The sequence below is a fragment of the Burkholderia pyrrocinia genome (assembly GCF_022809715.1).
In the GTDB taxonomy this organism is placed as follows: domain Bacteria; phylum Pseudomonadota; class Gammaproteobacteria; order Burkholderiales; family Burkholderiaceae; genus Burkholderia; species Burkholderia pyrrocinia_C.
Genome location: NZ_CP094460.1, coordinates 742,124 through 799,794, shown reverse-complemented (window position 1 = coordinate 799,794; position 57,671 = coordinate 742,124). Strand labels below are relative to the sequence as shown.

The following is a 57,671-nucleotide window of genomic DNA, read 5'->3' as shown; positions in this document are numbered from 1 at the left end:
GCGGCCGGCGCGAGCCGGTTTTGTCGAATCGATTCGCTGCCGGCAGGCGATGCGGCGTCCGCGTTGCCGCTGCTCAGCGCTCCGCCGGAAACCGGTCCTGCAACGCGTGCAGCCAGCGCGCGACGATATCGAGTTCCGCGTCGGAAAACCCGTCGCACAGCTTCTCGTTCAATTCGCGCAGCAGCACGCGCGCGCGCTTGAGCGCCGTGTGGCCTTCGTCGGTCAGGTACAGGCGCGTCGCGCGGCCGTCGTTCGAATCGGCGTGGCGCGCGAGCAGGCCGGCTTTCGCCATCCGGTCGGCGAGCCCCGTCATCGCGGACGGCGCGAGCTGCAGCGCGGCGCCGACTTCGCCGATCAGCGCGCCGTCCTGCTTCGCGAGACAGAACAGCACGCCGGCCTGCGCGGCGCTCGCGCGCGTATCGGTCTCGGCCTTGCGGTCGACCCAGCGCTGCACGCGCCGCTGGCCGATGTTCAACAGGAAAAACAGTCGTCGGTTTTCGCTCAAGCTGGGTTCCCGGCTGCAATGGAAAGGGAGGGACGGCCGGCGGCGCGCGGCGTGTCGAGTGCCTGCGCGAGCCAGTCGGCCAGGTCGGGCCACAGCACGGTGCCGGGCCGGCTGCGGAAGAAGCCCATGTGCCCGACCGGGCCGCTGCCCGCCGCGTGCGGATCGATCTGGCGGCGCTCGACCGCCGCGCCGGTCAGATAGCTTACCAGCAGGTCGATCGCGGCCGGGTTCGCCCACGGATCGTCGTCGAAGCCGAGCGCGAGGACAGGCAGCCGCTGTTTCGAGAAACGATCGGCCGCGCCGAGTGTCGGATCGTCGAAGAAATAGTGCGGCAGCGTCGTCCAGCGGCTCCATTCGCGGAACACGCCGGCCGGCAGGTCCTCGCCGAGCCCGAGCCGCTTGCCGGGCACGTAGCCGAGCAGCGCGGACATCAGCGGGCCCAGCACGCGCAGGATCAGCCGCACCTTCAGGCGCTCGGCCGCCTGCGCGATCAGTCGCGTGCTGCCTGCATGCGCGGCGACGAGCACGGCCGCGCGCAGATGCGTCGTGCTCGCGGAAAGCCCGATCGCGTGCCCGCCGACGCTATGCCCGACCGCCAGCAGCGGCAATCCTTCGTATGCCTGCCGTGCCCATGCGGTCGCGGCGCCGACGTCGAGCTCCATCCAGTCGCGCATGCGGGCTCGCAGCGCGCCCAGGCGCGCGGGCCGCGACGCGCCGATGCCGCGGTAGTTGTAGGTCAATGCCGCGAAGCCGCGTTCGGTCAGGAAGCGCGCGAAGCCCGCATACAGCCGCTCCGGCACGGCCGTCGCCGGATGGATCAGCACCAGCGCGCGCGGTTCGGCATCGGGCGTCCACAGCGTGCCGCGCAGCGGATAGCCGTCGATGGCGGAAAACTCGATCGGTTGGGAGGTCATGGCCGTCCTCGTTCCAGATGGTTATTTCGTATGCGAAATATAGTCCGGGATTTATTTCGTGCGCGAAATATCTGTCGAGGAATCATTCGAACGATATGTGGCGGAGGGCTGCGTCCGGTGTCGCGTGACGCGGCTCGTTCCATAAAATATTTGCATCTTTACATAGAAGAATATTGCGTTTGTCTCATGAAGAGGATCGCCGTATCTTCATCGGATCCATCCGTTCCGCCGGCCGTCGCGCAAGGCGGACAACGAGGCGCCGCCGTCGTGCGGCAGCCCGCCAACCATCCGGGAGATCACGTTGCTGAGCCGAATCGTCACGGCGCTCTTGCTGGCGCTTGCCGCGCAGCCGGGCATCGCGAAAGACACCGTCACGCTGCGCGTCGGTGAACAGAACTACTTCAACATCCAGGCGTCGATGGAGGCGTCCGGCGTGCTGAAGGACCTGCCTTACACGATCGAGTGGAAGCACTTCCAGGCCGCCGCGCCGGTCGCCGAGAGCCTGAACGGCAACGCGATCGACATCGGCTTTCTCGGCGATTCCGCGCTGCTCACACTTGCCGCGCGCGGCGCGCCGGTGAAGGTCGTCGCGGTGTCGCGGCAGAGCCTCGACGGCGTCGCGATCCTCGTGCCGAAGAATTCGCCGGTGCGTACCGTGGCCGATTTGCAAGGCAAGACCGTCGCCGTGTGGCGCGGCGCATGGAGCCAGCAGCTCGTGCTGCGCGCGCTCGAACACGCGGGCCTGCGCGCGGATTCGGTCAAGTACGCGTACCTGATGCCGATCGACGCGACCAACGCGCTCGCGAACGGCTCGGTCGATGCCGTGTCGCTGTGGGAGCCGTTCGTCAGCACGCTGGCGTTGCGGCAGGGCGCGCGGCCCATCACCACCGCGCAGGGGCTGATGCCCGCGCTGAGCTTCGTCGCCGCGAACGAGCAGGCCGCGTCGGGCAAGCGGGCGGAGATCACCGATTTCCTGAAGCGCGTCGTGGCCGCACGCCAGTGGGTCGACAGCCATCCGCGCGAGTACGCGGACCTATGGTCGAAGCGCGCGAAGCTCGAGCCCGACGTCGCGTACCGCTGGCTCGACAATGCGAAGCAGCGCGTGGGCCCGGTCGACGACACGGCCGCGAAGGACGCGCAGAACACGGCCGATTTCCTGCACAAGGCCGGCGTGATTCCGGCCGCGTACGACACGTCGAAGCTGCTCGACCGCTCGTATGCGGGTGCGTTCGCGGCGCCTGCGCAAAAGACGGCCGCCGCGCAGTAATCGCGCGGTCGCATCCCCGATTCCCGATCGAGAACCAGAAGGACAACCCGACATGCCAGTCGACATCATCGGCATGATCACCGCGACGCCCGGCGCGGAGGTCGACGTACCGGGCGGCGCGGCCGTCCAGCCCGACTACGTGCGCCGCTTCGCGCACGCGCACGAGGCGGCGGGCTTCGACCAGATCCTGGTCGGCCATTTCAGCAACGCGGCGGACGGTTTCATCGTCGCGTCGTTCGCGGCCGCCGCGACCGAACGCATCCGCATCCTGCTCGCGCACCGGCCGGGCGTGATCGTGCCGTCGGTCGCCGCGCGGCAGATCGCGACGCTCGACGTGTTCAGCGGCGGCCGGCTCGCGCTGAACGTCGTGTCGGGCGGCGACGATTCGGACTTGCAGCGCGACGGCGATTTCGTGCCGCACGATGCACGCTACCGCCGCACCGGCGAATATCTCGACGTGCTGAAGCGGATCTGGCTGGCCGACGCGCCGGTCGACCACGACGGCGAGTTCTACCGGCTGCGCGGCGCGTCGCCGCTCGTGAAGGGCGCGCAGCGGCCGCACGTGCCGATCTATTTCGGCGGCTCGTCGCCGGCCGCGCTCGCGGTCGCGGGCGAGCACGCGGATGTCTACATGACGTGGGGCGAGCCGCTCGCATCGGTGCGCGAGCAGATCGCGCGCGTGCATGCCGCCGCCGCGCCGTTCGGGCGCGCGCCGCGCATCAGCGTGTCGTTTCGGCCGATCGTCGCCGATACCGAGGCCGCCGCGTGGGAGAAGGCCGAGGCGATTCGCGAGCGCGTACGCGCGGCGCGGGTCGCGAACGGCCAGCCGATCGCCGGCCACGCGCCGCAGAATGCGGGCTCGCAACGGTTGATGGCCGCCGCCGCGCAGGGCGACGTGCTCGACGAGCGCTTGTGGATGGGTGTCGCGAACCTGACCGGTGCGCGCTGGAATTCGACCGCGCTGGTCGGCACGCCCGAACAGGTCGCGCGGGCGCTCGGCGCGTACTACCGGCTCGGCGTGTCGACGTTCCTGATTCGCGGGTTCGATCCGCTCGACGATGCGCTGGCCTACGGGCGCGACCTGATTCCGGCGATTCATGCGCATGTCGCGGAGCTCGACCGGTATCAAGCGGCGGTGACGGCATAGGCTCGGCTAGGCGACGAACGGTATTTCATCGACTCGCCCCGGCATTTCCGTTGTGGAATGCCGGGGCGATGTCATTTCAGGCATCGACGCATCGACGCCTTCAGAACGACGGCAACCCCGGCGGATTGGTTTCCGCCCGAGCGATCGCCTCGCTTTGCAAACCCCATCTCGCGAGCGCCTGCCCATACCAGCCGCTGCCGATCAGCGCATTCGTCGCTAGCGTCAGCGCGGGCGCGAGGCCGCTGCCGCGACGCGTTGCGATCGCGACGTCGGCATTGTTCGGCCAGCCCGCATTGACGACGCCGACGCGGCGGATCTTGCCGCTGCGCGCGGCCTCGTACGCGAGCGACGCGTTCGGGTTCAGCTCCGCATCGGCGCGGCCCGACAGCAGCGCGACGCGCGCGGTCGCGTCGTCGTCGAAATAGAGCAGCTCGGTCGCCTTCAATCCTTGAGCGACGTTGCGCCGGCTCCATTCGAGCAGGATGCGCTCCTGGCTCGTGCCGGCACCGGTGATGATCCGCAGGCCCGCGATGTCCTTCGGCTCGGCGATCTTCGCGATCGGGCTGCCGGTGCGCACATAGAAGCCGTGCAGCCCGAGCCGGTAGGTCGTGAAATCGTATTTCTCCTTGCGCTTCTCGGTCACGCCGACGTTCGAGATCACCGCGTCGTACTTGCCGGACGTCAGCCCGAGCGGCCAGTCGGCCCATGCGATCGGCACCAGTACGAGCGTGCGGCCGAGCGCATCGGCGACGAGCTGCGCATAGTCGGGATCGGCGCCGACCACGGTGCGTGCGTCGGTCGCGTAGGTCGATACGGGGGGCGCGTGCGGTGAAATCGCAACCGTGAATGCGCCGTCGCGCACCCAGCGGTAGCCGCTCGCCTCGCGGATGGCCGCGTCGTCGCGCGACGCGCGAATCCGGCCGGCCTGGCGCGGGTCGAGGTCGGCGGTTGCAGCCGCCGCGTGTGCGATGCGCGACGACAGGCCGCCGGATGCCGCGATCAGCGCGGCGGTCATGAATTGACGTCGATCGATCATCGTGTGGCGCCCCGGTTGTCGGAAGGGATGCGCATCACAGCACCCGCGACAGGAACGCGCGCGTGCGCGGATGCGACGGCGCGTCGAGCACGACGGCCGGCGGCCCGGCTTCGACGATGCGTCCGCGCTCCATGAACAGCACGTTGTCCGCGACCTCGCGCGCGAAGCCGATCTCGTGCGTGACGATCACGAGCGTCGTGCCCGAGCGCGCGAGTTCCTTGATCACGTCGAGCACCTCGTTGACGAGTTCCGGGTCGAGCGCGGACGTCGGCTCGTCGAACAGCAGCACCTTCGGACGCAACGCGAGCGCCCGCGCGATCGCGACGCGCTGCTGCTGGCCGCCGGACAATTGGCGCGGGTACGCATCGGCCTTATCCGCAAGACCGACGCGCGCGAGCAGCGTGCGTGCGGTGCGCTCGGCCGCATCGCGCGTGACGCCGGCGACGGCGATCGGCGTCTCGATCAGGTTCTCGAGCACCGTCAGGTGCGGGAACAGGTTGAAATTCTGGAACACCATCCCGACGGCCGTGCGCCGCTTCAGCACGTCGCGCTCCTTCAGCTCGTAGAGCACGTCGCCGTCGCGGCGATAGCCGATCAGTTCGCCGTCGATGTCGATGAAACCGTCGTCGACGCGTTCGAGATGGTTGATCGTGCGCAGCAGCGTCGACTTGCCCGAGCCCGACGGCCCGACGATCGCGGTCACGCTGCCGCGCGGCGCGACGAACGACACGTTGTCGAGCACGCGCTGCATGCCGAACTGCTTCGATACGCCATGCACGGCCACTTCGCCGCCGGCGCGCGGCACGGCGGCGGCAACGGTTTCGGTATTGCGTTCGGCCTGCTGCGCGATCGACGCCGAATGGCGCGACGCGGCACGCCGCCACAGCACGCCGATGCGTGCGAGCGCGAACGTGAGCACCGACGGCGGCGGATTGCGCAGCGCGCCGCGCGCATAGTGCCGCTCGACCTGCACCTGGATCGCCGACAGCACCGTCAGGATGATCAAATACCAGACGGTCGCGACCATCAGCAGCGGAATCACTTCGAGGTTGCGGCGATAGATCACCTGCACCGTGTAGAACAGCTCAGGCATCGCGAGCACGTACACCATCGACGTGCCTTTCGCGAGCGTGATCAGGTCGTTGAACGCGGTCGGCAGGATCGCGCGCATCGCTTGCGGCAGCACGATTCGCATGGTCTGGCGGCCGCGCGGCAGCCCGAGCGCGGCGGCCGCCTCGAGCTGGCCCTGGTCGACCGCGAGAATGCCGCCGCGGATCACTTCCGCGGAAAACGCCGCGTGGTTCAGCGTGAGGCCGAGCACGGCCGCGAGGAACGGGCTGATCAGGTCGGTCGTCGGCGCTTCGAACCACACGATGCCGGTGAACGGCACGCCGAGCCGCACATGCTCGTACAGGTAGCCGAGGTTGTTCAGGATCAGCAGCAGTACGATCAGCGGAATCGAGCGGAACAGCCACACGAAGGTCCATGCGCTCGCGGACAGCAGGCGCGACCGCGACAGCCGGGCCAGCGCGACGAACGCGCCGAGCACGAAGCCGAACACCGCGCCGAGCAGCGTCAGCACCAGCGTGCGCGCGAGCCCCGACAGCACCGGCGGCGACAGGAACCATTCGGCGAACACCGGCCAGCCCCATTGCGGGTTGCCGAGGATCGAATGCAGCGCGATCGCGATCAGCACGACGGCGAGCACGGTGCCGGCCGTGCGCGCCCGGTGGCGCGCGGGCACGATCCGGAACCGCGTGCCGGGCTCGCGCGCGCCGGCGGAAGAGAGCGGCGGCAGTGCGCCGCCGAGGTGGGTCGTGTCGCTCATGTCGTTGGAAGTCCTCGAATCGGTCGGTCAGTCGGTCGCGCCGCGCACGGGCGGCGCGGCGGTCGGCACATGGCCGGGCCGCGGTGGCTCAGGCGTGCGCTTCGGCCGCCGTTTCCTGCGCGGCGCCGGGTGCCGCGTGGCGGCTCGCCTTGCGCGGCAGGCCGAGGTGGTCGCGCAGCGTCGCGCCGGGCAGGTCGCGGCTGTAGCGGCCGCGCGCCTCGAGCACCGGAATCACGAGTTCGACGAAATCGTCGACGCCTTGCGCCTGCACCGGAAAGCCGAGGATGAAGCCGTCGCCGGCGCCCGCGTCGTGCCAGCGGATCAGCTCGTCGGCGACATGCTCGGCCGTGCCGATGAAGTTCGGGCGCGGCGTCGCGACCGCGAGCGCCGTCTCGCGCAGCGACAGGCCTTTGCTCTTCGCGTCGGCCTTGATCCGGTCGGTAGTCGAGCGGAAGCTGTTGCGGCCGAGGTCGCCGAGTTCCGGGAACGGCGCGTCGAGTGCGTATTGCGTGAAATCGTGGTGATCGAAATAGCGGCCGAGATATGCGAGCGCTTCGTCGATCGTCAGCAGGTCGCGGATCGCCTGGTATTTGTCTTCGGCCTCGGCGGCCGTGCGGCCGACGATCGGCCCGACGCCGGGGAAGATCTTCACGTCGCCGGCTTGCCGTCCGTGCTCGACCGCGCTCTGCTTCACGCGCTGCGTGAACGCGGCTGTTTCGTCGAGCGACGGCGAATGCGTGAACACCGCGTCCGCGTACTTTCCCGCGAGCCCGATGCCGGTGTCGGACGAGCCGGCCTGGAAGATCACCGGCTGCCCCTGCGGCGAGCGCTGGATGTTGAGCGGGCCCGCGACCTGGAAGAAGCGGCCGTGGTGATCGAGCGTGTGCAGCTTGTCGCGATCGAAGAAGCGGCCGGTCGCGCGGTCGCGCACGAACGCGTCGTCGTCCCAGCTGTCCCACAGGCCCTGCACGACGTCGAGGTATTCGTCGGCGATCTCGTAGCGCAGTTCGTGATCGGGATGCGCCTTGCCGAAATTCTTCGCGGTGCCTTCGAGCGGTGTCGTCACGACGTTCCAGCCGGCGCGGCCGCCGCTGATCGCGTCGAGCGACGCGAGCTGGCGCGCGACCGTGAACGGCTCGCTGTACGACGTCGAGATGGTTCCCGCGAGCCCGATCTTCTTCGTCGCGACCGCGAGCGCCGACAGCACGGTCAGCGGCTCGAAGCGGTTCAGGAAATGCGGGATCGACTTCTCGTTGATGTAGAGGCCGTCCGCGACGAACGCGAACGCGATGCCGGCGGCTTCCGCCTTGCGCGCGATGCCGATCGCGAAGTCGAGGTTGATGCTCGCGTCCGGCGGGTTGCTCGGGTGCCGCCATGCGTTCATGTGGCTGCCTGCGCCTTGCAGCATCAGGCCGAAGGGGATCGATCGTCGGGTCGTCATGGGAGCGTCACGCGTTCTGGTCAGGAGAGAGGGAGCGGTCGGCCGCGAGGGCCGCTTGCAACGGCGTGGCCGACAGCGCGCCGCCGAGCCATTCGACCGACGCGAGCCGCGCCGCGTAGTCGGTCACCGGCGAATCGATCACGAACGCATCGACGTCGAGCCGCCGGCTCAGCGCATCGAGCGCGCGGTGCACGCGCTCGGGCGTATCGGCCAGCACGGTCGGGCGCAGCTCGTCGATCCGGTAGTCGGACGCGCCGCTTTGCCGCGCGAATTCGGCGGCCGCCTGTGCGCTCGCCAGGTTGAAACTCTGCCCGCCCGCGAACTGCAGCTTGAAGATCTTCAGCGGTCCGATCAGCTGCTCGGCCTCGTCGCGCGTCGGCGCGGCCACCGCGTACAGCGCAACGAGCGGCCGCGTGCCGCCCGCGCCGCGGTACGCGTCGAGCGAGCGTTCGAGATTTGCGTCGTCGCCGTTGAAATGCCCCGCGTAGCAGAAGCGCCAGCCGTGGCGCGCGGCGAGCGCGCCGCTGTCCGGCGAGCCGCCGAGCAGGATGCGTTCGGGCGGCTGCGGCGGTACCGGCATCGCGACCGCGCCGGCGAGCGGATGATCTTCGGCGACGCCCCAGCCGAGAAACGCGTCGAGCTCCGCGAGCTGGCCCGCGAAGTCGGGCTTCTTCGCCTTGTCGTGGAACCACTGCAGCGCGCGCGTGGTGAGCGGCAGCCCGCCGGGCGCCTTGCCGATGCCGAGATCGACGCGGCCCGGCGCGAGCGCGGCCAGCACCTTGAACGCTTCGGCGACCTTGAACGGGCTGTAGTGCTGCAGCATCACGCCGCCCGAGCCGACGCGGATGCGCGACGTGTGCGCGAGCAGGTGCGCGACGACGATCTCCGGCGCGGAACTCGCGAAACCCGGCGTGCCGTGATGCTCGGCGACCCAGAAGCGCTCGTAGCCGAGCTGTTCGGCGCGCTGCGCAAGCGTCGTGGTGAAGCGCAGCGCGTCGGCGGCGCTCGCGCCGTCGGCGATCGGACTCTTGTCCAGCAACGAAAGCGAATAAGACATGGTGAGCGGCGTTCCTGCGTATGGCGTGGATGGACGGTGGGCGCGTGCGGCGCTCAGCTCTTCGGCAGCCCCGGCGGATTCGTGCGCGACTGGTCGATCGCTTCGGACGCGAGGTTCCAGCGGTCGAGCACCTGCTGGTAGCGGCGGTTCTTGATCAGCCCGTTCAGCGCGACGGTCAGCGGCTCGGCGAGCCCGCTGCCGCGGCGCGTCGCGATCGCGATGTCGGCCGTGCGCGGCCAGCCGCCGCTGATCGCGCCGACGAGCCGCGTCTTGCCTTGCTGCGCGCTCTGGTACGCGAGCACCGAGTTCACGCTGAACACGGCATCGGCGCGGCCCGACTGCACGGCGACGATGCGCATCGCCTGGTCGTCGTAGTACTGGATCTGCACGGGTTTCAGCCCGTGCGCGACGTTTTCGCGGTCCCACGCGAGCAGGATCTTTTCCTGATTGGTGCCGGCGTCGGTCACGACGCGCAGCCCCGCGACGTCCTTCGGCTCGCGGATCGCCTGGATCTTGCTGTCGTTGCGCACGTAGAAGCCGACCAGATCGTGGCGGTACGACGAGAAATCGAATTTCTGCTTGCGCTCCTCGGTGACGGTCACGTTCGAGATCACCGCATCGACTTTCCCCGATTCGAGCGCGAGCGGCCAGTCGGCCCACGCGAGCGCGACGATCTTCAGCTTGCGGCCGAGGCTGTCGGACACGAGCTGGCCGACGTCGGCGTCGAAGCCGACCACCGTGCGCGCGTCGGTCGCATACGAGCTGATCGGCGGCAGGCTCGGCGCGATGCCGATCGTCAGCGTGCCGGGCTCGGCGAACTTGAACGACGCGGGCACCGCGCGTTCGACGGCCGCATCGGCCACGCCGCGCGGGCGGCCGCGCTGCTCGGGGCTCAGGTCGAACGTCGCGGCGGCCGCGGTGAATGCGGTCAGGCCGATCAGCGCGGCGGCCAGCGTGCGGATGGCGCGGGAAGCATGCGGTACGGCTCGTTGCATGAAAACGTCCTGTTGTCGTGTCGTAGGGAGCGGAGTCGGGTGGAGCGGTGGGCTCAGCGCGGCAGCGCCGGCTCGGGCAACGGCGCCCACAGGTCGGCGAGCGTCGACGTGCGCGACGGATCGGCGAGATCCTTGGCGAACCGCAGGTGGAAATACGCTTCCGGGTCGATCGACGAATCGAACAGCCGCGTATAGCCGGTGCGGTCGTACAGCGCCCAGGCTTCGGGCTGGCGAAAACCGGTGGTCAGGTAGAGGCGTCGATAGCCCTGCTGCGCGGCGCGCAACTCGAGCGCTTCGACGATGAGCCGCGCGAGGCCCTGACGGCGCAGGTCCGTACGTGTCCAGATGCGTTTGAGCTCGGCGGTCTGCGCGTCGTAGCGCTTGAACGCGCCGCCGCCGATCGTTTCGCCGTCGCGCAGCAGCAGCACGAAGGCGCCCTCGGGCGGCGCGAACAGTTCGGCCGGGTAGCGTGCGAGTTCGTCGCGCGCGGATGCGCGGCTGTCGGGGCGGTACGCGTTGTAACGGGTCGAATACTCGTCGATCAGTGCGTCGATCAGCGGCTGCGCGCGGACGTCGAGCGGCGTCGTGTCGATGAGGCGGTCGTTCGTGGCCATGGGCATCGCGAAGGGCGCGCGATGCGGACGTTCCTTTCGGGGCTCGGGCACGCGGCCCGTCCGGTCTGTTCCGTTATCGCGGCGCGGTTGTCGTGATGACGGCGGCCGGTGTGCATCCTGCGATGCATGTGGCGGGCCGCCGCCGTTTCGAACACGTTAGCGGCGCGGCCGGCAAAGGCGAACGAAGCAATTTCGATAAGGATTTCGCGGCAGGCGTCAGAAGGCTTGCAGCGGGAGTGGGGTGGGGGTGGAAAGCGCATGCGTTGAAGCTCGTGCTTCACGCATGCGCAATGCCGAATGGCGCGAACCTATGCGGCCCGCACTTCGGCAAGCAGATCCGGATGGCGATCCAGTATCTTGAACAGTTTCACAAGGGCGAGCGGCGGGTTCGTCTTGCCGGTTTCGTAGCGGGAGAACGCGTTGACACCGCCACCGAATATCTCGGCCGCCTCGCGCTGGTCCAGCATCAGCTTCTTGCGTACCTTCGCAATGTACTTCGGGTCGACGATGGTCGAGTTCACCTGTTTGTTGAACTCGGTGATCGCGTCGCCGAGACGGGTCGCCTCGTCGAGGTCGAGGACCGACTCTCCGCAGGCCGGGCAGAAATCACCGGTGATATCGCGGACGACCGTCGATCGACCCTTGTACGTATAGGGGATATCTCGTGTATCGCGGACCAGCTTGGCGGCACCGCAGGCAGGGCACTTCATTTTCACCGCTCCTTGAAAGACACGATCAGCACGTCGTCGATCACTGTCAGTTTCAGGTACACGTCGCCATGGACTGTGCGACGTTGATAGACGTCTTGCCAGATCGTATGGTCGGCATACGTCGTCATGCTCTTGTAGAAATCGGCGGCTGTCAGCGACATGACGACACCGACTGCCTCCCGTTCCGTAAAACCGAGTTGCCGGGCGCCGAATACCGCGCTCGCGGTCAAACGCACCTTGCCGTTCTCGATGAGAGTTTTGATCCGGGACAGCTTGCAATGAGCCGAATTCTTTTCCATTTGCGATCATAACCAAAAGGGTTAATTTGTCAAGTTGGTTAATGACGCACGTGTGCCGTCCGCCATGAATGACAGACTGCACGGAAAGGGGATGAATCCGGAACTGGCCTAATGGCCAACGCTCGGCGCAGCCGACAACTCCGCCAGTTGAAACAGGCAATCGCCGCGCCGCACCTGCGCGGGCACGCGCTTGCACACCACTTCGCCGTCGCCGTTGAACCGGTGCAGCATCGGTTCGCGCAGCGGCGTATCGGGGAAATGCACCCACGCGGCCGGCTGCCCTGCCTTCACCTGGTCGCCGAGTTCGACGAGCGGCTCGTACAGCCCGCGCTCGTATGCATAGACGAAGTGGCGGTCGCCGTCGACGCGCAAGAAGCGCGTGACGGTCGGCGGCGCGTCGGGCACGAGCGCGCCGCGCAGCAGGCCGATATAACCGAGGTAGTGCAGCAGCCCGTGGCGGCCGAGCCGGATCAGCGACGGATCGGCCATGCCCGCGCCGCCCAGTTCGGTCACGATCGAGATCGCGCCTTGGCGGCGCGCGGCCGATGCCGAATGCACGGGGTTCGGCGCGTGCAGCAGTGCATTCGGCAAGCCGAACGCGACCAGCAGCCCGTTGAGCTTCGCGGCTTCGTCCGCGTCGAGCGGATCGATCGCGAGCATGTTGCCGCCCTGGTACAGCAGCGAACTGCCGCCCGAATGCAGGTCGACCAGATACTGCGCACGCGACAGCAGCGCGTGCTCGATGTAGTGGGCGATCATCTGCGTCGGCGTGCCGGTCGGATCGCCGGGGAAACTGCGGTTCAGGTTGCCTTCGTCGAGCGGCGACACGCGCAGGCCCGCGTCTGCCGCGGGGAAATTCGCCATCGGCAGCAGGATCAGCTGCCCGCTGACCATCTCGGGTTCGATCTCGCGCATCAGCTGCGACACGATGATCTGGCCTTCGTATTCGTCGCCGTGGTTGCCGGCCATCACGAGCGCGACCGGGCCGTCGCCGTTGCGGATCGACGCGATCGGGATCGGCAGCCAGCCGTACGCCGAGCGGTGCACGGAATGCGGCAGCCGCAGGTAGCCCGCGTGCTTGCCTTGCGCATCGAGATCGATTTCGCAGTGGATGGGGTTTCGCTGTGAGGAAGGGGCGGTCATGGCGGCATCGTTCGATGAACGGAATCTGCCATCTTATCGGGAAACGACCGCCACGCGGCGCGCGGGGAGCGCACAACGCCGACTGCCGTCAACCGGCATGCGAGCGGATGCGCATGGATGCGCATGGGCGAGCCGGCCTGCCGATACGCGAAACCGCGCGCGATGTTGCATCGGTGAACGCATGCGGCCGCGTGGCCCGGCCGCATTCGTGCGTCAAATTTCGCGCCGACCCCTTGCCGCAGCAGGGCCGGCGCGCGCGGCCGGCTCAGCGGCTCGATGTTTCAGCTTCGAGACGTCCTTCTTCCCACAATGCCCAGAAACGGCTGCCGGCGCGATACGGATTCGCGCGCCGCGCGCCGTAATCGGTGACGCCCTGGCGAAACGCGCCGTACAGCGTCAGCGGCGGATTGTCGACGCACGCGGCTTCACGGGCGGGCGGGCGGCGCTCGAAAACGAGCCGCCGGATCAGGGACGCGCCGTCGATCACGGTTTGTTCGTCGATCGTTTCGGTTCTGGCGAGGACTTCGACGGTATTCATGTTGGGCTCCCTGAAATGTTCTTTCCCCATCAAGGAGCAATAAGAATGCCAACCACGAAATGGCGTCCGCTGCATCGATCGTGCAGGCTTCTGCGGTCAACGTAACGGGTGGCGAGCGGCGATGTTACGGAACACGTCACGTGACACGCGAGCGCGCGGCGCGACGTGCGACCACGCAAAGTGTTTCGAGATTGAATCGCCGGGAGGATGCGGCCGGTAGCGGAAACGACGATGAACGGGCCGCGCGTGCCGTCAGGTCAGCTCGCGGTGGCCGGCGCCACGCGGCGGCTGCCGTTCGAATAGAAGCGGTAGATGCCCTTGCCGGCCGATTTCGCGTCGTACAGCGCGCTGTCGGCCTGGCGGATCAGTTCGTCGGGGGAGCCGTGCCCGTCGTCGAGCGCGATGCCGATGCTGATCCCGAGGCTGACTATCTTGCCGATCGACAGCGTATACGGTGCTGAGATCTGCCGGATGATGCGCGCGGCGAGGAGCGAGCACGCGTGCATCGTCGTGTCGTCGATCGCGACGACGAATTCGTCGCCGCCGATGCGCGCCGCAAGCTCGCCGGGCGGCAGGGTCTTGCCGAGCCGCTCGGCGACCTGCGTCAGCACCTCGTCGCCGGCCTGATGGCCGAAGCGGTCGTTGATCGCCTTGAAGCCGTCGAGGTCGAGATACATGACGGCGAGCGACGGGCCCGGCATGTGCGGCCGGTGCGAAAGCATCCGCTTGAGCTGGGCATGCAGTTCGTGGCGGTTCGGCAAACCCGTCAACGCGTCGTGCCGCGCGAGATGCCGGATGTGCTGCTCGGTCTGGCGGCGCGTGGTGACGTCCTCGACGATGACTACTGCGTTGCCGTCCGGCACGCGGTGGCGCGTCAGTTCGAGCTGGCGGCCGTCGGCGAGCGCGATGTCGAACGGCTCCGGTTCGTCGCGGGTCAGCCAGACGTCGCACTGCGCGGCGAGACCGGCGCCGCCGGGATCGCACATGGCGTTCGTGCCGAGCGCCGCGACGACGTCGGCCAGCGGCGTATCGAGCATGATCTCGCGCGGCGAGCCGAACAGCTGCGCGGTGCGGCGGTTCGCGACGATCACGCGGGTCTCGCTGTCGATCATGCACAGGCCGTGCGGCATATAGGTGAGTGCGGCGTCGAAGTGCGCGACGAGTTCGGCGTTGCGCTGGCGCGCGGCGATCAGCGCGACGAGCACGCGGTAATGGCGCTGGACGACCGTGCGCATGGCCGCGAGATAGATCGCGAGCGGCGGCAGCAGCAGCCACGCGCCCGGCCGGTCCGCCAGCATCGCGCCGAGGGCGATCGGCAGCACGCCGAGCGTGACCTGTGTCATCGCGAGCCGCGGCAGCGCCGAATTGCGCGATGCGATCCCGCCGAACACGCCGCCCGCGACCATCACCGACAACGTGCCGAGCTCGACGTCGACGGCGTCCACGCAACCCATCACGCCGAGGCCGAGCACGAAGCATGCGGCGAGCGACACGGGCGCATAGCGCCTCGCCCAGTATTCGGCACGATCGTCGCCGGCGTCGCGGCGCACCGTGTAGGCACGCGCGATCGCGAGCCGGGCGGCGAGCAGGCCGACGTCGATGATCAGCCACGCGAGGCACCAGAGCTGCTGCAGCCGGATCAGCGCGACGACCGCGACGAAGCCGCTCGCGAGCCCGGACATCGCCATCGGGCGAATATCTTCGAACAGCGTGACCAGCATCGACGGGCGCAACGCCGCCGTGACATGGTGGTTGCCGGAGGAGGGTGTGGCGAGAACGGAGTTCAGGATGGATGCCCTGACTGCCATGGTTTTTGACCTCGACACGAGTCGCGATGGCTGGCGGCGCCCGCACGGCACGTGGCGGAGGCACCGGCAAGCCGGATACGCGCGACATTACCATGAAACATGCGCGGCGCGGAGCGTCCTGGCGCATGGCAGGAGCACATCGCCGGCACCGGACACCGCGGCGGCGGCCAGTCGCAAGCCACGCGTGCGAAAGCCCTGCGCATTCGACGGCACGGAGGCGGCATCGTTGCCGACGAAACGATATCCGGCGGTCGGCCGGAGACCGGCCGCGATGCGTGGCGAGCTTGCCTGCCGGCCGGTATCGATGCTGGCCGAAGCCGATGCGCGGCATGCAAACGCACCCCGCGACCACGCGCCGCACCTCGGCCGAATCCCGTTATAAGAAATCCAATAAGTATTTCATGCGGGAAATACTATAGGCGATATATCAAAAACAATGCCAGAATGCGCGCCGCTCCGAACGCCGCGACACCCGATCGCCGATCGAGCCGCATCAGGAGGTTCCCCCCACATGAAAAACCACGGCCTGTCACGGCGGGGTTTTCTGAAAGCCAGCGTGCTGGCGGGCGTCGCAGTGTATGTCGCGCCGCTGGGCAGCCGCGCATTCGCGGCGCTCTTCGAAGAAAAACTCCTCACCCCCGTCAAATGGGATAGCGTCACCGGCATCCCCCAATTCCGCATCGACGGCATCGCGAAGGTCACGGGCTCGAAAGTGTTCGCCCGCGACGTCCGCGCGGCCGACATGCCGCACTGGCCGCAGCAGCAGTCGCATGCGCTGATCCTGCGTGTCACGCAGGCCGACCGCACCTACGAAGGCTTCGACCTGTCGCTGCTCGGCGACGACCTGAAACCGGACCGCGTGGTCACGGCCGACGATCTGGCGCGCGACGGCGTTGCGTTCCCGGCGTTCTACGGCGACGACATGCTGTTGCCGGCCGGCAAGACGCCCGCGTATCTCGGCCATGCGGTCGCGATCCTCATCTATCACGACTTCGCGCGCTTCCGCTTCGCGAAGAACGCGCTCAAGTTCCGCGACGACGTGATCCGCTACGGCGCGGTCACGGGCCCGCTCGAGCGCGATCCGTGGGGCACCTTCCGGTATGTGCGCGTGGGCGGCAAGACAGCCTACGACGACGACGTCTATTCGAGCCTGAAGGATGCGCCGATCTTCCCGAGCATGATGCGCAAGCACCTGCCGGTATGGCCGGACGGCAAGGAGCACGGCAAGCTCGACGAGCAGGGCATGTTCCTCGCCGCGCAGATCGCCGCCGAGCTCGACCATCCGACGGCCGACTGGCTCGTGTTCGATCGCGAGTACAACACGCAGTCGGTCGATACGGCCGCGCTCGAACCCGACAACGCGAACTGCTGGTACGACGCCGCGACGCAGTCGCTGCACCTCGTCGTGCCGACGCAGTCGCCGCTCGAAGTGGCCGAGAGCGCGGCCGCGATGGTCGCGAAAACCCGCTTCCCGGTGAAGAAGCTGTTCGTGCATCCGTGCTACACGGTCGGCTACGGTTCGAAGGATCACTTCAACGTGCCGTTCTACGGGCTCGTCTGCGCGCTGTACGCGGACGGCCGCCCGGTGCGTTTCGCGAACGATCGCTACGAGCAGTTCCAGACGTCGCTGAAGCGTCACGCGTTCAGGATGCACTACCGGATCGCGGTCGACCGCAACACCGGCCTGCTGCAGTCGTTCAAGGGCGACTTCGAGGCGAACGGCGGCGGGCGCTCGAACTTCTCGCCGTCGGTGGCGATGGTCGGCGCGACGGCCGCGCAATCGATCTACTACTTCCCGAAGAGCGACCTCGCGGCCGTGGCGATCGCGTCGCGCGCGATCGACGCCGGTTCCGCGCGCGGCTACGGCACGCTGCAGAGCATGGCCGCGACCGAGATGGCGGTCGACGAGATCGCCGCGCAACTGAACCTCGACCCGATCGATTTCCGGCTGCGCAACGCGCTGCGTTCGGGGATGAAGAACACGCAGGGTGCGATTCCGGCCGGCGCGCTGCGCGTCGACGAAGTGCTGGAGCGCGCGAAGCAGCATCCGCTGTGGACGCGCCGCGCCGCGCGCAAGGCGGAATTCGAGGCCGCGAACCCGGGCAAGCGCTACGGCGTCGGCTTCGCGTGCGTGCAGAAGGATTTCGGCACGGGCGCGGAAGCATCGTTCGCGAAGGTCGAGTTCGACGAGCACGGCAAAGTGTCGCTGCAGCACACGGCTGCCGAGATCGGCACGGGCATGTCGACGTCGCAGGCCGTCGCGGTCGCGAAATGGCTCGGCCGTCCGGCGACCGACGTGCGCGTTGCAGTGACCGAGTGGCCGGACCTGCCGGTCGAGACGAGCGGCGATCCGTACATCATGTCGCAGGCCGATCAGGATCGGCTGAGCGCGAACCCGCGCTGGTCGCCGAACTACGCGTCGCCGTCGAGCGCGACGAATTCGGCGTACTACTTCACGCACAGCACGCGCGAAGCCGCGCGCGCGGTGTTCCGCTACGGGCTGTGGCCGGCCGCGATGTCGATCTGGACGCGCGGCCTCGGCGGCGGCCAGGCCGCGCCGTACACGATCCGCATCGAGGACGCGCGCTGGGTCGACGGCAAGCTGACCGCCGACGGCCTCGAGCCGCTGACGTTCGAACAGCTCGCGAAGCAGGCGCATGCGCTCGGCCTGCCGACCGGCGCCGTCGTGCACGTGTTCAACCGCTGGCAATGGACCGACGCCGAGTTCGAAGTGGGCGGCACGGTCGAACGTTTGCCGATCGACGGGCTGTCGCTGCGCGTCGGTGCGCCGAAGACGGGCGAAGGCAGCGGCCCGGTGCCGGGCACCGCCGCGCCGGCCGGCGCGACCGCGATGCGCGGCACGCTGCCGCCGACCGCGAACGGCTACCGCGTGCTGGACCGCAAGCGCGTGTTCATCCCGCCGACGAGCCGCAACAACGCGGCCGTCACGTACTACACGGCCGTCGGCACGCTCGTCGAGCTGGCCGTGCACGAAGCGACCGGCAAGGTCGAACTGCTCACGCACCACTCGATCATGGAATGCGGCAACCAGATTTCGCCGCAGCTCGTGTCGGGCCAGTTGCAGGGCGGCCTCGCGATGGGCATCGGCCATGCGCTGCATGAATACCTGCCGCTCTATGAGGACGGCCCCGGCAACGGCACGTGGAACTTCAACCGCTACCCGTTGCCGCGCGCATCCGACGTCGCCGTGTGGTCGCAGACGGGCGACATCCTGCCGCCGCTGTCCGAGACCGATCCGCCGAAGGGCGTCGCCGAAGTGGTGATGATCCCCGTCGTCGGCGCGATCGTGAACGGCATCGCGCACGCGATCGGCCATCGTTTCACCGACCTGCCGGTGACCCCGCAAAAGATTCAGGAGGTGCTCGCATGACGACCGCCCAAACCGCGGCTTCGGCCGCGAGCGCCAGCGCGGCTGCGACCGGCGCGTCCGCGCCGAGCGCGGCTTCGGCCGTGCCGGCATCCGCGCCGGCCGCAGCTCCGGCTGCCGTCGAGCGTCCGCTCGTCCGGTTCCAGCAGAAGCCGCTGTCGGTCAACATCAACGGCAAGTCCGTCGGCCCGATGCAGGTGCCCGAAGGGCTGATGATGATCGAGTTCCTGCACGAGTACGCGGGCCTCACCGGTTCGCGGCTCGGTTGCGGGCAGGGCATCTGCCACGCATGCGTCGTGATCGTCGACAAGCCGGACGGCACGAGCGAGGAAATGCGCACCTGCATTACCGGCGCGCACTTCTTCCACGGCCGCTCGATCCGCACGATCGAAGGCCACGCGAAGCGCAACGACGCGGGCGAAGTGGTCGAGCTGTCGCCGATCCAGCAGAAGTTCCTCGAGCACTTCAGCTTCCAGTGCGGCTACTGCACGCCGGGCTTCGTCAACGCGGCAACCGTGCTGATCGAGCGCCTGAAGCGCGAGCCGGTCGCGAAGGCCGACGTCGAACGCACGATCACCGACGCGCTCGACGCGCACATCTGCCGCTGCACGGGCTACGTCCGCTACTACGAAGCCGTGAAGGACGTGGTGCTGACGACGCCGGGACTCGTGAAGGACGCCGCATGAAACGCACATTCGCCCATCGTGTCGCGCGGGCCGCGGGCCTGCCCGCGCTCGCGGCGGCCTGCGCGCTGCTGCTCGCCGCCTGCGGCGGCCATGACGCGCCGGCCTCGAACGCGGCTACCGGCGCGCCCGGTGCCGACCCGGTCGCGCGCGGCCGTTATCTCGTCAAGGCCGCCGACTGCGCGGCGTGCCACACCGCGAAGGACGGCGCGCCGTTCGCCGGCGGCGCGAAGCTCGATTCGCCGTACGGCACGTTCTATGGCTCGAACATTACGCCCGACAAGGATCACGGGATCGGCAGCTGGAGCGCGGACGACTTCTACGCCGCGCTGCACGACGGCAAGGCGCCGTCCAAGCGGCTGTATCCGTCGATGCCGTACACGTCGTACCGGCAGATCACGCGTGCCGATACCGACGCGATGTACGCGTACCTGATGACGGTCAGGCCGGTCGCGCAGGAGAACCGCGCGCACGAGCTGAAGTTCCCGTACAACCTGCGCTTCGGCATGGCCGTGTGGGATCTGTTGTTCCTGAAGGACAGCCTGCCGGACGCGTCGGCCGGGCAATCCGCCGACTGGCAGCGCGGCCGTTATCTCGCGGGCGCGCTCGGCCACTGCGCGGAATGCCACACGCCGCGCACGTTCACGGGCCAGCTCGACGGCGCGAAGCCGTTCGCGGGCGCCGCGCTCGGCCGCGTGGCCGCGCCGGACATCACGCCGGCCGGCCTCGCCGCGCGCGGCTGGACGGGTACCGACCTGCAGGCGTTCTTCGGCGTCGGCATCGCGCCGCAAGGCTCGGCGTTCGGCGAGATGTATCCGGTCGTGCACCTGAGTACGCAATACCTGACGAAGGATGATCTGCGCGCGCTGTCCGTGTACCTGCTCGGCGATACGCCGCCCGCGCCGCAGCCGGTGAAGCCGGTGTCGGCCGACGCCGCGCAGCTCGCGGCCGGCCGCTCGGTGTATCTCGCGGTGTGCGCGGGCTGTCACGGCTTCAACGGCGAAGGCAAGCCGCACGTTGCAGTGCCGATGAACGGCAACTCGACGGTGCGCCAGGGCGATCCGCGCAACCTGCTGGTCGCGATGCTCGACGGCATCGACGAGCAGAAATTTGCCGGCTTCGAAAACCTGCAGCCGATGCCGGGTTTCGCGCGCACGCTGAGCGATGACGAACTCGCCCAGCTCGCGAACTACCTGCGCGCGACGTGGGGCGGTCAGCCCGCGAGCGTCACGCCGGCCGACGTGAAGGCGATGCGTTAAGTCCGGGTCACGCCGCAGGGCGGGGCGTCGCGCGCGATGCGGCCGGTTTCCGGTCCTCGCGTGCGATGCATCGTCCGACTTTTCGAGGCGGTTCTTCAGTAGCCGCCGCCACCTCCACCACCGCCTCCGCCACCGCTGCCTCCCGAGCCGCCGCCGCCGTACCGGCTCATGCCCGGTCCTTGCGAAGTGCCGCTGCCCGGCTGCGTACATCCCGCCGACAGCAAAAGCATCAGCGCCGCGATCAACGCCGCGGCCAACGTTGTCGATTTCATTGCAATCTCCTTGCAGCGCGCAGTCCGCAGGACAGGCCGGTTCGCGTGAACCGCGCGTCTGCGCGATGACGAAACGTCTCGGGCGGGCCGTTTATTCCATGCTTTTTGCGTATCGTCGCGCGCGATGGTGCCGGATCGGATCCGCTGCGCGGTGCCTTGGTACACTCCGGCACGCCGCCATTCCGATTCCGAATACAAAAACCATGAATGCAACTCTCGAGAGCCCGCCGCGTGAACCGTCGCGTCCGTCCCGGCCCATCGTGCTCGGCTGCCTGTCATTTGCCGTCGGCGGCCCGCTGGTCGCGGCGCTCGTCTGGCCGGGCGTGATGCTGATCGCGTGGACGTTGATCGACGGCCCGTCATGGGACGTGCTGAAAGTCAGCGCCGGCATGGTGCCGATGATCTTCTTCGCGTCGTTCCTGTTCGGCTATTTCCTGCCGGCGACGGTCGCGGGCGGCATCATGGGCGCGATCGGCACGCGGATCCGGCGGCGCTGGTTCGTATTGCTGGGGATCGTCGTGGGCACCTGCTCGATGATCTGTTATGTGCTGCTACAGAGCCGCCTGCTGAACGACGATGAAATCGGCGGCATCAACATGATCGCCATACTCGATTCGTTCGTCACGTCGGCCGTGATGTCGCACTGGCTGCATCGGCGGCTCGAACGCCGGCGTTGAGCGCGACGCGCCGCGTATCGTGTGCGTGACCGGTGACGCGCATGAGCCCGGCGAGCCGAACGGCACCGCTCGGCCGCGTCCGCGGCCGGCGGCCTGCCACGCTTTCCCACGTTTTCCTTTACGCGGATGCCGCCGCGGCGGCGTCCGGTCAACGATAGACGAGATCGGCGCGGCGGTTCTGCGCCCACGAATCCTCGTCGTGGCCGAGCGCGACCGGCTTTTCCTTGCCGAGGCTGACGGCCTCGAGTTGCGTGCCCGGCACGCCGAGCGTTTCCAGCGCGCTCAACACGGCTTGCGAGCGGCGCTGGCCGAGCGCGAGGTTGTATTCGGACGTCCCGCGTTCGTCGGTGTTGCCCTGGATCAGCACGCGCCGGGCCGGATGGCCGCGCAGGTAGTCGGCGTGCGCCTGCAGCAGCGACTGGAATTCAGGCTTCACGGAATACGCGTCGAAATCGAAATAGATGCTGCGTTTCGCGAGCGGGCTGTTCGGATTGTCGAGATCGTCGGCCGTCACCGTTGCGACGGCTTCGCTCGAGGGCGTCGGCGCCATGCCGGCATTCTCGGGTGTTTTCGCCGCGTGGTGGCAACCGGCCAGCAGTGCGACGGCGGCCAGGACCGCAAATCGGTTCGTTTTGCTCATCGTTCGTCTCCAGCGGTTGACTGCGTTGAAAGCGTGGTGCGTGCCATCGGCACGTACGTATCCGGCTGCAACGGCGCGAAAGGTCCGGCTCCGTCGACGCGATGCATGTCTGTCAGCCGGTGGTGCGCCATATGAAAGAGTGTTGCGACCGGAACACCGAATCACGGCGTCGCTGCAAACAGAGTAGGAAAAATGTCACAACGCGACCAGTTTCTCCGCATTTTTTGCGCGGACGCGACAGTCGGGGACGCATTCTTGCTCCCGCCGGCGCCACGCGGTACGCGATGCCGCAGCAAAAAGGCCGCGCACGGGCGCGGCCCTTTCTGCACCGGTCACCACGATCGAGCGGGGCTCGAAACGCGTGCCGTACGCAATCGACCGGGCAGTGCAGCGGCGAAGCGCCGTCGTCAGAACTTGTGCCGCAGCCCCAGCGCGACGACGACCTGGTTGCTGTTCGCCGAAGGCGTCAGCGTCCAGACGGTCGCGTTGAACGCGGGATTGCCATTGCCGCCGCTCACGCTCTGGTACACGCCTTCGAGATACGCATCCGTGCGCTTCGACAGCGCATAGTCGGCCTGCGCGACGACCTGGTTCCATTTCGGGCGCGTCTGGCCCGTGCGCGTGTCGAAGCGGCCCATCGTGTACGTGTACGCGGCGGCGAGGCTCAACGCGCGCGTGACGAAGAAGCGCCCGTCGACCGTGAAGTTGTCGAACACGAGCGATTCGCCTTTCAGCGGCGCGATATTGCTGCCCTGGAGCACGCCCGTCACGCCGTCGGTGGTCGAGTGCGACCACGCGGCGCCGACCGAATGCGGCCCGAACGCATAACGGCCGGCCGCGGCCCAGATCTGCTGGTTGCCGCCCGTGATCGTCGCCGACCCGTCGACCGTGCTCAGCGCACCGTCCGGGTTCGGCGAATTGCGGTCGCGGCTGATCTTCAGGTAGCCGGCGCCGAGCTTCAGCGGCCCGTTCGCATACGACAGCCCCGCGCTCCATGCCGCGTTGTTGGAGAACTGGCCGGCCGTGTTCGAGAAGCCGAACATCGCGCCGAACGTCAGCCCGCGGTACGTCGGGCTCGTGTATTTCACCGCGTTGTTGATGCGAAGGTTGCGGTTCGAATCGTCGTTGTCGTACGGATGGACCGCGAGGTTGCCGCCCCAGCCGGGGCCGGACGCGCCGAGCGGCGTCACGAAGTCGAGGATCAGGTCGTACTGGCGGCCGAACGTCAGCGTGCCGGCCGTCTTCGAGCTCACGCCGACCCATGCCTGGCGGCCGAACATGTCGACGCCTTTCTGCGACAGCTTGCCGGTGGTGCCCGAGAAGCCGTTTTCTAGCGTGAAGACCGCGGCCATGCCGCCGCCGAGATCCTCGCGGCCGCGCAGCCCCCAGCGCGACGCGTTCAGTGCGCCGCTCGTCATCGCGACGCTGCCGCTGCCGGGCGAGCCGGCGCCCTGCGTGCGCTGGTTGGTCGAGTAGGTGATCGACGTGTCGATCAGGCCGTACAGCGTCACGCTGCTCTGTGCGTGCACGATGGCCGGCGCGAAGCTGGTCACGCATGCGGCGATCACGGTCCCCGCGACGCGCGCGCCGGCATGCTTGTTCATCTGGTAGGAATGCATAGGAGTTTTTATCGTTTGCCCGGCACGGTGGCCGGCGGATCGAGCGGCCATTATTGGAGATTGTGCGACGGTCGATTAAGGCGTTGCACAGGAAAGGTCCTCTGCGAAATCGAGCGGAATCGCGGCGCGTCGGCGTCGGGGATTCAGTCGGGAGCGGGGCGCGTGTGGTGCAGGAGGAAGTGCGTCGCGGCGTCGGCGGCGCGTTTCGGTTTCAGTGCGGCCGCCGCGGCTTTCGCCAGGCCAATGAGTATTGGCTGGACGACACGGCCGGAGGCAACGGAAAAATTTACCGTTCGTGCTGCGCCGATCCGGTATCGGCAAGCAACGGCCGTTGCCCGCGCCACATTCGTAGCGCACGTTTCCCGGTGCCGGCGTAACCGGGCCGGCGACTACGTAATTCGCGACTTTTTGCGCGTTGTCGGTTCGGCACAATGGACCATTGCGCGTGGCGGCCTGCCGCTTGCCCGGTACGTCACGCATGCCGCGGGAGAACGGACATGGTGTTGATGGCAGTGGGAGGGGGCGGACCGGTCGACGTGCCGCAGCCGCAGAACGACAACAACCCGACGAACGATAACGGGACGAACAACAACGGCGCCGCCGGCGCTCCTCCGGCCCAGACCCCCGAACAGAAGGCCCTCGCCGCGGCGCAGGCCGAGACCCAGCGCCTGCTCCAGCTGGCGCAGGCGGAGATGGCGGCGCTCAAGCGCCTGAACGACCAGGGCGCGTCGCAAGCCGACCTCGACAACCAGGTCAAGAAGGCCGAAAGCGCTTGGGGCGCGGTGCAGGCGGCCGTCGAGAACCAGATGCGCGTTGCCGCGGACGGCGGCGGCGACACGAACAAGGCGATCGCGGGCGTCGCATCGGATCTGCGCAACGCGTCGCCGAAGGATCCCGTGCTCGGCGAGGTGCTCGACGACGCGCAGAAGGCGGTCACGGCGGAATCGGCGCCCCAGCGGGCGACCAACGAGAAGGCATTCCAGTTCGCGCTGGCGGTGCAGCACGACCAGGACGCGTATGCCGACGTGAAGCAGTACAACGCGCTGCCGGGCGGCGTCCGGCGCGCCGACCCCGAAACCGGTGCGCAGTTGCGTCAGGCGGCCAGCGCGGCCGATGCGAACAGCGACACCGCCTACACGGCGCTGACGACCGCGCTGCGCCACGAATACAGCGTGTCGGCCGCGACGCTGCGCCTGAACGACGCGAAGGCAGACTACGCGGCGTGGCAGAAGGAACCGGGCGGATTGCGCCGTGCCGACGAGGCCGACATCACGCGGGAGATGTCGCAGGCACAGAGCCAGTACGACAAGGTGGTGACGGGCGGCGACGACACCGCGCTGACCTACGTGACGGCCGACGAGCAGAAACAGGCCGTCGCGTCCGTGAAGCAGAACCACGACGGCATGTGGTACACCGGCCTCGTCGATGCATTCGGCGAGCAAAGCCAGCTCCAACGCACGATCGCGACGATCAATCCCGACGATCCGTCGCTGTCGCCGCAGATGAAGCAGCTCGCGCAGTCCGATCCGGTCACCTTTGCGCTGCTGCAGGACACGGGCCAGACCGTCGATCCGAACGACCCGAAGCTGTCGACCCAGGAGAAGGACCTGGCGAAGCGGAATCCGCTCGCGGAGGCGTTCGTCAAGCTGACGGGCATCGAGGTGAACCCGGAAAACGTGAAGGATCCGGCCGCGGCCAAGACGCTGAAGGATCAGATCGACCAGCAGGGCGTGTTCCAGTATGCGATGGGGAAGGTCGACCCGAAGTCGCCGGGGCCCGGGTACCAGAAGATCCAGCTGCTGCTCGCGGCGGCGCCCGACGTGCGGCTGCAGTACACGAAGCAGCAGGTCTCGCAGCTGATGCAGAACCCGGGCAGCAACCCCGGCGCCGCGCTCCAGGTGCTGAAGACCAACATGGACGCATCGTTCTCGCTGGACGAGCGCCAGACGCTGTGGACGCAGGCCGGCCAGCCGCATTTCGACGCGAACTTCATCCATTCGCAGATCGATCCGCTGATGCAGAAGCCCGATTCGAAGGCGACGGACCAGGCAAGCATGCAGGCGCGTTACGACGGCAGGATGAATGCCGACAAGGCCGGCAAATGGATGCAGGACATCCTCGCCAATGCGCCGCCCGAATTCGCGGGCGTCGTGCTCGACACCGTGAAAAAGGATTTCGGCAACAAGTGGACGCAGTCGAACACGGGCACGCCCCAGCCTTACGGGGACGGCACCGAGTTCTACAAGGGGCTCAGCAAGGCGGTCGGGCTGGCCGACCAGCAGCCGACCGCGAACGGCGAGCCCGTGCATCGCGAGGACGACGTCGCGAGCTGGCTGCTCGACGCCAACGGCAACGCGAAGACGATGATCTACACGCTGCGCGGCAGCGACACGGGATACGGGTTCGACGGCGTGCGCCAGGCGCTTTCGTCCGGCGTCGATCCTTCGCTGTCGAAGGCGCTGCTGTCGAAGATGCAGAACGACGACCGGTTCCGCTCGGGTTTCGCGAACGACTTCCAGCTCCGCTACCAGCAAGGCACCGAGCACGCGCAGAGCAACCAGAACAAGCAGGCCGCGACGGCCAGCTACAACCTGTTCAAGTCCGATCCGGACAAGCAGCTGAAGGCGTACTTCAACGACTTCCAGAAGAACTTCGACGGCCAGTCCCGGACGTTCACGGTCGGTTCCGACCAGCTCACGAACTTCGTCGGCGCGGGGCTCGGGATACAGCCCGACGACCCGGGCGCGGTGCCGACCGACGCGAAAGACGTGCCGTCGATGGCGCTGCTCGAGCAGATGATCGTCGGCAACGGGCAGTTGCTGAACGGCACGGCGGTGAACAGCAAGTCGCTGTACGCGCAGAATTCGGCCGCGACGAAGATGATCCAGACCGTCGTCGACCAGATCCGGAAAGTCGGCGGCGATCACGCGGTCGTGTCGCTGGTGCCGATCTACTACGTGTCGAAGAGCACGGGCACCGCGCCGAGCGCGCTGTTCAAGGTGCAGGTCGACGGGCATCCGGACCAGTACAAGCTGATCGACGATCGCGGTTGGAAGTACGACACCGTCGACGACTACCAGCACAACAATGCGCTGTCCGACGACGGCAAGCTGTACGTGCCGAAGAACCTGAAGCTCGATGGGTCGCCCGTCGATCTCGGGCAATACGAACCGATCGACGCGCACAAGACGGAGTGGTACCAGCACGCCGAACACATTCTCGAGATCGGCACCGGCATTCTCGCGGCGGCCGGCGGCGTCGTGCTGGTCGCGAGCGGAATCGGCGCGCCGGTCGGCGGCGTGCTGCTCGGCGCGGCCTGGACCGCGGTCGGCGCGGGGATGGCGGTCGGCGTGCCGGCTGCGATCGGCGACCTGAAGAACCTGAGCGATCACGGCCAGTCGACCGGCTTCGACAATGCGCAGGCGCGCGGCGACTGGATCAGCCTGATCGGCAGCGGCGCGGGCATCGCCGGCGGCGGGCTCGGCGTGGCGGCGAAGTCGCTCGCGGAGGCGTCGTCGCTGCTGCGCACGACCGGGAAGATGTCGGACATCCTCACGATTGCGTCGCGCGGCGAGGGCGCCACGGTCGAAACGGCCGGCCTGGGCCGCTTCGCGCAGGAAGCCGACGCGTTCCAGTCGCTTGCGCAGACGACGGGCCGCACGTCGCAGGTGTTCAACCTCTCGGGCGGCGCGATCGGCGGCTACCAGATGGTCGACCAGGGCGCGTCGCTGATCAAGAACTGGGACGCGATGTCCGATTCCGATCGCGCGCAGCAGCTGCTGAACCTCGGCATCGGCGTCGCGCAGATGGGCCTCGGTTCACACGCGCTGATGGAACGGCCGATTCGCGCGATCACGAAGACGCCCGCGCCGCCGGCGCCGCGGCCGACGACGATCGACGTCGTGCACACGATGCTCACCAGCGGACTGGTGAACCAGCGTCTCGCGGTGGGCGAGATCGGCAACCCGTGGCAGCACGCCGAGCAGCAGGCACGCAGTTTCGGTGAACCGGCCGACAACGGCGAGCCGGTCGCGCCGGCCGAAACCGGCTTGCGGTCCAGATTCTCCGCGTGGCTGCGCGCGCGCCGCACCCAGGGCACGCCGGAAGACGGCGACGTGACGCTGCTGCGGCTCGCGCCCGACGCCGAAGCGGGCGACGGCGCGGTGACGCCGGCGGTCGCCGGCGCGCTGGCGGGCGATGAGGCGGCGCCGACCGAGGCCGGTGCGCCGGGGACGGTGGCGCGCCCCACGTCGTGGGCGATTCCCGCGCATGTCGCCGCCGATCCGGAGATCCTGAGCAGCGTGGTCGGGTCGATCCTCGAGAGCGGCAACCGTCTCGAGCATGTCGAGTACTACGTATACGCGCTGGAGGACGCGGCAGGCAACGTGCGCGTGCCGGAGGAAGACGGGCTGCCCGCCACCGAACGGGGCAATCTGTGGGACGACATGCAAGTGGCGAAGGCGGACGCGCGCCGCGCCCGCGCGGCCGACGATGCGGCGGCCCGCGCGGCCGCGTCGCCCGACGACGAAGGCACGATCGGCGTGACCCGCTATACGGCCTATTACGACGCGCTGATGGTCGGCGGCGAAGGCGTGGCGGCCGGCCGCTACCGGATCGCGCTGGTCGACAGCAGCGCGCTCGCCGCGGACGGCACGGTGCCGCCCGAGGCGGTTGTCGGCCACGTCGGGCTCAACGACGCCGGCAATGCGTTCGTGCTGTCGATGAACGACGCGTACGACCGTACGCTGCAGGTGGTGTATCCGCGCGGGTTCGATCCGGCCAAGCCGCTGATCCGCAGCGAGGACGGCCGGCGCATCGACGTGATCAACGCGCCGCACGGACTGAGAGAAACGCAGTGGGGCGCGTATCCGCGCCGCGAAGCCGATCTCGCGATCTATTCGGACCATCCGCAGCAGCCCGAGAACCAGCTGCCGGCCGGTGAACGGCCGCTGATGCCGGTGCCGCCCGGCTATTTCGCGGTGTATGCGCACGCGTGGGCCGATGCGTTCGCGAGCGCGACCGGCAAGGCGATGAGCGCCGACGATCTCGCGGAAATGGTGCGTCAGAGCGGCTGGGACGGCAAATCGCCGGTGATCCTCTATGCATGCGGCGCGGGCACGCGGGTGACTTCGCTCGCGCAATTGCTGGCGAACGTGCTGGGGGTGGACGTCTACGGCGCGAGCGGCTTCGTCGCGTGGCGATCGCCGCGCTATCGCAACGACGGCAGCCCCGCGTCGGGCTATGCGGGCGGCATCGTGGTGGAGCCCGGCGCGCCCAACTATGCGGGGGTGCCCGACCATTCGGTGCAGCATGCGCCGCGCACCTACCGCTTCTCGCCGGCGTTGGCGGTCATCGACCAGGGCGCGCATCCGGTCAACTGGAGCAACGTGGCGCTGCGCCCGGTGTCGAACGGCTGGGGCGGCGGCGATAGCTCGGGCGACGTGCGCGTGCCGCTCGGCGTGTACGTGTGGCGCGTGCTGACGCGGCGCGGGGCGATCGTCAATCCGCGCAGCGGCCGCTCGGCGAGCGCGCTCGAGATGACGCACGCGCTGGAGGATCTGGCGTGGAAGGGCTACACGCCGGGCGTGCCGGTCGCGCTGGAGGGGCCGCACAGCGGCGCCGATCCCCAGTTGCTGCAGGAATTCGCGGACCTGATCCAGGCACCGGTATTCGGCCGGCTCGGCGACGACGACGCGGCCGGATGGCACCGCGCGATCCCCAACCCGAACCGCCGGCTCGCGCGCTTCCAGATCGAACCCGACGTGAACGGCAAGTTCTCGCCGGGCCGCGCGCAGCCGGTGCGCATCAATCCGCTGGAACTGCGGCCGGTGCCGGGCTCGAGCGTCGTGAACCTGCTCGGCCACGCGACCGCGCGGCAGTTCCTGAAGGTGTCGGGCTTCGACATCGCCGAATCGCACGGCACGAAGCCGCGCGACGTGAGCTGGGAAAGCTCGGCCGCCGTCACGCAAGGCGGCAGCACGATGTCGCCGCGGGAATTCGCCCGCAAGCTGCTCGAGGATCCCGCCTATACGGAGGGCAACGGCGTGCTGCTGACGGGCTGCTATCTCGGTTCCGGCGGCTACCCGTTCGCGCAGGAGCTCGCATACGAACTGCAGGTGCCCGTGATCGCGTCGATCGCGTCCAACTCGGTGCGCGGCACCGGGGCGCTGTTCCTGCATCCGAACAGCGACGACATCGTCGTGCCGGCACACGATCCCGACGTGTCGACGCGGCTCTATCTGCATATCCCGGAGACGCCCGATGCGACCGACCCGCCGATGGTGTTCGCGCGGCGGGGCGAGCCTGTGCGGGGCGCGGCTACGCACGGCGACGCACCGGTCGAACCGGTGCGCCCGATCGAAGCGCAGATCGATCCGGAAGCGGACAGCGGGCGGCGCGGCAACGCCGGCACGCCGGAGGAGGCCGGGCGGCCCGCGCCTGGGCCGACGCCGCGCGGGCCCGCGCATCCGCGTCTTGCGCCCGAACCGGACGCGGGCGAGCCGCCCGTTTATGTGCCGACCCCGCTCGTCGAGGTCGGGCCGGGACAGATCTTCACCGCCGACGAATGGGCCGCGCGCACCGAGCAGGCCGCCGAAGCCGACGCGGACGACGGCCTGTCCGGCATCCCGCAGAAGATTTATCCGAAGAACAGCCGCGTCTATACGGACCGCAAGGTCGTCAACGACGGCGTCGTCACGACGACGGTTCATGGCCAGACGGTGCTGCAGCCCGGCTTCGAAGACGTGACCGGCGTCGACGCGACACAGCATCCCGAATTCCTGCGCCCGGCCGACACGCTGCTGATGCCTGCCGACGATCCGCTGCATGCGATCGGCGCGCGCGGACTGATGTCGCCGCCCGGCCATCACGTGGTGTTCGGCCACGGGATTTCCGCCGACGCGATGCTGGGCCCGGACGGGCGGCATCTCACGCCGGACGAGGTGGCCGAGCGCGTCGCGCCGCTTCTCGAGCCGGACCAGGACGTGACGCTGTATTCCTGCTACGGCGGCTCGAGCAAGCACGATCCGCTGCGCATCGCGCCCGGTCAGGTGCGGGCCGCGAGCGCGACGTTCGCCCAGGCGCTCGCGCAGCGCCTGTCCGAGCTGACCGGGCGGCCGACGTCGGTCTGGGCGCCGCCGGACATCCTGCTCGTCGAGCGCGACGGTTCCGCCACCGTGCGCGGGACGCGGCCGACCGGCCAGGTCGACAAGGATCGTCTCGCGATGCGGGTGTTCCGCGGCGAGCCCGCACGCGCGGGCCGCCCGGCATTGCCCGCCGCGCCGGACGCGGCGCCGTCGCCGGCAACGGCACGTACGGCGGCGCGGCCGATGGCCGACGGACCGGTGCGCCCGACCGTGCCGCGCGTCCCCGATCCGACGTTCGCCGATCCGGACTACGATTTCACGCCGATTCCGGACGATACGTTCGAATCGGTCACGCTCGATCATGCGTTCCGCGGCGCGCTGGCCGACCGGCCGGGCGTGATCGGCGACGCCGCGCGCGTGACGCGCGCCGGCGGCACCGTGAGCCAGCACTGGCCGAGCGGTTTCCTCGACGGACCTGAGCCCACCCGCGTGATCGACGGCGTGATGCAGGCGTTCGACGAGGCCGGGCTGACGAACCTGCGCGTCGAGTTCGTGACGCGCGACGGCAGCGTCGTGCTCGGCGAAGGCACCGATTTCGGTGCGCTCGATCCCGAGGACGGCTGGTTCCGTTTCAGCGGCACGGTGCCCGACGCGGCGGCAGGTGCCGCGCATGCGTCGAGCCACGCGGGAAGCGAAGCGCGGCCTGCGTCGGCTGAAGGTACGCGGCTCGTCGGGCACGACGAACTGGGGCGCGCACTCGATGCGGCGCGCGGCGCGGCAAGCGACTACGCGTACGTGCCGGTCGACGCGCTGCCCGACGAAACCGCGTTCGCACGCGGCGACCTGACCGCGCAGGAACGCGTCGCGGCCAGCGCGACGGCGAATCTGGCCGCGGTCGACGCTGCCGCACCGGCCGATGTCGTGCTGCTGTCGACGCTCGGCCACGATCCGGCAAGCGCGCTGCGCGTCACCACGCCCGGCGGCGAGCTGTTCAAACCGGCCGGCGTCGACATGTATGTCGTGCGGACCCGCGACGCGGCAACCGGCGACGTGTCGTACCGGCTCGTCGGCGTGGATCGCTCCGGATTGCCGGAAGGCTATGCGGCCGTGCATGCCGGCGGAACGCGCGCGGTCGGCGCGGCCGACGGCAGCCCGACCTGGCCGATGATCGGACCGGCGGGGCCGGCGGCCAGCCGGCTCACGGGGCCTGCCGGCGATCCGTCCGGCGCGCCGACGCCAGCCGCGGCAGCCGGTCATGCGGGCGCGCCCGCCGTGCCGGAGGGCGCCACGGTGGCCGCGGCGGCCGAAGTCCAGGCAAGCGCCGCCGCATGGCTCGACAGCCTGGAGCGGCGCACGCTGACGCGCGTCGACGGCGCGCATGCGCCGACCCTCGACGGACTCGCGCGCCGGCTCGGCCCCAACGCGCACGTGCTGGTCGCCGTGCATGCCGCGCGACCCGCCGCGGACGCCGAACATGCGCCGCCGACCGTCGTCGCGGTGCTCGAGACCGACGCGAACGGTGCGCTCGGTCCGGTGCGGATGCTGGACGGCAAGCGCGTGCCGAACGCGCTCAAGAAGGCGCTGACGAATGCCGGCAGCAAGGGGCGCAATACGCGCCGCAGCTACGACTTCTATGTGTCGCCGGTTGCGCACGACGAACTGATGCACTTCGGCGGCCCGTCGACGATCAAGACGCCGGACGGCAAATCGTCGTGGTCGGTGGCGGCATCGAACCGACAAGTCGATGGCGAGCTGGCCGCCGACATCGCGAAGCTGCAGCACGCGCCGCGCTTCAAGCGGCCGCGTCAGGCGGTGCGCGCGGTCGAAGGCGACCGTCGCTGGATCCACGTGATCGACGACGAGACGGGCAAAGTGCTCGGCTACGCGGAGCGCAACGCGGCTCACGAATGGAAGTACTACGAGAAGGCGCCGCTCGCCGACACCGAGATTCCCGAACAGGATCTGCGCGCGGTGTTCCGGCGGCGGCGCAGGGGCGGCATTCCGGTCGGACGCTCGCCTCGGCGCGGCATCCGCTTCGTGGCCAGCGACGTCAAGCCCGAGACCGTCGACCGGATCGGCGGCTTTCGGCCGGCGAAGGAGCCCGATACCGACACGAAGCCGCGCCGCACGGCGGGCGACACGTTCCAGTCGATCGTGCCGACCCGCCGGCCGCTGGTGCGCGCGGACGCGGAGCAGGGCGCGGGCGACACCGCGTCGCGCTCGCCGCTCGTCGATCCGCATCTGTTGCCGTCCGACCAGTCCGCGTTCAACGCGGTCGACTTCAGCGGCAACAGCGTGCCGCACCTGCTGACCGCGATCCGGAACGGCTCGGTGAGCGGCAGCCAGCACGTGATCTACGTGTTCGAGACCGACGGCCCGGTGGCGGAAGCGCTCGGCGACCCGCGCGGCGTGATCGCCGAGCGCAACGGCGAGATGCGCTGGTTCGACAACGTCCGCGACGCGAACAACGCGAGCCGCAACGGTGTCGCGCTCGACGAAATGCCGATCGGCACCGACCGGTTCGGCGCGGACATGCATTTCCTGCTCACGCAACTGTCGCCGCGCGAATTCCTGAAGGCCGCGCGGCCGACGCGCGTCGCGGCGCTCGAGGCGCGCGAGCAGGCGCTGCTCGGGCAACTGCGTGACGCGGAGGCGCGCGGCCGCCAGTCCGCGCCGTTCCGCGCGCTCGCGGCGCGCACGCGGCTCGGCTACAACGAAGTGCGCGGCGAATTGCAGCGCCTGCGGCGGAGCGGCTTCTCCCGCAACGGCGCGGCGCTGGAGACGCTGGCGATCGAGCCGTACCAGCCGGGGCTGTCGTCGACCACGGTCGTCGAGTTCAACTTGCGCAACGGCGCGGCCAAACCCGAGCAGTACTTCCCCACGCACGAGCAGGTCGAGGCCTTCAACAAGCAGGCGCAGCGCGCCGGCAACACGGAGGATCTGGTGCTGAAGGGCGAGCCGCAGGCCGTGATGGTCGACGTGGGCATGTGGCGGACGCTGCTCAACAAGCTGTATGTCGCACGCGACGTGTCGACGTCGTCGTCGCGCTTCCTGCCGGTGCCGGGCAGACAGCGCACGCGCCGGTTCGGCGCGGCGACGGTCGCCGACAAGCGCATCCGGCAGATCTTCACGCGCTCGAACGCGCAGTTGCAGGACCGCATGGTGCCGATGGCGCGTTCGTTCTCGCTGAGCGACGATCCGGCGCTGATGACGAAGCAGGTCGAGCGGCACGGCGGCGTGATGCCGGTCGTCACGCTCGTGGTCGATCCGCATTCGCTCGCGGCGGCGCTCGGCAAGGCGCACGATCCGGATTTCCTGCGCGCGGTGGATGCGCTCGGCGACCAGAAAAACGCCGTGTTCGACGGCGAGAACGGAATGATCCATCCCGCGCCCGGCACGGACGGCAAGGCGCTCCCGCTCGACGATCTCGCGCATCTGCATCGCTGGCTCGACGAGGCCGCGCGCTCGGGTTTCGCGATCCGGCTCGAGACCGCGCCGTCGCGCGCGCTCGTATCCGGCGCCGACTACCGGTTCCAGTCGGGCACCAACGACACCTATCACGACTATGTGCGGATGTTTACGGCGCTCGAACGCTGGGCCAACGCGAATCCGGGCGTCGCGGCGCCGAACGTGATGGTCACGTTCCACGGCTGGGACGCGGTGCCGGAGTCGGTGCCGGGCGCCGGCCATGAAAAGCTGCTGCGCGCGGTGCTCGAACGCAACGGGCTCGAGTGGGTGCACATGGGCCTGTCGTACGGCACGCACGGCGCGGACTTCATCGGCAACCACGATCTCACCGGCGCGCTCGCGAAGCTGATCGTCGAATACCGCAACCGGCCCGACGTGATCGGACGCCTGCACGGTGCCGACGCGCTGACGCGCGTGTTCGAGCGCGTCGACCGGCAGACGCTGGCGAACCAGCATCAGCTGCTGTTCGCGGAAGTCGAGCGGATCGGCGCGGCGCACGGGATGACGCCCGCCGACGTGGCCGCGCTGCGTCAGCAGCTCTACGAAGGCAACACGACCGTGTGGCTGAACCAGGCGCGCAAGGCGACGATCGAGCATGCGATGCCGCTATGGGAAGCCGACGGCAATCCGCCGCGCAACGAGACGGAACGGGGCGCGCGCACGTTCGGCGGGCGCTGGCTGGAACAGTACGGCGCCGGCGTGCCCGACCGGGTGACCACCAGCGCGCGGCCGGCCGCGGCGGACCCGCTCGACCACTGGCGTGCGGTCGTGCACGATCCCGCGCTGATCAACGACGGCACGAAGCCGATCGGCGCGAGCCGTCGGGAAGCCGCGCAACTCGCCAAGGTGAAGATTCCCGACGAGAAGCGTGCGCAGGCGGAACTGCATGCGCTGCGGGTGCATGACGAGCCGCTCGGCAACCAGACGCCGCCGCCGTCGCCGCAGCGGATTGCCGGCGACATCGCGGTGGCCACCGCGACCGGCGGCGCCGGGGCGTTCGCGCTCGTCACGCTGGGCAGGGAGTCGCTTCGCACCGCGTCGAATTCGCTGTATGCGGGGCTGCGGGTCGGTCGCGTGTTCCAGGCGCTGCATCACGGCGCGGTCGCGAGCCTGAAGAACGGCGACCCGCGCGTGTTCGACAGGGTGGTCGACCGGCTCGTGCGCGGGTTGCAGACGCAACTGAAGGCGAACGGCTTCGACGTGGATGGGCGCGGCGCGCAACTCGTGCAGATCGCGCACGAAGGCAAGGCCAAGGCCGCGCAACTGCGCGCGCTCAACGATGACGGCGTGCTGTCGTTCGACGACACGGTGACGCACACCAAGGCGATCGCCGCCGACATGCTCGCGCAGATGCAGGGCGTGGTGGGCGGCACGTCGCTGAAGCTGCTGCACCACGGCAGCCCGCGGCACTCGGTGGGCCGGGTCGGCCGCGTGCTCGCGCTCGGCGGTTACGGCGGCTCGATCACGATGAACGCGGCTCGGGCGATCGCAAAGGGCGACTGGCTGGCCGGCGGGCAGGCCGTGGGCGGCATCTTCAGTGGGCTCTATACCGGCATCGTCTACAAGGGCAGCCTGCGCGGCGTGAATGCGGACAATCGCAGCCAGCTGGCGCGCACCGTGAGTGCGACCGGCGACTACCTGACCTCGGCCATGAGCATCGCGAGCGGCATTCATACCGCGATGACGGGCGATCCGACCACCGGCACGCTGACGACGATGTCCGGCATGCTGCTCGGCGCTGGCCGCCTGCATACGCATTTCCCGAATGCGACGCCGTGGCTGGAGCGCTTGCCGACCGGCATCGCGCTGGCGCCGGTGGCGATCTTCGGCGTCATGCAGGGGATCAATCTCGTCACGTCGGCGATGGCGCCGGACCAGCAGAACCAGCCGCCGGCCGGTCCGAACGCCGGCACACCGACGCCGGGCGCGTCGCCCACGCCGTCGGCCGGCGCGACGACGGCGCCGGCCCAGCCGAGTGCTTCCGCGACGCCGTCGGCACCGGCGTCTGCCCAGCCGAGCGCATCCGCGACACCGTCGCAACCGGCGCAGCCTCCGTCGAGTTCGCCAAGTGCCACGCCGCTGACCGTGAATGTGGTCGCGGGCGATTCGTTGTGGACGATTGCCGAACGTCACGAAGGATCGCTGCTTGCCGCGGCCCACGTGCCGGCCGATCAACAGCAGCAGATGTCGGACGGTCAGCGGATCAACGTCGCGCTCAACGAAATCCTGCAGCTCAACCGGAATCTGGCGAGCAATCCGGGCGAGATCGCTCCCGGGCAGCAGGTAATCGTCGGGTGATGGATGGCGGTGCGTTCGGGCGGTGCTTGCCGGCGTATGGAGGCAAGCACCGGATCAGTCCGTGGTGCTCGGGTGATGGCGGCGGAGCATCGCCCGGCAGATCGCCGACGGCACGTCAGCCCTTGGCGCACTCGCCCGCCCGCCGCTGCAGACGATAAGCCAGTTGCGCGCGGGTGATGCCGAGCGTGCGCGCCGTTGACGACAGGTTGCCGTTGGCGCGCCGCACCGCCTCTTCCAGCAGTTGCTGCTCGAGCGCCGGCAACGATGTGCCGCTGCCTCGCGTGTGCCGGCTCCAGCCGTCGACCAGGTCCAGCAGCGTGTCGGGATAGGGCGCGGGCGTGTCGCCGTGTTGCTCGGAGGCCAGCGCGGCGACCTCGCCGGCGATGGCCAGCGACAGCACTTCCTGGTTGAGCGTCTCGCCGCTGATGTCAGTGCCTTTGGGGAAGCACTGTCGCAGCAGGGCGTTGGTATTTTCGTCAGCCCCGCGCCGCCGCGGGCTGCGCGGGGCGCAGCATCACGTGAAAGCGGATCCATCCTGACAGTGCGAATCGTTCACCGGAGCCGGGGCGGGTCAGTTGCGCTCCTGCTCCAGCCAGCGTCGTTGCGACGCGTAAAGATGTGTCCGCATGGCTGCCTGTGCCATCAGCACTTCGCCATTCTCGAGCGCGTGAAGGATCGATTCATGCTCCTCGAATGCCTTGGCCCACGTTTGCCTGCTTTCCGCGCGTGCGCTGACGCGTGACGAGATCGGACTGTGGCGCCCATCGAAGAGCTCGCCCACCAGTCGGACCAGAACGGAATTGCCCGTCATCGCGGCAATTGCCACGTGAAGTTCACGATCGTGCTGAAGCGGAGAACGGCCTTCCGCAATCGCGGATCGCATCGCTTCCACGGCGCGACGTACGGGTGCCAGCAGTTCGGGCGTCGCGCGGGCGCAGGCCAGCTCGATCACGCTGCCTTCCAGCGCCGCACGGGCACTCGTCAGCTCGATCGGGTTTTCGCCAAGCGATGCCGCCGGCGCGGCCGCGGCCTTCGCGACCGCACACACAAACACGCCGGCCCCCATCCGCACTTCGACGATGCCTTCGATCTCCAGCGCAATGAGCGCCTCCCGAACGGACGGCCGCGAAACCCCAAGCTGTTGCGCGAGATCCCGCTCGGGCGGCAGGCGTTCTCCGTCGGCAAAGCGCCCCTCCTCGATCAGAGAGCGAATCTGGTCGGCGATGCGCTGATAGAGACGGCGGGTATCCACCTGATTGAACTGGCCCAGCAATGCTCCCCCTCGCGGCGGACCGCGCACATGTGTTCCGGAGCGATGAGTCTACTGCACCTTGGGTGGCCTGACCAATCTGTCAAGCGTTCGGGAGAGCAGTGTCGGAGTTGTTTGCACTCGGCTTCGAATTGGCCTTACCAGAATGTCCCGAGACGGCATCGCTCACTGCTTGGCGTTTACCGGTAATCGCCTTATATAACGGTGGATTAAGGCTTGTCATGGGTTTTCTCGGCAACATCGCGATCTAGGTGTTTTCCATGGATTTGACCAAATTGGCTTGACCACAAATGGTCAGGCCAATAGCCTTCGTCTGGTCAGGCCAATTTGCATCAACACCGTCTTCTTTTCATACGTTATCGAGATCCCGATGAGAACAGTCATTTGCGAAGAACCCGGCCGCCTCGTTGTTGCCGAGCGTCCGATGCCGGCCGCGGGGCCCGACGATGTGCTGATTCGCGTGAAGCGGGTCGGCGTATGCGGTACCGACATGCACATTTTCACCGGCAACCAGCCGTATCTAGCCTATCCGCGCGTGATGGGGCACGAACTGGCCGGCATCGTCGAGAGCGCCCCGATGGGCGCGCGCGTCAAGGCCGGCGACCAGGTCTACGTGATGCCGTACCTGTCATGCGGCACGTGTATCGCGTGCCGGGCCGGCAAGACGAACTGCTGCACGCGAATCCAGGTGCTGGGCGTGCACGCGGACGGCGGCATGGCCGAATACCTCGCCGTCCCGCAGGCATTCGTGTTCGACGCGAACGGCGTCACGCTCGATCAGGCCGCGATGATCGAATTCCTCGCGATCGGCGCACACGCCGTGGCGCGTGCCGACGTCCGCTCCGGGCAGCGCGTGCTGGTCGTCGGCGCCGGTCCGATCGGCATGGCTGCGCTGATTTTCGCGACGCTGCGCGGCGCGCGGGTTTGCGTGCTCGACGGTCGCGCAGACCGGCTCGCGGTTTGCGAGACGGCGCTGGGTGCGCACGCCGCCGTGCGGCTCGATACGACGGGGGAGGGCGCGGACGCGCGGCGTCTCGCAGCGCTCACCGACGATGAGTTTTTCGACGTCGTGTTCGATGCCACCGGCAATCTCGCGGCGATGGAGCGCGGCCTCGACTTCGTCGCGCACGGCGGCAAGTACGTGCTGATCTCGCTCGTGAAAGGGCGCATCTCGTTCTCGGACCCGGAATTCCACAAACGCGAAACGACGCTGCTCGCGAGCCGCAACGCGACGCCGGTGGACTTCGAAACGGTGCTCGCAGCAATGCGTGCCGGCCAGGTTCCGACCGATGCGCTGAAGACGCACGCGCTGAGCCTGGCCGATCTGCCCGACCGCTTCGCGGAGCTGCTCGAACCGGACGCCGGCGTGATCAAGGCGCTCGTCGAATGCTGAGCGCGGACGGCAAACCGATGGGCAATCCGATCCTGCAATTCGGGACCAGCCGCTTCCTGCAGGCGCATGTCGATCTGTTCATGTCCGAAGCGCTGGCTGTCGGCCGCGCGCTCGGTGCGGTGACGGTCGTGCAGACGACGTCGAGCGCCGAGAGCCGCGCGCGCATCGATGCGCTGCGTGCGGCCGGACGCTATCCGGTGAGAATCCGCGGCAGGCGGCACGGCGAGACGATCGACCGGCAGGTCGACTGCGTGGCGATCACGGAAGCGCTGCATGCGAGCGAGGACTGGGCGCTGTTGCGAGAGTGCATGGCGCACGACGTCCGGGTGATCGTATCGAACACCGGCGACAGCGGTTATGCGCTGTTCGACGACGACGGCCCGGACCTGCTCGACGGGCGCCGCACGCCGCGCGGCTTCGCGGCGAAGCTTGCGGTGCTCCTGCACGAGCGCTTCCGGGCAGGCGGCGAGCCCGTCACGCTGCTGCCGTGCGAGCTCGTCGCGCGCAACGGCGACACGCTGCGCGACCTGGTGGTCGGCGTCGCGCGGGGCTGGCGCGCGGACGCGGCATTCGTCGATTACCTGATCGGCGGCTGCGTGTGGGTCAATTCCCTCGTCGACCGCATCGTGTCGGAGCCGATCCATCCGGTCGGCGCGATTGCCGAGCCGTATGCGCTGTGGGCGGTTCGGCGCACGGCCGGGATGACGCTGCCGTGCGAACACCCCGACATCGTCGCGACCGACGATCTCGAGCGCTACGAGCGCCTGAAACTGCTGCTGCTCAATCTTGGACACACGATGCTCGCGCAGCAATGGCTCACGCTCGGCGGTGCGGCGGACATGACGGTCGGTGCGGCGATGGACGATCCCGCATACCGCGAACCGCTCGAAGCGGTGTGGAACGACGAGGTGATGCCGGTGTTCGCCGCGCTCGGCGAGCGCGACGCGGCGCTGTCGTATCTGGACGAGGTACGCGACCGGTTCGCGAATCCATTCCTCGCGCACCGGCTGGCCGACATTGCCGGCAATCACGACATGAAGAAGCTGCGACGCCTGCGCCCGGTGCTCGAAATGGCGCGCGCGCTGAAGTTGCCGATCGGGCAGCCGCGCCTGATTGCGGCGCTTGGCTGAACGGCCGCAGCGGCACGGGCTCGTTGCAGAGGCGTCCGGGCGCGGCGACAAGGCAAGACAAGATGAAACGACAAGGAGACAAGCAGCGATGACGACACGCATTATCGATGTGAAGGTACGTGACATTCGCTTTCCGACGTCGAAGAGCATGGATGGCTCCGACGCGATGAACGGTAATTCGGACTACTCGGCGACCTACGTGACGCTCGTCACCGATGCGCGCAACGGTATCGACGGCCACGGCCTGACCTTCACGATCGGCCGCGGCAACGAACTGTGCGTCGATGCGGTGAAGTCGCTCGCGAAGCTGTTCGTGATCGGCCGCTCGCTCGAGGAGATCACGGCGGACTTCGGCGCGTACTGGCATGAGATGGTCGCGGGCGATTGCCAGCTTCGCTGGGTCGGTCCCGAGAAGGGCGTGGTGCATCTCGCGACGGCCGCGCTGATCAATGCGATCTGGGACCTGTGGGCGAAAACGGCCGGCAAACCGGTCTGGAAGTTTCTCGTCGACATGACGCCCGAACAGCTCGTGAGTTGCGTCGACTTCACGTACATCGACGACGAGCTGACCCGCGAGGAAGCCGTCGCGATGCTGCGCCGGGCGGCGCCGGGCAAGGCGCTGCGCGAACGGGAGATGCGCGAGCACGGCTACCCCGGCTACACGACCGCGGCCGGCTGGCTCGGCTACCCGGAGGACAAGATGCGCATGCTCGCGCGCGAGGCGGTCGCGGACGGGTGGACGCACCTGAAGCAGAAGGTCGGCGCGGATCTCGAGCAGGACGTGCGGCGCGCGCGGATCCTGCGCGAGGAACTCGGCTGGGAGCGCAAGCTGATGATGGATGCGAACCAGAACTGGGGCGTCGACGAGGCCGTCGCGAACATGCGCGTGCTCGCGCAGTTCGACCCGTGGTGGATCGAGGAACCGACCAGCCCGGACGACATTCTCGGTCACGCGGCGATCCGGCAGCGAATCGGGCCGATCGGCGTCGCGACCGGCGAGCACGCGCACAACCGCGTGATGTTCAAGCAGTTCTTCCAGGCGGGCGCGCTCGACTTCTGCCAACTCGATCCCGCACGGCTCGGCGGGTTGAACGAAGTGCTTGCCGTCGTCCTGATGGCTGCGAAGTTCGGGGTGCCGGTGTGCCCGCACGGCGGGGGCGTCGGCCTGTGCCAGTACTCGCAGAACATCGTGCTGTTCGACTACATCGCGGTGTCGGGCTCGCTGGATCGGCGCGTGCTCGAATACGTCGATCACCTGCACGAGCATTTCGAGGCGCCGATCGTGATTCGCCGCGGGCGCTACATGCCGCAGGAGGCACCCGGTTACGGCGTCACGATGAAGGCGGCGTCGCTCGATGCATTTGCCTACCCGAACGGGCCCGAATGGCGGGCGTGAGCGACCGGCCCCACGACGAGAACAATCCCGGAGACAACGATGAACCATGATCCTCAACAGTCGCAGCACCTCGCCGGCGCGGTCAGGAAGGCCGCGATCCGGCTCCTGCCGTTCCTGACGCTGATGTACGCGCTGGCGTTTATCGACCGCGCGAACGTCGGTTTCGCAAAGATCGCCTATCAGGCCGATACGGGCCTGAGCGACGCGGCGTTCGCATTCGGCGCCGGTATCTTCTTCATCGGCTACGCGTTGTTCGAGGTGCCGAGTAACCTCATCATGAACCGCATCGGCGCCCGCGTATGGATGAGCCGAATCATGGTGACGTGGGGCTTCGTGTCGGCATCGATGATGTTTGCCCACACGCCGACGCAGTTCTACTGGATCCGTTTCCTGCTCGGTGCGGCGGAGGCCGGGTTCTTTCCCGGGATCATCCTGTACCTGACCTACTGGTTTCCGGCGAAGGGGCGCGCCCGTGCGCTCGGGCTCTTTTACTTCGGCGTGCCGATCGCGATGCTGATCGGCAATCCGCTATCGGGCTTCCTGTTGCAGATGCATGACATGTTCGGCTTGCGGAACTGGCAATGGATGTACCTGGTCGAGGGCCTGATGGCGACCGTGGTCGGCGTGATCGCGTTCTTCTACCTGACGAGCCGGCCGAAAGACGCGCGCTGGCTGACCGAGGACGAGAAGCGGGCGCTGAGCGACACGCTCGCCGCCGAGGAGCGCGCTAAGCCCCGGCATCTGTCGACGGCCGTGTTCGGCGTGCTGAAGGACCGCCGCGTGCTGACGTTCATTGCCGCGTACTTCTGCATCCAGATCGGCAATGCGCCGCTCGCGTTCTACCTGCCGTCGAAATTCGCCGCGACGATGGGCTCCCAGATCGATGGAAAGATCGGCCTGCTGCTGATGATTCCCTGGTTGTGCACGATCGGCGCGATGATCGTCGCGACTCGCTTCGCGGATCGTCGCGACAATCATCTGCAGGTCGCGGCCGGCATGCTGACGGTCGGGATCCTCGCGTTCGCGTCGCTGTCCGTGATCGATACGCCGGTGCTGACCCTGCTCGCATTCTGCATCGCGATTCCCGGCCTGGTCGCGTGCCAGCCGGTGTTCTGGTGCCTGCCGACACGCTATCTCGGCGGGACGGGCGCGGCGAGCGGCATCGCGTTCATCGTGTCGATCGGCAATCTCGGCGGCTTCGTGTCGCCTCAGATCAAGGCGTTCGCGGACGCGGCGTCGCACGATTCGCGCGCCGGCTTCGTGGTGGTCGCCGCGTTGTGCTTCGTCAGCGTGCTGCTGCTGCGTTCGCTGCGCGGCATGGGGCACGCGGCGGCCGAAGGCACGCATGGCGGCGCGCAGGTCGGCACGCATCGATAACCTTCGCCGGCGCGCCATTTCACGACCCATCCAGGATCATCATCATGACTACCTCCGCCACCGAACAGGTCGCGATCCGACTGCATCCGAACGACGATGTCGTGATCGCGACGCGCCAGCTCGTATCCGGCGCCCGGATCGCATCCGAGGCGCTCGTCGTCGCCGGCCTGATTCCGCCCGGTCACAAGATCGCGACGCGCGACATCGCGAAAGGCGAGCCGATCAGGCGCTACAACCAGATCATCGGCGTCGCGCGCGAAGCGATCGTGCGCGGCCAGCACGTGCACATGCACAATCTCGGCATGGCCGAGTTCGCGCGCGAGCATGAATTCGGCGTGGCCGCGAGTCCGACGCTGTTCGACGATACACCGGCGACCTTCATGGGCATTCGCCGAGCTGACGGACGGATCGCGACGCGCAATTACATCGGCATACTGACGAGTGTGAATTGTTCCGCGACGGTAGCCCGCGCGATCGCCGACCATTTCCGGCGCGATGTGCACCCGCAGGCCCTGGCCGGTTATCCGAACATCGACGGGGTGATCGCGCTCACGCACGGGCTCGGCTGCGGAATCGACTCGCGCGGCGACGGGATCGCGATTCTTCGCCGAACGCTGGCCGGCTACGCCGCGCATCCGAACTTCCATTCGGTGCTGTTCATCGGCCTGGGGTGCGAGACCAATCAGATCGGCGATGTACTTCGCGAAGGCGGGCACGCGGATGCCGCACGCTTGCAGCATTTCACGATTCAGGAAAGCGGCGGCACGCGCAAGACGATCGAGCGCGGCATCGCGATGGTCACGGACATGCTCGCGGACGCGAACCGCACGACGCGTGTCGCGGTGCCGGCATCGCATCTCGTGGTCGGGCTGCAGTGCGGTGGCTCCGACGGATATTCGGGCATCTCCGCGAATCCCGCGTTGGGTGCGGCGGTCGACCGCCTGGTACGCCAGGGCGGCACCGCGATACTCTCCGAGACGCCGGAAGTCTACGGCGCCGAGCATCTGCTTACCCGGCGCGCCGTCAGCCGCGAGGTCGGCGAGAAGCTGCTCGCGCGAATCGCGTGGTGGGAAGGCTATTGCGCGCGCAACGGCGCCGCGCTGGACAATAATCCGTCGGCCGGCAACAAGGCGGGCGGACTCACGACGATCCTCGAGAAATCGCTGGGCGCGATCGCGAAAGCGGGCACCACGAACCTCGTCGACGTGTTCGAGTACGCGCAGCGAATCGATACGCACGGCCTGGTCTTCATGGATTCACCGGGCTACGACCCGATGTCCGCGACGGGGCAGGTCGCGTCGGGCGCGAACCTGATCTGCTTCACGACCGGGCGCGGATCCGCCTACGGCTGCGCGCCGGCGCCGTCGCTGAAGCTTGCGACGAACACGGCGCTGTGGGAGCGTCAGGAAGAGGACATCGACATCAATTGCGGCGGCGTGATCGACGGCACGACGACGGTCGCCCGGCTAGGCGACGAGATTTTCAGGAGCATGCTCGACTGCGCATCGGGCGGATATTCGAAAAGCGAGTTGCACGGTTATGGGCAGAACGAGTTCGTGCCCTGGCAGGTGGGTGTGGTGACGTAGCCGGGAACTGCGTGTTGGCAGTGGCGATCGAGATTTCCGTCGGGAAATCTGCGAGACGAAACTGTGTTTCTTTTATATTTCTACGCGTAGTGAAGGTGAACCGCCCGCGGAATAGCGAGTTTATCGGGTGGTCGCCTGTTGCACGTCAGTTCACCTCAATCTGTTGCGATCATCTCGGGCGAGGCGCGCAACAGCCCGGTTTGCCAGGAGACGCTGCTATGCAGCGTCGACGTTGCATGCAATCGCAAGCCGACCGCATGATTTCACCTCTTCCGGGAAGTTGATCGTGGATGCGCCCGCTTCCGGGCGCCCCCGTGGCGGGCGCGGGCCCTGCGAACGAAAAACGATCGGCTCGGAAGGACGAAGACGCTCAGCGCAAATCCTCGACCAGGTTGCTTTCGATCGTCTAATTCGATTTCGTCGTTTTGTAATTAAATAACCGAGAATTTCTCGTTTGTGTCGAATTCCGTGAATTATAAACAAAAATAAAAATTCACCTGTGAATTCAGGATTTAATGCACGCCGGATGAGTCAATTCAATCAGTAATATCAATCATCATGCGAAGCCGAATGGCGGGCGTATGATGCATCGTTCCGATCGCCCGAATTCAAATAATCCGAGCAGTGTTGCTGCGACCGCCGCAGCGACATGAATACTCGCGGCAAATTCGTTTCATAAATGGTCGACCGGAAATATCACTGCAGTCTCAAGCGCATCCACCTTTGCATGTCGCGTGTGTAAGGGGAGAAGTCCGGTCGCCGGTGAGGGTGTCATGAAAATTCAAAGGAGACCACCGCTCCCGTGACGAAAAGGGGATGCCCTTTCAAGGGTCAACGGGGAATCCATCTTGAAACTCACCACACGCGAGATGGTCGTGTTGGGTCTGGTCGCGAAAGGCCTGACCGACCGTGAAATCGCGGCCGAACTGGTCTTTTCCGTATCAACCGCGCGCAAGCATCGCGAAAATCTGCTCAACAAATTCGGCTTCCGGAAATCCGCGCAGCTGACCATTTGCTATTTCATTCTCTTTCCTGACGTGCTCAAAAAAACGGCGCCCCGCGTCGTGCCGACCCGTTCTCGCCGCGCGAACGCGAGGTACTGAAACTGCTTGCGGACGGCATGAGCGACAAGCAGGTCGCCCGTGCGCTGGGCATCAGTGACCAGACCGCCCGCAAGCATCGCTCGCATCTTCTCGGGAAGGCGGCTTCTACCAATATCTGCGCGCTGCTCCATACGGCCGTGCTTTCCGGCTGGCTCACCGAACCATTTTCTGTTCCGCCGCCCGGCTCGCAATGACAACGACGCATACCGCATTTGCCGAATGGAGCCGGCAGGACCTGCCTCGCAGAATTGACCTGCCGATTCCTCCGATGTTTGCTTCGACGCACGCGTCCTGAGTCGATGGAAGCATCGCCGGCCGGCATGTGAACGGCGCGCACGCTGCACCGCCTGCGGCTTGTGCGCCGTCTCTTTCCTCTCGATCAAGGACTTGAAAATGACTCATGTACACCATGCATTGCCGGGGGTACCGCACACGGTCACGGGACACATTCCGGCTTACGCGTCGACCGTGGCGCAAGGTGCGTTCGCGCCGCAGGGCGTGGGCGGTGCCATCGTCGGTACCGCCGCGCCGATGATCGGCGAACTGCTCGGCCGACTCGGCGGCCTGCTGCCGTTTGCCGCGCAGCCGCAGGCGGCGTTCGCACCGCAAGGGGTGTTCGGCGACATCCTGAAGTCGGTCGCACCGACCGTCGGCACCGTCGCCGGTCAGATCGGCGGCCTGCTGCCGTTCTCGGTGCAGCCGCAGGCAGCGTTCGCGCCGCAGGGCGTGGGCGGGGCCATCGTCGGCACCGCGGCGCCGATGATCGGCGAGTTGCTCGGCCGACTCGGCGGTCTGCTGCCGTTTGCTGCGCAGCCCCAGGCAGCGTTCGCGCCGCAAGGGGTATTCGGCGACATCCTGAAGTCGGTCGCACCGACCGTCGGCACCGTCGCCGGTCAGCTCGGCGGCCTGCTGCCGTTCTCGGCGCAGCCGCAGGCTGCGTTCGCGCCCCAAGGCGTGGGCGGGGCCATCGTCGGCACCGCGGCGCCGATGATCGGCGAGCTGCTCGGCCGACTCGGCGGCCTGCTGCCGTTTGCTGCGCAGCCCCAGGCTGCGCTCGCGCCGCAAGGGGTATTCGGCGACATCCTGAAGTCGGTCGCACCGACCGTCGGCACCGTCGCTGGACAACTCGGCGGCCTGCTGCCGTTCTCGGTGCAGCCGCAGGCAGCGTTCGCGCCGCAGGGCGTGGGCGGGGCCATCGTCGGCACCGCGGCGCCGATGATCGGCGAGCTGCTCGGCCGACTCGGCGGTCTGCTGCCGTTTGCTGCGCAGCCCCAGGCTGCGCTCGCGCCGCAAGGGGTATTCGGCGACATCCTGAAGTCGGTCGCACCGACCGTCGGCACCGTTGCTGGACAACTCGGCGGCCTGCTGCCGTTCTCGGTGCAGCCGCAGGCAGCGTTCGCGCCGCAGGGCGTGGGCGGGGCCATCGTCGGCACCGCGGCGCCGATGATCGGCGAACTGCTCGGCCAACTTGGCAGCCTGCTGCCGTTTGCCATTCAGCCGCAAGCAGCGTTCGCACCGCAAGGTGTGTTCGGCGACATCCTGAAGTCGGTCGCACCCACCGTCGGCTCCGTCGCCGGACAACTCGGCGGCTTTCTGCCGTTCTCCGTCATGCCTGTCCAGCCGGCATTCCACTGACCGCTGCAACTGAAGACCTGCGCCACCGTGCGTGACCGCGCGGTGGCGCACCCGACGGACGCCCGTCGCGCAACGATCCGATCGCGTCGGGATGCGCGTCCGTCAATTTCGACCGACTAACCCCGCGACGCGTCGCGATTGGCGCGCCGCGAAGGAGATTGCGATGGACAAGGACAAGAAGCCCGCCGCCGCGAAGGCGGCAGCCATGCCGACGGACAGCGCGGCTGCCGCATCGGACGTCACGCCGCCCGATACGGCCGACGAAGCGGTCCACGTGACGAGCGGCAAGCGCCAGTATCTGATCGCGCCCCGGCGTGGCGTGCTCGCACGCCAGGCGGCCGTGACGCCGATGTCGGCTCACGACCTCGACAATGCGGTCGGCCGGCTCCCAGGCGTCGAGGTCGTGCGCGTGATCAACAGCCACAAGAACGCGCAGATGATGTCGGCGAGGCCGGACGAAGCGACCGACACGTATGTCGTCAAGATGGATCCCGCGAACGCGCAAGTGCTGCAGGCGACGGCGCCGCCGGGAATGATCGTCGAGGAGGATCATCCGCTCGGCTATGGGAAAAAGCCGCAACAGGAGTCCGGCGCCGAGCTTCGTCCGCAGGCGGCCATCGCGTCGGTGATCTTGCGCCCGGTGACGATCCGCGTGCTGGGAGCGAACGACCAGCCCGAGCCCGGCGTGCCGGTGACGCTCGCGGGCGACGGCTTTCCGGTGAGCGGCACCACCGACGCGCGAGGCGAAACGACGCTGACCGTCGCGCAGATGGCGCCCGGTCCGCTCCAGTCGCTGGCGGTGCGGCCGCCCCACACGTACTGGAATGTCTATTTGCCGGCGCCGCTGCTGTCGAGCGATCAGGCGAACGTGGTGCGGCTCACGCCGTTGTCCCAGCCGAACCCGAACGTGCCGCCGCGTGCGCCGCTCGGGTGGGGGCAGCGCCTGATGGGCCTCGACGAGCTTCCCGCCACGGCGACGGGGCGCGGCGTTCGCGTCGCGATCGTGGATTCGGGGGCGGACGCGTCGCATCCGCTGTTGAACCATATCCTGCGCGGCGCCGATCTGACCAACGACCAGAACCCGGATACCTGGAAGGACGACGTGATCGGCCACGGATCGCATTGCGCGGGCGTGATCGCCGCGCGAATCAGTCCGCAGGCCGCCGACGCGCAGATGGCGATGCGCGGTTTCGTGCCCGACGCAGAGATCCATGTGCTGAAGATCTTTCCCGGCGGCCAGTTCAGTACGCTGATCCAGGCGCTCGACTATTGCATCGACCACGACATCGACGTCGTGAACCTGAGCCTTGGCGCGCCGCAGGCGTCGCTCGCCGTCGAGCAGAAGCTGATGGAGGCCGTGCAATCCGGCGTCGCATGCATCGTCGCGGCCGGCAATTCGGGCGGCCCGGTCCAGTACCCGGCCTCGTCGCCGTACGTGCTCGCGGTATCGGCGCTGGGACTGCAGCGCGAGCTGCCCGGCAACACGTGGGAGCAAACGCAGATCGTCGCGCAGGCTGCGACGCCCGACGGCCTCTTCGCGCCGACGTTCTCGTGCCACGGTCCGCAAATCGGCGTGTGCGGGCCGGGCGTCGGCGTCGTGTCGACCGTGCCGGGGTCGGCGTTCAATGCCGAATCCGGCACGTCGATGGCGGCGCCGCACATCACGGGGCTCGCGGCGCTGCTGTTGAGCGATCCGCAGATCGTCAACCATCTCGGGCCGCGCCGGCCGGAGCGCGTCGCCGCGCTGTTTCAGCTGATCCGGATGATCTGCACGCCGATCGTGCAGTACGACGTCGCGAATCGCTTCGGCGCCGGCCTGCCGCGCATCCAGAACCTTCGCCAGCTGTTGCAGCAGGCGGCCCGCTGACCGCGCGCGAACCGCGCCGGCCGACCGCCGATCGCCGGCCGCCGGCCGATTCCGTCGGCCGGCGCACGTCACCACACACAAGGAGAAATTCGACATGTCGACCCTGTTGCGCATCACCCGGGCGGCCTGCGCCGCCAGCCTGATTCTGACCTGCGCCGGCGCACACGCGCAGGACTGGACGCTGTCGCTGTCCTGGAAGCTCGGCTCGTGCGTCGGCGGCGACGGCGCGCAGACATGCACGTCCGGCCAGCCGCCGTCCGCGCGCCAGGCCGCCGACGGCACACCGATCCGGATCACGGCGATCGGCCTGTATACGCCGCGGCGCGATTGCGATACGGCGGCGGTTCCGGCCGACACGTTGCCCGGCGATGCCGCGCCGTATATCGCGCCCGCGAGCGCCGATGCATTCCAGCAGCAATGGAACCGCTACGGGAGCTGCACGGGCTACGCGCCCGCCGGCTACGCCGCCGAGCTTGCCGCGATGGCGCGTGCGGTCGGCCTCACGAATCTCGGCCGCTACCTGAACGAGCACGACAACAAGGTGGTGCGGCTCGACGAGCTGAAGAACGCGCAACTGCACGATTTCTTCCTCGGCGCGGACAAGGCGGTCCAGTTCCTGTGCACGCCCGACGGACGTCTCGCGGAAGTGCGCTACCGGCTGCGCGACTGGTCCGACGTATTCGCGTATCGCGACAAGGGCGGCATGCTGGTCCTGGCGCCGGGCGGCAATTGCGGCGACGAAGTGCGGCTGTAGCGCGCGTTGCCCGCCGACATCGTGGAGAACCGTCATGCGCATGCATCGTTCATGGTCCCGGACAACGGCGGACGCACCGCCCGAAGCGGACGGTACGAACACGGCCGCATCGAGGCGCGATCTGATCGGGCAGTTGCAAATCGAATGCAATGCGATGGCGCGCTACGCATTGCAGCACGGCATCGCGGTGGCGCCCGATCTGATCGCGCAGTTGTCGATGCTGATGGTCGCGGCATCGCGCGCCGCGGCTGAATCCGCGGCGGACGATGCGTCGTCCGTGCACGGCGCATCGTACGCGCTTGCCGCGATTCATCGCCGGCTCGCGGTCGCGATCGCGCCCGCGACGCCGCAGGCGGTCACGCTGCTCGACGGCGAACTGCGCGTCCGCTCGCGCTTCGCGTGGCTCGGCCCGGTACCGCTGATCCGCGCGCTGACGCTCTCCGCCGCGACGTTTCTGGTCGCGGTGATTGCGACGTCGCTGTCGCCGGAAGTGTCGGTCGCGAACATCGATCAGGGGTTTCTCGATTCGCACGGCACCCGGCTGCTGTGGAATGCGCTGTTCCTGATGTTCTGCGCCGGGCTCGGCGCGTCATTCGCCACGCTGTTCCAGGCTCATCGCTACGTCGCGAATTCGACATACGACCCGAAGTACGACGCGTCGTACGGCGCGCGGCTGATTCTCGGCGTGATCGCCGGCCTGATTCTCGTCGAGCTGCTGCCGCCGCACCTGTACGACGGCGCAAGCACGCGCAGCTTCGGCAAGCCGGCGCTTGCGATGCTCGGCGGTTTCTCGGCGACCGCCGTGCATCGGCTGCTGCACCGGCTCGTCGAAACGCTCGAGACGCTCGTGCGCGGCGACACCGCGGCCGCCGCGCAAGCGACCTTCGAAGCGCATCGCGCCCATGCGGCGACCGAGCGCGTGCAATGGCAAAGCGAACTCGCGGCGGATCTGCTGCGGCTTCAGCAATCGCTCGAAACGGGGATGCCGGCCGATGCGGTCAAGCAGCGGCTCGCCGAATTCACACGCGCGATGCTGTCGGCAGACGCGCCGCGCACGGGCCGTCAGGACGGCGCAAACGCAATCGGGGAATGACCATGCTCTTTCTTTACAACTGGCCGTCGTGGCTGATGGGGCTCTTCGTCGTGACCGCGACCGTCGCGGCCGCACTGGCCGGCTACGCGCTGTTCCGCCGCATCGCGCCGGTCGACCTGCATCCCGAGCAGCGCGCGATGGCGCTCACGATGGTGTCGGTCATCACGACGATCAACTCGCTGCTCGTCGCGTTTTCGGCGATCAGCGTGTGGGACGCGTACAACAGCGCGGAGCGCACCGTCGACGCGGAAGCGACCGCGGCCGGCGAGCTGTCGCGCGATCTCGCCGCATTCGGCGATCCGGTCGCCGACGCCGCCTCGGGCGCGCTGCGCGCCTACCTCGACGGTGTCGTCCGTTACGAGTGGCCGACGATGCAGCAGCACGCGAGTGCGGATGCGCAGACGGCGGCCCGCTTCGATCGCCTGTTCGACATGGCCAACCGGATCGAGCCGCGCAGCGAAAGGCAGCGCGTGCTGCTCGGCGAGGTGCTCGCACGCGTCAACGAGATGGCAAAGCATCGCGAACAGCGCCTGCTGACGCTCGACGTCGCGATGCCGGCCACGCTGTGGGGTGTGGTGCTGCTCGCGAGTGTCGTGTCGTTTCTGCTCCTTTACATCCTTCCGGGCACGCGCTTCAACATCGCGCTCGTCGCGAGCTGGGCGCTCACGCTCGGACTCGCGTTCTTCTTCGTGCTTGCCGTCGATCGTCCGTTCGCAGGCGAAGTCAGCGTCAAGCCGGAGTCGCTGCGCGCGATCGTCGCCGCGATCGACGCGCAAGCGCAGCGAACCGGGCCGGCCGCGCATCGCAACGTTCCGCCTTCGCCGCGCAGCCCGACGCGCTCGCAGGTGGACGACGCAGCCGCGTTGACTGCCTCGACCGTTTCATTACCGCCGAGCGCATCCGCCGCGGCCTCGCTCGCCCATGCCTCGCAAGGAGAACGCGATGACACCCGATGAATTCCAGTCTGCCGCCGCCGTATCCGCCGTGCTCGCGCAACGCTGGTATCCGGCACTTGCCGCCGCGATGGCCGAATTCGGCATCTCGACCCCCGGGCGTATCGCGGCCTTCGTCGCGCAAACCGGCCACGAGACGCTCGGCTTCACGCTCACGCGCGAGCTGTGGGGGCCGACAACTGCACAGCGCGCCTATGAGCCGCCGTCGCGCAAGGCCGCCGAACTCGGCAACGTCCACGCGGGCGATGGCAGGCGCTTCCTCGGACGCGGGCTCATCCAGATCACCGGGCGCGCGAACTACCGCGAATGCGGCAACGCACTCGGTGCCGATCTCGAGCGCCAGCCCGAACTCCTCGAACGGGAACCGCTGGCCGCGCGCTCGGCGGCCTGGTGGTGGGAACGGCACGGCTGCAACCTGATCGCCGACTCGGGCGATTTCGTGTCGCTGACGAGACGCATCAACGGCGGTGTCAATGGACTCGAAGACCGGATGCACCGATGGGCGATCGCCAAGAAGGCGATGTGCCTGTGAGCGTTCGGTATGGCGCAACGACTGACCAACCAACGGAGGGATGCATCATGAACACGTGAGCCTGGGTGGAACGCCCATACCTCTTTCATACTCCATTTGCCCCGTGGCGGCACGACCTGTTTTCCGGAAGCATGGCGTCGCGTTGTCGATATGCGCTGCCTGAAATGCCCGACCTGCCTCCACGTGGCCGACAGTTAATTAGGATGACACATCATGACATTCACACCACAAACGCGGAAACATCTTGGCCATGACGATCAGGCACAAAATTGGCTTGACGAAACGATCGGTAACGTCGTGATCGACCGTCCGGCGAGCAATCCTTCTTACACGAAGACGGACGGGGACAACAGCGGCTCGCTGAAGCACTACATTCCGTACAACTGGATCATGAAGAACATTGCGGACAACCATGTCATCGGCCAAACGAGAAGGACAGTGGTCGCCAATGTGTCTGGCCTGTTGCGTCGAATAGGGCGGCAGGCACTCCACCTGCCGATCAATCCGGCCGATTTTGATACATCGATTCGCGACAGCGTCTATGCGATCTGCGATTGGGAGGAAAACCTGTTCAGGTCGGCATCGTCCGGCGACGGACGGGGGACCAGGCTTGACGTCCCTAACGATCGTGGCGTGCTTGCGAGAGTCGAAAATGCGCGAGCCAAACTGGGCGATCTGGCAAACCAGCCGCTTCAATGAAACGAGGTTGCCGGCGCAATCACCGTAATGCTGGTTCGCCGGCAACAGCAGGACCGCTCATGCGCGAGCCTGTCGGATGTCCAGTGTGCAGAGGTACGCGAGCCCCCGGCGCCTGCGTGCGACGCACCCGCAGCGAGGTCAGACTTTCCCGAGGCCGTCCGAATCGACGATGCGAATCTGCTTGCCTTGCGCCGCGACGAGCCCCTTGTGCTGGAACTTCGACAGCATGCGGCTGACCGTTTCGAGCTTCATCCCGAGATATTCTCCGATCTCGTCGCGCGTCATCCGCAACACGAATTCCGCGGCCGAGTAGCCGCGTGCCTTGAAGCGCGTGGAAAGGTTCAGCAGGAATTCGGCCACGCGCTGCTCGGCGGTCATCGTGCCGAGCAGCAGCATCAGCGCGGATTCGCGGACGATTTCGCCGCTCATCATCTGGTACACGTGATGTTGCATCGACCGTACTTCGCGGCACATCTGCTCGAGCTGGCCGAACGGAATGATGCAGACCGTGCTGTCCTCGAGTGCGATCGCGTCGCCGTTGTGGTGCCCGGTGTGCACGCCGTCGAGCCCGAGCGATTCGCCGACGATCGGGAAGCCGGTGATCTGCTCGTCGCCGTCGCGATGCATCATGGTGGTCTTGAACGAACCGGTTCTCACCGCATAGATGCTGTTGAACGCATCGCCCGCGCGAAACAGCGTTTCGCCGCGCCTGACGTGACGCGTCGTGCAGATCATTGCGTCGAGACGCGCGAAATCGTCAGGCGAAAGATCGGGCGGCATGCAGACGGTACGCAACGTGCACGTCGAGCAGCGGGACGTGGCGCGCTTCGGCTGGTCCGCCGGCTCGACGGGACGCAGCGGGATGAACGGGCGTAACGGATGCAACGGCATGGTCGTCGAGACATTGGCATGGCTCTCCATGATCGGCTCCAATTCGTGGGGCAGCGGCGAATTGCTGTCGGGCAGGATCGCGCTGACTGTATTGCCGGCGGCCTTGGCGTCTACCGCCTTCGTGAAGGGAGAACCCCACCGGACGGGCCAGGAGACCGATGTACCGGTCTCGACGGTGATGCTGCCTTTGCGCCGGGAGGCACGTGTGTTTGTTGTTCTTGATGGGAAGTATGGATGCCGTGCAGCGCCAGGGAAATCAGCCGGCATTGAAGATGAGGTAGGTGATGCGGAAGGGTTGTAGGACGTTTCCTACAGCGGCGCGGCGGTGAACCCGTTGACCTGGCTCAATGCCTGCGGCGATGCCGTGCAGCATCTTGGATAACACCGATACCGTAAGAGGAATTTGCGGAGCGTTCCGGTTGCCACGGCTTTCGTGGAATCCGGTGTCGTGATTGTTTGGCGCACCGATCCATATCAACGGACAAATTCAGCCGTCGCACGCCCGCCGCCCGCTGTTGATTGATCCTCGTCAAGCTGCCCGAGCCGCCATGCGCGATGCTGAATGCGGTGCGGCACGGATCCGATTGCAAGACTCGCGATCGACACGGGCCGACGGGAGACCGCGATGAAGTCCGATGCAGCACTCAAGCAGGATGTCGAGCAGGCGCTTTTCTGGAATCCGGCGATCGATGCGCGCCAGATCGACGTCGACGTCCGCGACCGGATCGTCACATTGCGCGGCACGGTCGACAGCTGGGCCCGGAAACTCGAGGCGCAGAAAACGGCGCTGCATGTCGCGGACGCGCGCGCGCTGGTACTCGAACTGAACGTTGCACCGCCGGAGAACGCCTGCGCCGATCAGGAGCTGGCGATCGCGATCACGTTCGCGCTCGGCTGGCAGGACGCGTTGCGCGATCACAAGATTCGCGTCGAGGTCGATCACGGCTGCGTGACGCTCGACGGCGAAGTGGATCACGCGTTCCAGAGCCGTGCGGCGGAAGCGATGGTGAGCCGGATGATCGGCGTCGTCGGCGTGGCGAACCGCATCCAGGTGCGTGCCGACCATACGGTGCCGGACGTCGGCGCGCGGATTGCCGAAGCGCTCGCGCGACGCGCACAGCGTGAATCCGCGGGGATTTCGATCGATGCGGTCGACGGCATCGTCACATTGACGGGCACGGTCGCGTCGCTGGCGGAAAGGCGTGCCGCGTGCGGCGCGGCAGGGTCGGTCAGGGGTGTTCGCGAAGTCGTCGACCGGCTCACCGTTGCCTGACCGGCTTGCTCGTACTGCCCACTACAGGGAGAAACAGCAATGAACCGTTCAAATTCCGGCCCCGGTCGAAACTACCTGCGCCGCGACCAGCGCATGCCGCCGCATACGAAGGACAGTTATCGCGATCCGAAGCGGCCGAAGGGCGACAGGATCTGCGAAGGCTGCGGCGCCGTCTGCGACGAGGGCCGCTGGACCTGGTACGCGACTCCGCTCGACCGGCGGCAACTCGAATGCCCGGCCTGCAAGCGCATGCGGGAAAACGCACCGGCGGGCGAACTGGTATTGCATGGCGATTACGTGCGCGCGCACCGGTCGGCGATCCTCGAACTGCTCGAGCATCAGGCGGATCTGGAGACGAGCGAACATGCGCTCGAACGCATCATGGAAATCGAGAAATCCCGCGATACGCTCGTCATCCGGACGACGGGCATGCATATGGTGCGGCGCCTGGGCGAAGCATTGCTGCATGCGCATCACGGCAATCTCGCGCTCAACTATCGCGACAGCGAGGACATGCTGCGCGCGCAATGGACACGTGACGATGCATGACCTGGCCTGCGCCCGTCGTGCAGGATCAATGCAATGAAGAAAACATTCGACTATTCCGCGCTGCTGATCCCGATCGCCTTCGGCGTACTGATTGCGGTTCAATTGCTGATGCGTCAGCCGGAGGCGACGTCGATTTCGTACAGCGACTTTCACCGCCTGGTCGACGCGCGTCTCGTCGACGATCTGGAGATCGGTCAGTCGTCGATCTCGGGCGCACTGCGCATGCCCGAAGCCGGCCCGATGCTGCCGGCCTCCGACGCGATTGCCGTGAAAAAGGCCGGACCGCCGTGGCGCTTCACGACGAGCCGGGTAGCCGACGACCGCCTGGTCGCCACGCTGACGGCCGCCGGCATCCGCTATCGCGGGATGCCGGATTCGAGCTGGATCGAGACGCTTGCAACGTGGGCGTTTCCGGTGATCGCCTTCGTACTGGTGTGGAACTTCATGATGCGCAGGCCGGGCGGGGTAAGGGACCTGAGCGGCATGGGAAAGAGCCGGGCGCGCGTCTATGTGCAGCAGGAAACCGGCATCACGTTCAGCGACATTGCGGGCATCGACGAGGCGAAGGCCGAGTTGCAGCAGATCGTCGCGTTCCTGCGCGAACCCGAACGCTATCAGCGGCTCGGCGGCAAGATTCCGAAGGGCGTGCTGATCGTCGGCGCGCCCGGCACCGGCAAGACACTGCTCGCGCGCGCGGTCGCCGGCGAGGCGGCTGTGCCGTTTTTCTCGATCAGCGGCTCGGCATTCGTCGAGATGTTCGTCGGCGTCGGCGCGGCTCGCGTGCGCGATCTGTTCGAACAGGCGCAGCAAAAGGCGCCGTGCATCGTGTTCATCGACGAACTCGATGCGCTCGGCAAGGCGCGCGGCGTCGGCCCGATGTCCGGCAACGACGAGCGCGAGCAGACGCTGAACCAGTTGCTCGTCGAGATGGACGGCTTTCAGGCGAATTCCGGCGTCATCATCATGGCCGCGACCAACCGGCCGGAGATCCTGGATCCCGCGCTGCTGCGCCCCGGACGTTTCGACCGGCACATCGCGATCGACCGGCCGGACCTGAACGGACGCAAGCAGATTCTGGCCGTGCACACGAAGCGCGTGAAGCTTGCCCCCGAAGTCGATCTGGCCGAGCTGGCATCGCGCACGCCGGGATTTGTCGGTGCCGATCTCGCGAATGTCGTCAACGAGGCCGCGCTGCATGCGGCCGAACTCGGCAAACCGGCGATCGGGATGGCCGACTTCGACGAGGCGATCGATCGCGCGATGACGGGCATGGAGCGCAAGAGCCGCGTGATGAACGAGCAGGAGAAGCGCACCATTGCGTACCACGAGTCGGGCCACGCGCTCGTCGCGCAAAGCCGCGCGCACTGCGATCCGGTGAAGAAGGTGTCGATCATCCCGCGCGGCATCGCGGCACTCGGCTATACGCAGCAGGTGCCGACCGAGGATCGCTACGTGCTGCGCAGGAGCGAATTGCTCGAC

Annotated in this window: 44 protein-coding genes (1 of these 44 cut by a window edge); 25 read left to right on the top strand and 19 right to left on the bottom strand. The window is 67.8% G+C overall.

What is annotated here, in order from left to right; genetic code table 11:
• Positions 1-73: 73 nt before the first annotated feature.
• Positions 74-505 (bottom strand): MarR family winged helix-turn-helix transcriptional regulator, encoded by a 432-nt coding sequence (locus tag MRS60_RS20370; RefSeq protein ID WP_243566539.1) that lies wholly within the window; start codon positions 503-505, stop codon positions 74-76.
• Complete coding sequence (locus MRS60_RS20365; RefSeq protein ID WP_243566538.1) at positions 502-1,419, bottom strand: alpha/beta hydrolase family protein; 918 nt, start codon at positions 1,417-1,419, stop codon at positions 502-504. The genes MRS60_RS20370 and MRS60_RS20365 overlap by 4 nt, the downstream gene beginning before the upstream one ends.
• 301 nt (positions 1,420-1,720) lie before the next feature.
• Here MRS60_RS20365 and MRS60_RS20360 point away from each other — a divergent pair, with 301 nt between their 5' ends.
• Positions 1,721-2,686 (top strand): ABC transporter substrate-binding protein, encoded by a 966-nt coding sequence (locus MRS60_RS20360; RefSeq protein WP_105391918.1) that lies wholly within the window; start codon positions 1,721-1,723, stop codon positions 2,684-2,686.
• A gap of 52 nt (positions 2,687-2,738) precedes the next feature.
• Positions 2,739-3,833 (top strand): LLM class flavin-dependent oxidoreductase, encoded by a 1,095-nt coding sequence (locus MRS60_RS20355; RefSeq protein WP_243566537.1) that lies wholly within the window; start codon positions 2,739-2,741, stop codon positions 3,831-3,833.
• Positions 3,834-3,933: 100 nt separating this feature from the next.
• On the opposite strand, the gene MRS60_RS20350 is transcribed toward MRS60_RS20355, so the two are convergent.
• The 11 genes from MRS60_RS20350 to MRS60_RS20295 form a co-directional block, all read right to left on the bottom strand.
• Complete coding sequence (locus MRS60_RS20350; RefSeq protein ID WP_243566536.1) at positions 3,934-4,869, bottom strand: ABC transporter substrate-binding protein; 936 nt, start codon at positions 4,867-4,869, stop codon at positions 3,934-3,936.
• Between the two features lie 34 nt (positions 4,870-4,903).
• Positions 4,904-6,697, bottom strand: coding sequence for an amino acid ABC transporter permease/ATP-binding protein (locus tag MRS60_RS34965; protein ID WP_279388973.1), 1,794 nt, complete (start codon positions 6,695-6,697; stop codon positions 4,904-4,906).
• A gap of 88 nt (positions 6,698-6,785) precedes the next feature.
• On the bottom strand, positions 6,786-8,138 hold the full coding sequence (locus MRS60_RS20335; RefSeq protein WP_243566535.1) for an LLM class flavin-dependent oxidoreductase: 1,353 nt from the start codon (positions 8,136-8,138) through the stop codon (positions 6,786-6,788).
• A 7-nt stretch (positions 8,139-8,145) separates the two neighbouring features.
• Positions 8,146-9,195, bottom strand: coding sequence for an LLM class flavin-dependent oxidoreductase (locus MRS60_RS20330; protein WP_243566534.1), 1,050 nt, complete (start codon positions 9,193-9,195; stop codon positions 8,146-8,148).
• Between the two features lie 53 nt (positions 9,196-9,248).
• On the bottom strand, positions 9,249-10,190 hold the full coding sequence (locus MRS60_RS20325; protein ID WP_131948954.1) for an ABC transporter substrate-binding protein: 942 nt from the start codon (positions 10,188-10,190) through the stop codon (positions 9,249-9,251).
• A gap of 53 nt (positions 10,191-10,243) precedes the next feature.
• The gene (locus MRS60_RS20320) at positions 10,244-10,804 is read right to left on the bottom strand and encodes a GNAT family N-acetyltransferase (RefSeq protein WP_243566533.1); all 561 of its coding nucleotides are present in this window, start codon (positions 10,802-10,804) and stop codon (positions 10,244-10,246) included.
• A 308-nt stretch (positions 10,805-11,112) separates the two neighbouring features.
• Positions 11,113-11,514 (bottom strand): type II toxin-antitoxin system MqsA family antitoxin, encoded by a 402-nt coding sequence (locus MRS60_RS20315; protein WP_034180145.1) that lies wholly within the window; start codon positions 11,512-11,514, stop codon positions 11,113-11,115.
• 2 nt (positions 11,515-11,516) lie between these two features.
• Entirely contained in the window at positions 11,517-11,813 is a 297-nt protein-coding gene (locus MRS60_RS20310) for a type II toxin-antitoxin system MqsR family toxin (RefSeq protein WP_034180144.1), read from the bottom strand.
• 108 nt (positions 11,814-11,921) lie between these two features.
• On the bottom strand, positions 11,922-12,956 hold the full coding sequence (locus MRS60_RS20305) for a succinylglutamate desuccinylase/aspartoacylase family protein (RefSeq protein ID WP_175747743.1): 1,035 nt from the start codon (positions 12,954-12,956) through the stop codon (positions 11,922-11,924).
• A 265-nt stretch (positions 12,957-13,221) separates the two neighbouring features.
• Entirely contained in the window at positions 13,222-13,494 is a 273-nt protein-coding gene (locus MRS60_RS20300) for a hypothetical protein (RefSeq protein ID WP_243566858.1), read from the bottom strand.
• 257 nt (positions 13,495-13,751) lie between these two features.
• Complete coding sequence (locus MRS60_RS20295; protein ID WP_034180141.1) at positions 13,752-15,302, bottom strand: sensor domain-containing diguanylate cyclase; 1,551 nt, start codon at positions 15,300-15,302, stop codon at positions 13,752-13,754.
• 511 nt (positions 15,303-15,813) lie between these two features.
• Between MRS60_RS20295 and MRS60_RS20290 the strand changes: the two genes are divergently transcribed.
• The 3 genes from MRS60_RS20290 to MRS60_RS20280 are packed head-to-tail and all read left to right on the top strand — an operon-like array spanning position 15,814 to position 20,632.
• Positions 15,814-18,693 carry a xanthine dehydrogenase family protein molybdopterin-binding subunit gene (locus tag MRS60_RS20290; RefSeq protein ID WP_243566532.1) on the top strand — a complete coding sequence of 960 codons (2,880 nt, stop codon included), beginning with the start codon at positions 15,814-15,816 and terminating at the stop codon, positions 18,691-18,693.
• Positions 18,690-19,376: a (2Fe-2S)-binding protein gene (locus MRS60_RS20285; protein ID WP_175747747.1), complete on the top strand. Its 687-nt coding sequence runs from the start codon at positions 18,690-18,692 to the stop codon at positions 19,374-19,376. Before MRS60_RS20290 ends, MRS60_RS20285 begins: the two co-directional genes overlap by 4 nt.
• Positions 19,373-20,632 (top strand): cytochrome c, encoded by a 1,260-nt coding sequence (locus MRS60_RS20280; protein WP_243566531.1) that lies wholly within the window; start codon positions 19,373-19,375, stop codon positions 20,630-20,632. The genes MRS60_RS20285 and MRS60_RS20280 overlap by 4 nt, the downstream gene beginning before the upstream one ends.
• Positions 20,633-20,727: 95 nt before the next feature.
• Here the strand turns inward: MRS60_RS20280 and MRS60_RS20275 are convergent, their stop codons facing one another.
• Positions 20,728-20,904 (bottom strand): hypothetical protein, encoded by a 177-nt coding sequence (locus MRS60_RS20275; protein ID WP_165948151.1) that lies wholly within the window; start codon positions 20,902-20,904, stop codon positions 20,728-20,730.
• Between the two features lie 203 nt (positions 20,905-21,107).
• Between MRS60_RS20275 and MRS60_RS20270 the strand changes: the two genes are divergently transcribed.
• Positions 21,108-21,581: a hypothetical protein gene (locus MRS60_RS20270; RefSeq protein ID WP_034180137.1), complete on the top strand. Its 474-nt coding sequence runs from the start codon at positions 21,108-21,110 to the stop codon at positions 21,579-21,581.
• Between the two features lie 148 nt (positions 21,582-21,729).
• Here MRS60_RS20270 and pal read toward each other — a convergent pair whose 3' ends face one another.
• Together pal and MRS60_RS20260 are read right to left on the bottom strand one after the other, a co-directional pair.
• Positions 21,730-22,221: a peptidoglycan-associated lipoprotein Pal gene (gene pal / locus MRS60_RS20265; RefSeq protein ID WP_175747753.1), complete on the bottom strand. Its 492-nt coding sequence runs from the start codon at positions 22,219-22,221 to the stop codon at positions 21,730-21,732.
• A 407-nt stretch (positions 22,222-22,628) separates the two neighbouring features.
• A complete protein-coding gene (locus tag MRS60_RS20260) occupies positions 22,629-23,840 on the bottom strand; it encodes a porin (RefSeq protein WP_243566530.1) in 1,212 nt (403 codons plus the stop codon).
• Positions 23,841-24,337: 497 nt separating this feature from the next.
• Between MRS60_RS20260 and MRS60_RS20255 the strand changes: the two genes are divergently transcribed.
• Complete coding sequence (locus tag MRS60_RS20255) at positions 24,338-36,691, top strand: LWXIA domain-containing protein (protein WP_243566529.1); 12,354 nt, start codon at positions 24,338-24,340, stop codon at positions 36,689-36,691.
• 115 nt (positions 36,692-36,806) lie between these two features.
• Here MRS60_RS20255 and MRS60_RS20250 read toward each other — a convergent pair whose 3' ends face one another.
• Positions 36,807-37,091 (bottom strand): helix-turn-helix domain-containing protein, encoded by a 285-nt coding sequence (locus MRS60_RS20250; protein WP_432207846.1) that lies wholly within the window; start codon positions 37,089-37,091, stop codon positions 36,807-36,809.
• A gap of 171 nt (positions 37,092-37,262) precedes the next feature.
• Positions 37,263-37,964 carry a FadR/GntR family transcriptional regulator gene (locus tag MRS60_RS20245; protein WP_243566528.1) on the bottom strand — a complete coding sequence of 234 codons (702 nt, stop codon included), beginning with the start codon at positions 37,962-37,964 and terminating at the stop codon, positions 37,263-37,265.
• Between the two features lie 367 nt (positions 37,965-38,331).
• Between MRS60_RS20245 and MRS60_RS20240 the strand changes: the two genes are divergently transcribed.
• From MRS60_RS20240 to MRS60_RS20175, 14 genes are all read left to right on the top strand, one after another.
• Positions 38,332-39,354 (top strand): zinc-binding alcohol dehydrogenase family protein, encoded by a 1,023-nt coding sequence (locus MRS60_RS20240; protein WP_243566527.1) that lies wholly within the window; start codon positions 38,332-38,334, stop codon positions 39,352-39,354.
• 17 nt (positions 39,355-39,371) lie between these two features.
• Complete coding sequence (locus MRS60_RS20235; RefSeq protein WP_243566526.1) at positions 39,372-40,484, top strand: mannitol dehydrogenase family protein; 1,113 nt, start codon at positions 39,372-39,374, stop codon at positions 40,482-40,484.
• An 88-nt stretch (positions 40,485-40,572) separates the two neighbouring features.
• Positions 40,573-41,880, top strand: a complete 1,308-nt coding sequence (locus MRS60_RS20230; RefSeq protein ID WP_243566525.1) for an enolase C-terminal domain-like protein — start codon at positions 40,573-40,575, stop codon at positions 41,878-41,880.
• Positions 41,881-41,919: 39 nt separating this feature from the next.
• Entirely contained in the window at positions 41,920-43,257 is a 1,338-nt protein-coding gene (locus tag MRS60_RS20225) for an MFS transporter (RefSeq protein WP_243566524.1), read from the top strand.
• A 44-nt stretch (positions 43,258-43,301) separates the two neighbouring features.
• Positions 43,302-44,843, top strand: coding sequence for a UxaA family hydrolase (locus tag MRS60_RS20220; protein ID WP_243566523.1), 1,542 nt, complete (start codon positions 43,302-43,304; stop codon positions 44,841-44,843).
• Between the two features lie 848 nt (positions 44,844-45,691).
• Entirely contained in the window at positions 45,692-45,946 is a 255-nt protein-coding gene (locus MRS60_RS20215) for a response regulator transcription factor (RefSeq protein WP_207921055.1), read from the top strand.
• A 17-nt stretch (positions 45,947-45,963) separates the two neighbouring features.
• Positions 45,964-46,140 carry a hypothetical protein gene (locus tag MRS60_RS20210; RefSeq protein WP_243566522.1) on the top strand — a complete coding sequence of 59 codons (177 nt, stop codon included), beginning with the start codon at positions 45,964-45,966 and terminating at the stop codon, positions 46,138-46,140.
• A 199-nt stretch (positions 46,141-46,339) separates the two neighbouring features.
• A complete protein-coding gene (locus tag MRS60_RS20205; protein ID WP_243566521.1) occupies positions 46,340-47,581 on the top strand; it encodes a hypothetical protein in 1,242 nt (413 codons plus the stop codon).
• Between the two features lie 163 nt (positions 47,582-47,744).
• Entirely contained in the window at positions 47,745-49,448 is a 1,704-nt protein-coding gene (locus MRS60_RS20200; RefSeq protein WP_243566520.1) for a S8 family serine peptidase, read from the top strand.
• A 94-nt stretch (positions 49,449-49,542) separates the two neighbouring features.
• A complete protein-coding gene (locus MRS60_RS20195; RefSeq protein WP_243566519.1) occupies positions 49,543-50,202 on the top strand; it encodes a hypothetical protein in 660 nt (219 codons plus the stop codon).
• A gap of 154 nt (positions 50,203-50,356) precedes the next feature.
• Positions 50,357-51,295 (top strand): hypothetical protein, encoded by a 939-nt coding sequence (locus MRS60_RS20190; RefSeq protein WP_243566518.1) that lies wholly within the window; start codon positions 50,357-50,359, stop codon positions 51,293-51,295.
• Entirely contained in the window at positions 51,292-52,251 is a 960-nt protein-coding gene (locus MRS60_RS20185; protein WP_243566517.1) for a DUF4239 domain-containing protein, read from the top strand. Before MRS60_RS20190 ends, MRS60_RS20185 begins: the two co-directional genes overlap by 4 nt.
• The gene (locus tag MRS60_RS20180; protein ID WP_243566516.1) at positions 52,238-52,780 is read left to right on the top strand and encodes a glycoside hydrolase family 19 protein; all 543 of its coding nucleotides are present in this window, start codon (positions 52,238-52,240) and stop codon (positions 52,778-52,780) included. The genes MRS60_RS20185 and MRS60_RS20180 overlap by 14 nt, the downstream gene beginning before the upstream one ends.
• A 213-nt stretch (positions 52,781-52,993) precedes the next feature.
• Complete coding sequence (locus MRS60_RS20175; RefSeq protein ID WP_152603884.1) at positions 52,994-53,479, top strand: hypothetical protein; 486 nt, start codon at positions 52,994-52,996, stop codon at positions 53,477-53,479.
• A 138-nt stretch (positions 53,480-53,617) separates the two neighbouring features.
• Here the strand turns inward: MRS60_RS20175 and fnr are convergent, their stop codons facing one another.
• On the bottom strand, positions 53,618-54,370 hold the full coding sequence (gene fnr / locus MRS60_RS20170; RefSeq protein ID WP_243566857.1) for a fumarate/nitrate reduction transcriptional regulator Fnr: 753 nt from the start codon (positions 54,368-54,370) through the stop codon (positions 53,618-53,620).
• On the opposite strand from fnr, the gene MRS60_RS20165 reads away from it, so the two are divergent.
• The 4 genes from MRS60_RS20165 to ftsH all read left to right on the top strand — a co-directional run.
• Positions 54,258-54,671: a hypothetical protein gene (locus MRS60_RS20165; RefSeq protein WP_243566874.1), complete on the top strand. Its 414-nt coding sequence runs from the start codon at positions 54,258-54,260 to the stop codon at positions 54,669-54,671. The two genes, fnr and MRS60_RS20165, sit on opposite strands and share 113 nt — an antisense overlap.
• 324 nt (positions 54,672-54,995) lie before the next feature.
• On the top strand, positions 54,996-55,643 hold the full coding sequence (locus MRS60_RS20160) for a BON domain-containing protein (RefSeq protein ID WP_243566515.1): 648 nt from the start codon (positions 54,996-54,998) through the stop codon (positions 55,641-55,643).
• Between the two features lie 39 nt (positions 55,644-55,682).
• Entirely contained in the window at positions 55,683-56,192 is a 510-nt protein-coding gene (locus MRS60_RS20155) for a BCAM0308 family protein (protein WP_034179483.1), read from the top strand.
• Positions 56,193-56,225: 33 nt separating this feature from the next.
• Positions 56,226-57,671: the 5' portion of an ATP-dependent zinc metalloprotease FtsH gene (gene ftsH / locus MRS60_RS20150; RefSeq protein WP_243566514.1), read on the top strand. Its footprint extends 462 nt past the window's final position; the window shows 1,446 of its 1,908 coding nt (coding positions 1-1,446); its start codon is at positions 56,226-56,228; its stop codon lies beyond the right edge, outside the window.

Coding starts and splice junctions, on each gene's coding strand:
- MRS60_RS20365 (WP_243566538.1), bottom strand. CDS start 1,419: ATGACCTCCCAACCGATCGAGTTTTCCGCCATCGACGGCTATCCGCTG.
- MRS60_RS20355 (WP_243566537.1), top strand. CDS start 2,739: ATGCCAGTCGACATCATCGGCATGATCACCGCGACGCCCGGCGCGGAG.
- MRS60_RS20350 (WP_243566536.1), bottom strand. CDS start 4,869: ATGATCGATCGACGTCAATTCATGACCGCCGCGCTGATCGCGGCATCC.
- MRS60_RS34965 (WP_279388973.1), bottom strand. CDS start 6,697: ATGAGCGACACGACCCACCTCGGCGGCGCACTGCCGCCGCTCTCTTCC.
- MRS60_RS20335 (WP_243566535.1), bottom strand. CDS start 8,138: ATGACGACCCGACGATCGATCCCCTTCGGCCTGATGCTGCAAGGCGCA.
- MRS60_RS20330 (WP_243566534.1), bottom strand. CDS start 9,195: ATGTCTTATTCGCTTTCGTTGCTGGACAAGAGTCCGATCGCCGACGGC.
- MRS60_RS20325 (WP_131948954.1), bottom strand. CDS start 10,190: ATGCAACGAGCCGTACCGCATGCTTCCCGCGCCATCCGCACGCTGGCC.
- MRS60_RS20320 (WP_243566533.1), bottom strand. CDS start 10,804: ATGGCCACGAACGACCGCCTCATCGACACGACGCCGCTCGACGTCCGC.
- MRS60_RS20315 (WP_034180145.1), bottom strand. CDS start 11,514: ATGAAGTGCCCTGCCTGCGGTGCCGCCAAGCTGGTCCGCGATACACGA.
- MRS60_RS20310 (WP_034180144.1), bottom strand. CDS start 11,813: ATGGAAAAGAATTCGGCTCATTGCAAGCTGTCCCGGATCAAAACTCTC.
- MRS60_RS20305 (WP_175747743.1), bottom strand. CDS start 12,956: ATGACCGCCCCTTCCTCACAGCGAAACCCCATCCACTGCGAAATCGAT.
- MRS60_RS20300 (WP_243566858.1), bottom strand. CDS start 13,494: ATGAATACCGTCGAAGTCCTCGCCAGAACCGAAACGATCGACGAACAA.
- MRS60_RS20295 (WP_034180141.1), bottom strand. CDS start 15,302: ATGGCAGTCAGGGCATCCATCCTGAACTCCGTTCTCGCCACACCCTCC.
- MRS60_RS20290 (WP_243566532.1), top strand. CDS start 15,814: ATGAAAAACCACGGCCTGTCACGGCGGGGTTTTCTGAAAGCCAGCGTG.
- MRS60_RS20285 (WP_175747747.1), top strand. CDS start 18,690: ATGACGACCGCCCAAACCGCGGCTTCGGCCGCGAGCGCCAGCGCGGCT.
- MRS60_RS20280 (WP_243566531.1), top strand. CDS start 19,373: ATGAAACGCACATTCGCCCATCGTGTCGCGCGGGCCGCGGGCCTGCCC.
- MRS60_RS20275 (WP_165948151.1), bottom strand. CDS start 20,904: ATGAAATCGACAACGTTGGCCGCGGCGTTGATCGCGGCGCTGATGCTT.
- MRS60_RS20270 (WP_034180137.1), top strand. CDS start 21,108: ATGAATGCAACTCTCGAGAGCCCGCCGCGTGAACCGTCGCGTCCGTCC.
- pal (WP_175747753.1), bottom strand. CDS start 22,221: ATGAGCAAAACGAACCGATTTGCGGTCCTGGCCGCCGTCGCACTGCTG.
- MRS60_RS20260 (WP_243566530.1), bottom strand. CDS start 23,840: ATGCATTCCTACCAGATGAACAAGCATGCCGGCGCGCGCGTCGCGGGG.
- MRS60_RS20255 (WP_243566529.1), top strand. CDS start 24,338: ATGGTGTTGATGGCAGTGGGAGGGGGCGGACCGGTCGACGTGCCGCAG.
- MRS60_RS20240 (WP_243566527.1), top strand. CDS start 38,332: ATGAGAACAGTCATTTGCGAAGAACCCGGCCGCCTCGTTGTTGCCGAG.
- MRS60_RS20235 (WP_243566526.1), top strand. CDS start 39,372: ATGGGCAATCCGATCCTGCAATTCGGGACCAGCCGCTTCCTGCAGGCG.
- MRS60_RS20230 (WP_243566525.1), top strand. CDS start 40,573: ATGACGACACGCATTATCGATGTGAAGGTACGTGACATTCGCTTTCCG.
- MRS60_RS20225 (WP_243566524.1), top strand. CDS start 41,920: ATGAACCATGATCCTCAACAGTCGCAGCACCTCGCCGGCGCGGTCAGG.
- MRS60_RS20220 (WP_243566523.1), top strand. CDS start 43,302: ATGACTACCTCCGCCACCGAACAGGTCGCGATCCGACTGCATCCGAAC.
- MRS60_RS20210 (WP_243566522.1), top strand. CDS start 45,964: ATGAGCGACAAGCAGGTCGCCCGTGCGCTGGGCATCAGTGACCAGACC.
- MRS60_RS20205 (WP_243566521.1), top strand. CDS start 46,340: ATGACTCATGTACACCATGCATTGCCGGGGGTACCGCACACGGTCACG.
- MRS60_RS20200 (WP_243566520.1), top strand. CDS start 47,745: ATGGACAAGGACAAGAAGCCCGCCGCCGCGAAGGCGGCAGCCATGCCG.
- MRS60_RS20195 (WP_243566519.1), top strand. CDS start 49,543: ATGTCGACCCTGTTGCGCATCACCCGGGCGGCCTGCGCCGCCAGCCTG.
- MRS60_RS20190 (WP_243566518.1), top strand. CDS start 50,357: ATGGCGCGCTACGCATTGCAGCACGGCATCGCGGTGGCGCCCGATCTG.
- MRS60_RS20185 (WP_243566517.1), top strand. CDS start 51,292: ATGACCATGCTCTTTCTTTACAACTGGCCGTCGTGGCTGATGGGGCTC.
- MRS60_RS20180 (WP_243566516.1), top strand. CDS start 52,238: ATGACACCCGATGAATTCCAGTCTGCCGCCGCCGTATCCGCCGTGCTC.
- MRS60_RS20175 (WP_152603884.1), top strand. CDS start 52,994: ATGACATTCACACCACAAACGCGGAAACATCTTGGCCATGACGATCAG.
- MRS60_RS20165 (WP_243566874.1), top strand. CDS start 54,258: ATGCAGACGGTACGCAACGTGCACGTCGAGCAGCGGGACGTGGCGCGC.
- fnr (WP_243566857.1), bottom strand. CDS start 54,370: ATGCCGTTGCATCCGTTACGCCCGTTCATCCCGCTGCGTCCCGTCGAG.
- MRS60_RS20160 (WP_243566515.1), top strand. CDS start 54,996: ATGAAGTCCGATGCAGCACTCAAGCAGGATGTCGAGCAGGCGCTTTTC.
- MRS60_RS20155 (WP_034179483.1), top strand. CDS start 55,683: ATGAACCGTTCAAATTCCGGCCCCGGTCGAAACTACCTGCGCCGCGAC.